At 72.2% G+C, this 57671-nt stretch carries 45 protein-coding genes; 30 read left to right on the top strand and 15 right to left on the bottom strand.

Annotated elements, in window-relative coordinates:
* Positions 1-16 precede the first annotated feature (16 nt).
* From ACFY23_RS27190 to ACFY23_RS27170, 5 genes are all read left to right on the top strand, one after another.
* Positions 17-952, top strand: coding sequence for a sugar ABC transporter permease (locus ACFY23_RS27190; RefSeq protein WP_350680808.1), 936 nt, complete (start codon positions 17-19; stop codon positions 950-952).
* Positions 949-1830, top strand: a complete 882-nt coding sequence (locus ACFY23_RS27185; protein WP_350680810.1) for a carbohydrate ABC transporter permease — start codon at positions 949-951, stop codon at positions 1828-1830. The genes ACFY23_RS27190 and ACFY23_RS27185 overlap by 4 nt, the downstream gene beginning before the upstream one ends.
* 94 nt (positions 1831-1924) lie before the next feature.
* Entirely contained in the window at positions 1925-4003 is a 2079-nt protein-coding gene (locus tag ACFY23_RS27180) for a hypothetical protein (RefSeq protein ID WP_350680812.1), read from the top strand.
* An 87-nt stretch (positions 4004-4090) separates the two neighbouring features.
* A complete protein-coding gene (locus ACFY23_RS27175; protein ID WP_350680814.1) occupies positions 4091-6565 on the top strand; it encodes a hypothetical protein in 2475 nt (824 codons plus the stop codon).
* Complete coding sequence (locus ACFY23_RS27170; RefSeq protein ID WP_350680816.1) at positions 6562-9456, top strand: hypothetical protein; 2895 nt, start codon at positions 6562-6564, stop codon at positions 9454-9456. Before ACFY23_RS27175 ends, ACFY23_RS27170 begins: the two co-directional genes overlap by 4 nt.
* Before the next feature lie 33 nt (positions 9457-9489).
* Here ACFY23_RS27170 and ACFY23_RS27165 read toward each other — a convergent pair whose 3' ends face one another.
* Genes ACFY23_RS27165 through ACFY23_RS27155 form a run of 3 tightly spaced genes read right to left on the bottom strand, consistent with a single transcriptional unit; the run spans position 9490 to position 13557 of the window.
* Complete coding sequence (locus ACFY23_RS27165) at positions 9490-10983, bottom strand: DUF4127 family protein (protein WP_350680818.1); 1494 nt, start codon at positions 10981-10983, stop codon at positions 9490-9492.
* Positions 10984-11018: 35 nt separating this feature from the next.
* Entirely contained in the window at positions 11019-12326 is a 1308-nt protein-coding gene (locus tag ACFY23_RS27160) for an enolase C-terminal domain-like protein (protein ID WP_350680820.1), read from the bottom strand.
* Positions 12310-13557: an AGE family epimerase/isomerase gene (locus tag ACFY23_RS27155; protein ID WP_350680822.1), complete on the bottom strand. Its 1248-nt coding sequence runs from the start codon at positions 13555-13557 to the stop codon at positions 12310-12312. The genes ACFY23_RS27160 and ACFY23_RS27155 overlap by 17 nt, the downstream gene beginning before the upstream one ends.
* 105 nt (positions 13558-13662) lie before the next feature.
* Between ACFY23_RS27155 and ACFY23_RS27150 the strand changes: the two genes are divergently transcribed.
* The 3 genes from ACFY23_RS27150 (at position 13663) to ACFY23_RS27140 (ending at position 16704) form a co-directional block, all read left to right on the top strand.
* Entirely contained in the window at positions 13663-14637 is a 975-nt protein-coding gene (locus tag ACFY23_RS27150; protein ID WP_350680824.1) for a LacI family DNA-binding transcriptional regulator, read from the top strand.
* A gap of 79 nt (positions 14638-14716) precedes the next feature.
* On the top strand, positions 14717-15490 hold the full coding sequence (locus tag ACFY23_RS27145) for a 6-phosphogluconolactonase (protein ID WP_350680826.1): 774 nt from the start codon (positions 14717-14719) through the stop codon (positions 15488-15490).
* Complete coding sequence (locus ACFY23_RS27140; protein WP_350680828.1) at positions 15487-16704, top strand: amidohydrolase family protein; 1218 nt, start codon at positions 15487-15489, stop codon at positions 16702-16704. Before ACFY23_RS27145 ends, ACFY23_RS27140 begins: the two co-directional genes overlap by 4 nt.
* A gap of 142 nt (positions 16705-16846) precedes the next feature.
* Here the strand turns inward: ACFY23_RS27140 and ACFY23_RS27135 are convergent, their stop codons facing one another.
* Complete coding sequence (locus ACFY23_RS27135; RefSeq protein ID WP_350680830.1) at positions 16847-17599, bottom strand: GAF and ANTAR domain-containing protein; 753 nt, start codon at positions 17597-17599, stop codon at positions 16847-16849.
* A gap of 249 nt (positions 17600-17848) precedes the next feature.
* On the opposite strand from ACFY23_RS27135, the gene ACFY23_RS27130 reads away from it, so the two are divergent.
* Positions 17849-18211: an STAS domain-containing protein gene (locus ACFY23_RS27130; protein WP_350680832.1), complete on the top strand. Its 363-nt coding sequence runs from the start codon at positions 17849-17851 to the stop codon at positions 18209-18211.
* 371 nt (positions 18212-18582) lie between these two features.
* On the opposite strand, the gene ACFY23_RS27125 is transcribed toward ACFY23_RS27130, so the two are convergent.
* On the bottom strand, positions 18583-18999 hold the full coding sequence (locus ACFY23_RS27125) for a hypothetical protein (RefSeq protein WP_350680834.1): 417 nt from the start codon (positions 18997-18999) through the stop codon (positions 18583-18585).
* A gap of 203 nt (positions 19000-19202) precedes the next feature.
* On the bottom strand, positions 19203-19970 hold the full coding sequence (locus tag ACFY23_RS27120) for a hypothetical protein (RefSeq protein ID WP_350680836.1): 768 nt from the start codon (positions 19968-19970) through the stop codon (positions 19203-19205).
* Between the two features lie 233 nt (positions 19971-20203).
* Here ACFY23_RS27120 and ACFY23_RS27115 point away from each other — a divergent pair, with 233 nt between their 5' ends.
* From ACFY23_RS27115 to pdxY, 5 genes are all read left to right on the top strand, one after another.
* Positions 20204-21634 carry a sugar porter family MFS transporter gene (locus tag ACFY23_RS27115; protein WP_350680838.1) on the top strand — a complete coding sequence of 477 codons (1431 nt, stop codon included), beginning with the start codon at positions 20204-20206 and terminating at the stop codon, positions 21632-21634.
* Positions 21635-21776: 142 nt separating this feature from the next.
* Positions 21777-23375 carry an alkaline phosphatase D family protein gene (locus ACFY23_RS27110; protein WP_350680840.1) on the top strand — a complete coding sequence of 533 codons (1599 nt, stop codon included), beginning with the start codon at positions 21777-21779 and terminating at the stop codon, positions 23373-23375.
* Between the two features lie 15 nt (positions 23376-23390).
* Positions 23391-24281: a hypothetical protein gene (locus tag ACFY23_RS27105; protein WP_350680842.1), complete on the top strand. Its 891-nt coding sequence runs from the start codon at positions 23391-23393 to the stop codon at positions 24279-24281.
* A 150-nt stretch (positions 24282-24431) separates the two neighbouring features.
* Positions 24432-25412 carry a hypothetical protein gene (locus ACFY23_RS27100; protein WP_350680844.1) on the top strand — a complete coding sequence of 327 codons (981 nt, stop codon included), beginning with the start codon at positions 24432-24434 and terminating at the stop codon, positions 25410-25412.
* Between the two features lie 166 nt (positions 25413-25578).
* Positions 25579-26430, top strand: coding sequence for a pyridoxal kinase PdxY (gene pdxY / locus ACFY23_RS27095; RefSeq protein ID WP_350680846.1), 852 nt, complete (start codon positions 25579-25581; stop codon positions 26428-26430).
* A gap of 86 nt (positions 26431-26516) precedes the next feature.
* Here the strand turns inward: pdxY and ACFY23_RS27090 are convergent, their stop codons facing one another.
* Entirely contained in the window at positions 26517-27107 is a 591-nt protein-coding gene (locus ACFY23_RS27090) for a TetR/AcrR family transcriptional regulator (protein ID WP_350680848.1), read from the bottom strand.
* A gap of 297 nt (positions 27108-27404) precedes the next feature.
* Between ACFY23_RS27090 and ACFY23_RS27085 the strand changes: the two genes are divergently transcribed.
* Positions 27405-27863, top strand: coding sequence for a DUF6463 family protein (locus tag ACFY23_RS27085; RefSeq protein ID WP_350680850.1), 459 nt, complete (start codon positions 27405-27407; stop codon positions 27861-27863).
* A 104-nt stretch (positions 27864-27967) separates the two neighbouring features.
* On the opposite strand, the gene ACFY23_RS27080 is transcribed toward ACFY23_RS27085, so the two are convergent.
* From ACFY23_RS27080 to ACFY23_RS27065, 4 genes are all read right to left on the bottom strand, one after another.
* Positions 27968-28576: a hypothetical protein gene (locus ACFY23_RS27080; protein WP_350680852.1), complete on the bottom strand. Its 609-nt coding sequence runs from the start codon at positions 28574-28576 to the stop codon at positions 27968-27970.
* A gap of 78 nt (positions 28577-28654) precedes the next feature.
* On the bottom strand, positions 28655-31096 hold the full coding sequence (locus ACFY23_RS27075) for a glycoside hydrolase family 2 protein (protein ID WP_350819339.1): 2442 nt from the start codon (positions 31094-31096) through the stop codon (positions 28655-28657).
* A gap of 74 nt (positions 31097-31170) precedes the next feature.
* Entirely contained in the window at positions 31171-33234 is a 2064-nt protein-coding gene (locus ACFY23_RS27070) for a hypothetical protein (protein WP_350686841.1), read from the bottom strand.
* Positions 33235-33635: 401 nt separating this feature from the next.
* Positions 33636-34415 (bottom strand): IclR family transcriptional regulator, encoded by a 780-nt coding sequence (locus ACFY23_RS27065; protein ID WP_350686840.1) that lies wholly within the window; start codon positions 34413-34415, stop codon positions 33636-33638.
* A 111-nt stretch (positions 34416-34526) separates the two neighbouring features.
* On the opposite strand from ACFY23_RS27065, the gene ACFY23_RS27060 reads away from it, so the two are divergent.
* Both ACFY23_RS27060 and ACFY23_RS27055 read left to right on the top strand, forming a co-directional pair.
* On the top strand, positions 34527-35792 hold the full coding sequence (locus ACFY23_RS27060) for a hypothetical protein (protein ID WP_350686839.1): 1266 nt from the start codon (positions 34527-34529) through the stop codon (positions 35790-35792).
* Positions 35789-37087 (top strand): aldehyde dehydrogenase family protein, encoded by a 1299-nt coding sequence (locus ACFY23_RS27055; protein WP_350819340.1) that lies wholly within the window; start codon positions 35789-35791, stop codon positions 37085-37087. Before ACFY23_RS27060 ends, ACFY23_RS27055 begins: the two co-directional genes overlap by 4 nt.
* A gap of 109 nt (positions 37088-37196) precedes the next feature.
* Here the strand turns inward: ACFY23_RS27055 and ACFY23_RS27050 are convergent, their stop codons facing one another.
* Together ACFY23_RS27050 and ACFY23_RS27045 are read right to left on the bottom strand one after the other, a co-directional pair.
* On the bottom strand, positions 37197-38789 hold the full coding sequence (locus ACFY23_RS27050) for a glycoside hydrolase family 28 protein (protein ID WP_350686273.1): 1593 nt from the start codon (positions 38787-38789) through the stop codon (positions 37197-37199).
* Positions 38790-38908: 119 nt separating this feature from the next.
* Positions 38909-39709, bottom strand: a complete 801-nt coding sequence (locus ACFY23_RS27045) for a helix-turn-helix domain-containing protein (protein ID WP_350686274.1) — start codon at positions 39707-39709, stop codon at positions 38909-38911.
* Between the two features lie 230 nt (positions 39710-39939).
* On the opposite strand from ACFY23_RS27045, the gene ACFY23_RS27040 reads away from it, so the two are divergent.
* From ACFY23_RS27040 to ACFY23_RS27000, 9 genes are all read left to right on the top strand, one after another.
* The gene (locus tag ACFY23_RS27040; RefSeq protein ID WP_350686275.1) at positions 39940-41310 is read left to right on the top strand and encodes an extracellular solute-binding protein; all 1371 of its coding nucleotides are present in this window, start codon (positions 39940-39942) and stop codon (positions 41308-41310) included.
* A gap of 2 nt (positions 41311-41312) precedes the next feature.
* Positions 41313-42308, top strand: coding sequence for a sugar ABC transporter permease (locus ACFY23_RS27035; RefSeq protein ID WP_350686277.1), 996 nt, complete (start codon positions 41313-41315; stop codon positions 42306-42308).
* Positions 42305-43246, top strand: a complete 942-nt coding sequence (locus tag ACFY23_RS27030) for a carbohydrate ABC transporter permease (protein WP_350686278.1) — start codon at positions 42305-42307, stop codon at positions 43244-43246. The genes ACFY23_RS27035 and ACFY23_RS27030 overlap by 4 nt, the downstream gene beginning before the upstream one ends.
* Positions 43247-43253: 7 nt before the next feature.
* Positions 43254-46163, top strand: coding sequence for a hypothetical protein (locus ACFY23_RS27025; protein ID WP_350686280.1), 2910 nt, complete (start codon positions 43254-43256; stop codon positions 46161-46163).
* 79 nt (positions 46164-46242) lie between these two features.
* A complete protein-coding gene (locus ACFY23_RS27020) occupies positions 46243-47166 on the top strand; it encodes a 5-dehydro-4-deoxyglucarate dehydratase (protein ID WP_350685779.1) in 924 nt (307 codons plus the stop codon).
* A complete protein-coding gene (locus ACFY23_RS27015) occupies positions 47166-47876 on the top strand; it encodes an SDR family oxidoreductase (RefSeq protein ID WP_350685780.1) in 711 nt (236 codons plus the stop codon). Before ACFY23_RS27020 ends, ACFY23_RS27015 begins: the two co-directional genes overlap by 1 nt.
* The gene (locus tag ACFY23_RS27010; RefSeq protein ID WP_350685781.1) at positions 47867-49108 is read left to right on the top strand and encodes an enolase C-terminal domain-like protein; all 1242 of its coding nucleotides are present in this window, start codon (positions 47867-47869) and stop codon (positions 49106-49108) included. The genes ACFY23_RS27015 and ACFY23_RS27010 overlap by 10 nt, the downstream gene beginning before the upstream one ends.
* An 84-nt stretch (positions 49109-49192) precedes the next feature.
* Positions 49193-49837 (top strand): SGNH/GDSL hydrolase family protein, encoded by a 645-nt coding sequence (locus ACFY23_RS27005; protein ID WP_350685783.1) that lies wholly within the window; start codon positions 49193-49195, stop codon positions 49835-49837.
* Between the two features lie 13 nt (positions 49838-49850).
* On the top strand, positions 49851-52367 hold the full coding sequence (locus ACFY23_RS27000) for a hypothetical protein (RefSeq protein ID WP_350685785.1): 2517 nt from the start codon (positions 49851-49853) through the stop codon (positions 52365-52367).
* A gap of 43 nt (positions 52368-52410) precedes the next feature.
* Here the strand turns inward: ACFY23_RS27000 and ACFY23_RS26995 are convergent, their stop codons facing one another.
* Positions 52411-52656 carry a hypothetical protein gene (locus ACFY23_RS26995; protein ID WP_350685786.1) on the bottom strand — a complete coding sequence of 82 codons (246 nt, stop codon included), beginning with the start codon at positions 52654-52656 and terminating at the stop codon, positions 52411-52413.
* A gap of 145 nt (positions 52657-52801) precedes the next feature.
* Between ACFY23_RS26995 and ACFY23_RS26990 the strand changes: the two genes are divergently transcribed.
* The 3 genes from ACFY23_RS26990 (at position 52802) to ACFY23_RS26980 (ending at position 55438) form a co-directional block, all read left to right on the top strand.
* Positions 52802-53284: a GNAT family N-acetyltransferase gene (locus ACFY23_RS26990; RefSeq protein ID WP_350685787.1), complete on the top strand. Its 483-nt coding sequence runs from the start codon at positions 52802-52804 to the stop codon at positions 53282-53284.
* 55 nt (positions 53285-53339) lie between these two features.
* Positions 53340-53984 (top strand): hypothetical protein, encoded by a 645-nt coding sequence (locus ACFY23_RS26985; RefSeq protein WP_350685788.1) that lies wholly within the window; start codon positions 53340-53342, stop codon positions 53982-53984.
* A 131-nt stretch (positions 53985-54115) separates the two neighbouring features.
* On the top strand, positions 54116-55438 hold the full coding sequence (locus tag ACFY23_RS26980) for a hemolysin family protein (protein WP_350685790.1): 1323 nt from the start codon (positions 54116-54118) through the stop codon (positions 55436-55438).
* A gap of 32 nt (positions 55439-55470) precedes the next feature.
* Here ACFY23_RS26980 and ACFY23_RS26975 read toward each other — a convergent pair whose 3' ends face one another.
* Entirely contained in the window at positions 55471-55881 is a 411-nt protein-coding gene (locus tag ACFY23_RS26975; protein WP_350685791.1) for a PaaI family thioesterase, read from the bottom strand.
* 80 nt (positions 55882-55961) lie between these two features.
* Here ACFY23_RS26975 and tyrS point away from each other — a divergent pair, with 80 nt between their 5' ends.
* Complete coding sequence (tyrS, locus tag ACFY23_RS26970) at positions 55962-57248, top strand: tyrosine--tRNA ligase (protein ID WP_350685792.1); 1287 nt, start codon at positions 55962-55964, stop codon at positions 57246-57248.
* The last annotated feature ends 423 nt before the right edge of the window (positions 57249-57671 follow it).

Here is a 57671-nt window from a genome sequence, read left to right as displayed (position 1 = left end):
CACCGAAGGAGGTGTGGTGAGCGAGCAGGCCGTAGGGACAGTTCAGCCAGTGCCGCAGTCGGGGGCACGACGCGCGAGAAGGCCCTGGTGGCGCTCGCGGGCCGCCTTCGCCGGCTACGTGTTCATTCTGCCGTACGTCCTCCTCTTCCTGGTGTTCCGGATCATCCCCTCGGTCATGGGCATGTTCCTCAGCCTGGGCGACTACGGGATCGCCGGCACCTTCACCTTCGTGGGGACGGAGAACTTCACCCGGCTGTTCGGCGATTCGCTGTTCTGGAACTCGCTGAAGGTCACCGCCTACTACACCCTGCTCACCATCCCGCTCAGCATGGGTGTGTCCCTGGCGATGGCGACGCTCTGCGACCGGACCCTGCGCGGCATGAGCATCTACCGCTCCATCTTCTTCCTCCCGGTCGTCACCAGCACGGTCATGTCCGGAATCATCTGGGTGTGGATCTTCGAGGTCGACGGTCCGCTCAACTGGCTGCTCAACCTCGTCGGCATCCCGGATGTGGGCTGGTTGCAGAGCGAGGCCATGGTCATCCCCGCGCTGGCGATCGTGAGCGCGTGGAAGGGCTTCGGCTACAACATGCTCATCCTGCTCGCCGGAATGCTCGCCATCCCCAACGAGTACTACGAGGCCGCCCACGTCGACGGGGCCGGGTGGCGGCGACGTTACTGGCACGTCACGCTGCCGCTGCTGAAGCCCGCCCTCTTCTTCGTCCTGGTCCTGGAGATCATCGGATCCTTCCAGGTGTTCGACACCATCTACGTGATGACCGGTGGCGGTCCGGTACGCGCGAGCTACTCGCTGACGTACATGATCTACGACCAGGGCTTCGGCTACTTCGACTTCGGCTACGCCAGCGCCGCCGGCGTCGTCCTGCTGGTCATCACCCTCATCACCTCGCTGATCCAGCACCGCCTGATGAACAAGGGGGCCTCGGCATGAGCACCACGGTCGCGCAGGCCCCCGCCCCACCAGTGACCAGCACACCACCCAGCCCGGTGCGGCGCCCCCACCGGCGGCGCCGGGCCCTGTGGATGCACGTTCCGCTGGCGCTCTGCGCGGTGGTCACGTTCTTCCCCTTCTGGGCGATGCTCGTGCTGTCCCTGCAACCCAACGAGGGCGTGGAGCTGCCGGGTTCGCTGCTGCCGGACAGGATCTCGTTCGACGCGTACGCCGACGCCCTCGGCAGCAACCAGGTGTACGAGTGGGCCCTCAACTCGGCGGTCTACTCGTTGGCGTCGGTGGTGCTCGTCCTGCTCTTCGCCTCGATGGCGGGCTACGCGTTCGCCAAGAAGCGGTTCCTGGGCAGGGAGTTCGTCTTCTGGCTGTTCGTCGCGATGCTCATGGTGCCGGGGCACCTGACGCTCATCCCGCTGTTCATCATGGTGTCGGAGATGGGGGGCCTCGACACGATGTGGGGGATGATCGTCCCCACCATCGCCAACGCCCAGGCCATGTTCCTGATGCGGCAGTTCATCCAGGAGATCCCGGACGAGTTGATCGAGGCGGCCCGCATCGACGGCGCGAGCGAGTTCCGGGTCTACTGGTCGATCATCCTGCCGCAGACCAAACCGATCATGGCCACCCTCGGCACCTTCGTCTTCCTGTGGCACTGGAACGACTTCCTCTGGCCCCTGGTGTCCCAGCGCAGTCCCGGCAACTACGTGCTGACGGTGGGTCTGAACACCCTCCAGGAGCAGGACACCGAACTGGCCACCACGATGGCCGCCTCCGTCATCACCTTCCTCCCCACCGTCCTGGTCTTCGTCCTCCTGCAGCGGTTCTTCGTCCGCGGCGTGATGATGAGCGGCCTCAAGTAAAGGGCGTCACGCGCTCGGCGGCACGCCCTTCCACCTGTCTCTGCCATCGATTGCAGCGTCTCCCGCGCAATCCGGACGCACAGAAGAGGTGCCCATGCGATCCCTCCTGCGCAACGGACTCCGGCGAGGGTCCGTCGTCCTCGCCGCCTGCCTCCCGCTCCTCCTGCTGACGACCACCGCCACCCCGGCGGCGCCCCGCCCCTCCGCCGTCGTCGCGACCGCCGGCCAGGTCACGGACCTGGGACCGGCGCTCTACACCGTGAACGTCCGCAACGCCGAGTTCGGCACGCTGCCCGACGGCACGCCGGTGGCCTACGCGATCTCCAACGGCACACCGGCCAGCTTCACCGTCGTCGACGCCCGCGACGGCAGGCGGATCACGGCGATCCCGCTGGACGGCTACACCGTCGGCGGGTGGGTGGAGCTGGCGTCCGACGGCACCGTCTACTTCTCCGTACGCGCCCCCACGCCGGCGGCCGTGTTCCGCTTCCACCCGGACACCATGGAACTGGAGCACCTCGGCGGGATCGCCGGGGAGACCGCCCTCTACTCGGCCACCTTCGACGCGAACGGCGTGCTCTACTTCGGCACCTACCCGCACGCGAAGCTCGTGTCGTACGACCCGGCGACCGGCCGGTTCCGCGACTACGGCAGCCTCACCACCGACGCCGCCTACGTCTTCTCGGTCGGGATCGTGGCAGGCAGGGTCTGGGCCGGCACCGGCCCGGTGCCCCACCTCTACCAGGTCGACCCGCAGTCCGGCCACGCCACCGAGATGTCGGTGCCCGCGCCCCTGCTCGACAACACCGACTGGTTCATCGGCATCGAGCCCCGCGACGACCTGGTCTTCGTGCGGCTGTCCCCCCGGGGCACCTACGACCTGGCGGTGTACGACCTGAAGCGCGCGCGGTGGCTCGACGAGGTCATCGGCAACACCTTCGGCGCGGAACCGACCGCCCAGGGGCGCGACGGCACCTTCTACCTGATGGCCGGCGGCAACCTCATCGGCTACCAGGTGCCCGCCCGGCGCCGCGTCCCGACCGGCTTCGAGGACAGCGCCCTGCCGGCCCAACTGGCCGACGCGGTGGGCACGTACGGGATGAGCGTCGTGGACCTGCGTGAACCGCTCTTCCCCGGCGAGACCGTGGTGGGCATCGACACCGACGGGCGCCTCTGGCACTACAACCTCGCCACCGGACGGTCCCGCCTCGTCCCCGCCGACGTGCTGGGCTCACCGGCCGGGGCGCACAGCATGGGCGTGGGCCCGGACGGAACCGTGTACATGGGCGCCTACCTCAGCAGCGGCGTGATGAGCCGGATCGACCAGGAGTCGCAGCAGGTCGAGCAGATTCGCGGGCCCAAGCAGGCCGACGCCATCGTCAGCCACCACGGGACGATCGCGGTGAGCTCCTACCCGGGCGCGGTCGTGCACACCGGGGATCCGGCGCAGCCCTGGGCCTGGGGCACCAACCCGCGCAAGGTGCTGGAACTCGGCCGGGGCGAGCCGCACTTCCAGGACCGGATCTTCGCCATGACCTCGGCGGGGGAGCGGCTCGCGGTCGGCAGCGTCCCGGACTACGGGCAGCTCGGCGGCGCACTGACCCTGGTAGACCCCGCCACAGGGGCCGCCGAGGTCCACCGCGACGTCGTCGAGGACCAGAGCGTCGTCTCGCTCGCGTACCGGGACGGGTTCGTCTACGGCGGCACGTCGATCCACGGGGGGCTGTCCAGCGAGCCGACGCAGGACCAGGCCCGGCTGTTCGCCTGGGACGTGGCCGCCGGCCGGCTCGCGTGGAGCGCCGTGGTGGTGCCGGGCGCGACGGTCATCCACGAGCTCGAGTTCGGCCCCGACGGAACGCTGTGGGGGATGGCCGACGACGGCACCATCTTCGCGTACGACCCGGGTCGACGGACGGTGCTCCGGTCGGTCGCCTCCGGCCTGCGCAACACCAACGGCTGGGGCAGGGTCTCGTCGCTGTACCACCGCCCGGCCGACGGCCGCTTCTACGGCAACGCCGGTGGCCGGCTCTTCCGGTTCGACCCGGCGACCCTGGCGGTCGAGGTGCTCGTCGAGACCGGCGTACGGGAGTCGGCGATGGACGGGCAGGGCCGGATCTACTTCGCCGACGCCACCCACGTCTACCGCTTCGATCCCGCGACGACAGACCAGTAGCGCCCACCCCGGCCCGCTCGCCCCGGCGCGCGGGCCGGCCCCCCGTTCGCCCATCCTCCCGTCCCGCGTCGACCGAAAGGTGACACCATGCCAGGTTCATCCAGACCCGGCCCACGCATCCGCCGCAGGGCGTTACCCGCCCTGCTCCTGTGCGCGGCGGTATTCGCCGCGCTCACCGCGCCCGCACACGCCTCACCCGTACCCGAGACGAGCGGCGCCGCCGCCGCGCACGACCCGATGGCCGAGTTCGCGGACCTCGGCTCGATGTACACCGCCAACGTGCGGCTCGCGGCGATGGACGTACGCCCCGACGGCACCCCCGTCGTCTACGGCTTCAGCGACGGCACCCCGGTGAGCTTCAACGCCGTCGACGCCCGCACCGGCGAGCTGCTGCACACCACGACGTTCCCCGGCTACACCGTCGCCAGCGCCGTGGTGGTGGACGACTCCGGGCTGGTCTACCTCAGCGTCCGGGCGCCCAACGACGGCACCCTGTGGCGGTACGACCCCGCAACCGACCAGGTGACCCAGGTCGCCACGGGGGTGGTCGGTGAGGGGATGCTGCGGACGCTGCTGATCAGGAACGGCATCCTCTACGGCACCACCTACCCGGACGCCAAGGTCTACTCCTACGATCCCGCCAACGGGGCGTTCCGTGACTACGGCGGTATGACGAGCGACGGGGACTACGCCTGGGGCTTCGACGAGGTCGACGGCAAGCTCTGGGTCGGCACGGGCGCGGTCCCGCACCTGTTCAGCCTCGACCCGACGACCGGCGCGAAGACCGAGATCCCGCTGCCGGAGCCGGTGGCGACGGGCGCCAGCTTCATCAACCGCGTCACCCGGCACGGCGACCTGGTGTTCGTGCAGTACTCGCCGACCCTGGACGGCCGCAACCACCTCGTCTACGACCTGTCCGCCGGGCGTTGGTGCTGCGCCGACACGGTCGGGCAGCCGATCGCCTTCGGCCACATGACCCGCGGCGCCGTGGACGGCCGATTCTTCTACGCCTCCGGCAACAAGATCCAGGGCTACGACATCGCCGCCCGGCAGACGACGTCCATCGGTTGGGAGGACAGCCCACTCGCCGCGGCGCTCGGCACCACCCGCGCCTTCGAGCCGATGCAACTGGGCACCCCGGAGTTCCCGGGCACGACCCTGGTGGGCATGCGCGGAGACGGCACGATCTGGCGGTACAACCTGCAGAACCGTACCGGCGACATCCTGCCGAACGTCATCCAGAGCACCCCGGCGACGGTCCACTCGGTCGGCGTCGGCCCCGACGGGAACGCGTACTTCGGCGCCTACCTGAGCGCCGGCGTCATGGCCCGGGTCAACCGGGGGACCGGACAGCTCGAGCAGTTGTCGGGGCCGAAGCAGGGGGACAGCATCATCGCCCACGGCGACCGGATCGTGGTGGGCAGCTACCCCGGCGCGGAGTACTACGCGGGCGAGGTCGGCGGTGACGTCGCCTGGGACTGGGGCAGGAACCCCCGGCACCTGTTCTCGCTCGGCCGCGCCGAGCTGGGGCAGGACCGGCCGGTGACGCTCGCGTCGGCGGGGGACGTGGTGGTCGGTGGCACCGTCCCCGACTACGGGGAACTCGGCGGCGGGCTCGTGGTCTTCGACCCGGTCAGCGGGGCGTACCAGTTCCATCGCGACGTCGTGCCGGACCAGAGCGTGACCGCGCTGACCACCGTCGACGGGCTCGTCGTCGGTGGCACCTCGATCCACGGCGGCCTGTCGAGCACCCCGACGCAGGATCGGGCCGAACTGTTCGTCTGGGACGTCGAGGCCGGCGAGAAGGTCTGGAGCGCCCCCGTGGTGGGCGGCGGCGAGGTGGTCCAGGCGCTCGCCGCCGGCCCGGGCGGCATGGTGTGGGGCCTGGTCGGGGACGGCACCGTCTTCGAGTTCGACCCGCGCACCCGCGCCGTCACCCGGTCCTTCGACGCCGGGTTCGCCGACGGCAACCTGTGGGGCTTCCGCACCGAGCTGTTCTACCGGGCCGCCGACGCCCGCTTCTACGGCAATGCCGGGGGGAAGCTGTTCTGGTTCGACCCGCGGACCCTCGACCGCGGGCTGGTCCTGGAGCGGGACGTCCGCATCGCCGGCATGGACCGCGACGGAACGATCTACGTCGCGAACAACACCAACGTGTTCCGCTGGGAACCGGCCGACGATCCCCGCGCCTGCGACGCGACGGTCACCGGTACGCACGACGGCCCGCTCCGGGTCGACGCGGGCAAGACCTGTGTCACCGGCGCGGTGGTCAACGGCCCGATCCAGGTCGGCGCCGGGGCGAGTGTCCGGATCGAGGACTCCCACGTGCACGGTGGCGTGACCACGGACCAGGCCCGGGTGGTGAGCATCGTCCGGTCCCGCGTCGACGGGGCGGTGTCCATCACAGGTACCAGCGGAAGCGTGCTGCTGTCCGGCAACACCGTCGACGGCGCGCTCGCCTGCGCGGAGAACGGCTGGGCGCCGACCGACGACGGCGTCCGTAACACGGTGACCGGGCAGGTGTCAGGGCAGTGCGTCGGACTGAAGGGAGAGTGGTCGTGAGCGACAACCGACGGAGCCGGGCCTGGGCCCGGTGTGTGCTGGGCGCGGTGGTGCTGGCGCCCGTGGCGCTCCTGGCGCCACCCGCGAGCGCCGGTACGACCGGCGTGACCGCGGGTACCAGCGGGAACCTGCTGGCGAACGCGAGCTTCGAGGAGGTGGGGCCGGACGGCCTGCCCGCGAGCTGGTCCCCGCTGTTCGCCGGCTCGGAGAAGTACTACTCCCTTGACGACACCGACGCCAGCGACGGTGCCCGGAGCCTGCGGGTACGCGACGCGAGCACGACTGCCGGCGCCGGCCTGCGACCCGCGCGCGTACCGGTGACCGGGGGCACGAACTACACGTTCTCGATGGACCTCAAGCTCGCCAGCGGCGTCCTGCAACCGACGGTCTACTTCTACGACTCCGCCGGCGCCCGGATCGCCCAGCCCTACCAGGTGCTGCGCCCCGCACTCGGGGCCTGGGACCGCCAGGCGGCGACGTTCCCGGCGCCGGCCAACGCGGTCAGCGCGGAGCCGGTCATCTACTCCAGTTCGGTCGGCACCGCCGACGGCCTCGTCGATTCGGTCGCGTTCGCCGCCACCGGCCCCGCTCCACAGCCGCCGGCCGGTGTCGAGCAGGATCTGGGCAGGCCGATCGCCGGCATCACCAACGCCGGCGCGGGTTACACCACCGACTCGGCCGGACGGGACATCGGGGTGGTCATCGGCGGCGGCAGCCCCTCGACGTTCAGCGCGGTGGACATCGTGACCGGTGCGCGGTTGATGAGCCGGACGATGCCGAACGTGATCATGTCCTGGTCGTTCGTCACGACCGCCGACCGCGACATCTACATCGGCACCCAGACCAAGGGGGAGGTGTGGCGGTTCGACCCGGACGACCTCACCCTCGAACTCGTCGCCACCGCGCCGTTCGGTCAGACGCACCTGTGGTCGGCGACCCTCGACGACCGCGGCCGGCCGGTGTGGGGCACCTATCCGGACGGCAAGGTGATCGCCTACGACCCGGCCACGGGGCAGTGGCAGGACTACGGGGTGCAGGTCGCGGGCAACATCTACGTGCGCAGCATCGACTCCGACGGCCGGTACGTCTACGCCGGCGGCGGCGCGCTGCGGGCCAGCCTCACCCGCCTCGACACGCACACCGGTGAGATCCAGGAGATCCCGCTGCCACCCGGGCACGAGGCCGACACCTTCCTCTACGACGTGACCGTCTCCGGCGGGCTCCTGTTCGCCCGGCCGACGCCCTCGACCGACCTGCTCGTCTACTCGCTGGCCGAGCAGGCGTGGGTGGACGTCGTACCCCAGGTCGTGGGTCTGGCGGTGTCTCCCGAGGTGAGCACCGAGGACAGCGGCGTGCGCCGGCGCGAGGCGCTGATCGTGCCGATCGACGGTGCGGTGATCGCCTACGACCTCGACACCCGGCAGCAGCGCCGGATCTCCATGAACCTCCAGGGCTCCGCGGCCCGCGGCTGGGCCCTGATGGACCTGGGCACCGACGGGTTCCCCGGCACGTCCGTGGTGACCGCGACCAGCAAGTCGATCTTCCACGCCTGGAACCCCGCCACCGGGCGGACGGCCGTGGTGCGCGCCGACGCGGAGCTGACGCCGTTCCTGATCCGGTCGATGGCGACCGGACCGCGCGGCGACGTCTACGTCGGCGGGTACGGATCCCCGCCGGGGATCGCCCGGGTGGACGTGGACAGCGGCGCGACCGAGCCGCTCAACGGCGTCGGACAGACCGAGGGGCTCGTCGCCCACGGCGACCATCTCGTCTTCGGCACCTATCCGGGAGCGCGGATCTACGCCTACGACACCACCCGGCCGTGGGATCCGGCGACCAACCCGGTGACGGACCGCGACCGGGTCATCTCGCTGGGCAATCACCAGGACCGGCCCGTCGGCTGGGCCAGCGCCGGTGACGTCGTGGCCATCGCCTCGATGCCGGACTACGGGCAACTCGGGGGAGCGCTGTCCCTGTTCAACCCGTCGACCGGCGACCTGCGCGTGTTCCGCGACGTCGTCAAGGACCAGAGCCCGCTCGCCCTGGCCTACCGGGACGGCCTCGTCTACGGCGGCACCGGCATCTGGGGCGGCATCGGCATCGAACCGACCACCAGCGAGGGCAAGCTGTTCGTGTTCGACCCGGCGACCGGGAAGGTGGTGTTCGAGACCGTGCCCGTCCCCGGGGAGGAGAACGTCTCGGCCCTCACCTTCGACGACGACGGCAACCTGTGGGGCTTCACCGCGAACGCGCTGTTCAAGTTCGACCCGGAGACCCGCAGGGTGGTGTTCCGCAAGACCTACTTCGGGGTGGACGACAGCAAGATCTACGCCACCGGCCGGGAGCTGTTCTGGCACCACGGGAAGCTCGTCGGCACCTCGACCGGCCGGCTCTTCGAGATCGACCCCGCGACCCTGCAGATGACGGTCCTGCAGACCGGGATGGCGAACCTGGCCATCGACCGCAACGGCTCCTACTACTACAACCGTGGCAGCACCCTGCACCGCTGGGTGCCGGAGCCCGTGGCGCCCGCCTGCGACCGGACGGTCACCGGAACCCACCACGGCGAGCTCACGGTCACGGCCGGGACGACCTGTGTCCGGAATGCCGACGTCCGCGGCGACATCGTCGTCCGCCCCGGCGCGGCCGTGCTCGTCGAGGACTCACACCTGCAGGGCGAGGTGGAGGCCGACCACGCCCGCGCCGTCTGGCTCCGCCGGTCCCAGGTCCGCGGCGCGGTGAGCGTGGCCGGCACCGGCGGCTGGGTGGTGCTGTCGGGCAACCGGATCGCGGGATCGCTGACCTGCACCGGGAACGACAGCGAACCGACCGACCGGGGCGAGCCCAACAGCGTCACCGGTGACAGCCTGGGGCAGTGCGCCGGCATGTGACGGCGGCGGCACCGCCGACGGGGCGGCAACCGGTCAGGTTGCCGCCCCGCCCGGCGGCGTCAGGTCGAAGTCGACGGTGAAGGTGTACGACCAGGGCAGCCGCGCGTTCGTCACGGTCCAGCCCGAGAGCGTCCGGGTGCTGGTCGCCCATTCGTGCAGATCCCGCGTGATCCGGGCGTGCACGTCGGGCAGCTCGTCGAGCGGTGGGTCGGTCAGTCCCCGCTGCGCCGCCTCGTGCTGCAGGCGTCGCCGTACGACCGGCAGGTAGTGCCCGTCCTCGATGATCTTGCGGGCGAGGAACCGGTCGCGGGCGTCCTGTGCGTGCGGGGTGGCCGACAGTGCCGGCGTGACACCGGCGGCGAGGGTGGTGCCGATCGTGTTGCCCGCGGTGTTCCAGCCACCGTAGGACACGAGGCGGCCCAGCAGACCCCGGTCGTCGAGTCCGGCGAGCAACTGCGGGTCGCTGCCGTTGGCGAAGCGGATGTCCGCCACGGCCACCCGGCGCCCCGCGGCGACGTGGGCCGCGACCGCGTCCGCCACGGCGGTCCAGCCGGTGTCGGCCGACGCGTCGGGTGGGTCGAGCACCCAGTCGCCGGGCTCCGGCGCGGGCGGGTGCACGACGACCACCAGGTCGGCCTCGTCGGCGTCCGCGACCTCCACGGCTCCGAGGGCACGAACCTGGTTGGCGAGGCCGAGCCGCACGGGACGGTCCTCGTACGGGGCGATCCGGTCCAGCCCGTCCGCGTCCGGGCAGTCGACGGCGATCTTCGGGGTGACCCCCCGGGCCTGCGCCGCCACGCGCGCCACGAGCACGCTGGGCACCTCGTCGGCGCCGGGGTAGGTGAGGACGTCGACGCCGAGCCGCTCGATCCAGCGCTGCACCTGTCGCCGCTCCGCCGCCGGCAGCCCCCGCGGCGCGGTGTCGTCGGACGAGATCACGAGGGTGTCCAGGATCCCGTCGGAGGCCATCTCCAACGCGGCGAGCAGCACGGCGTGGTTGCGCGCACGCCGTCGCACCAGGTCGGTCACGTAGGCGTCCGGCACCTGCCCACGGGCGGCGGCGACCGCCTCGGCCGTCGCCTCGCCCAGGTCGTGCGCGTCCCAGACGGTCGACAACGCGCCGAGCCGCGCCCCGTGCGTGGCCCAGTAGGCCGGTTCCTGTCGGGAGCGGGCGGCGTTGTCGTACGACGGCAGCCGGGTCACCACGCCGAAGGCCGTGACCGGCACGTCGATCTCGCGCAGCACGTCGAGGCGGGGCAGCACCTGCCCGATCCGGTCGTCGGTGTTGCGCGACGGGATCAGTCCGCCGTGGACGAGCAACTCCAGGGAGACGACGACGTGGTCGACCTCCGTGGCGACCTTCCGGAGCCACCGCGCCAGGGCCGCGGTGTCCGCCGGCTGACGGAACGACGGCATCGCGGCGGGGGGTGGGGTGACGACGTCCACCCCGGCGCACGCCCCGATGGCGACCGCGTAGCCACGGGTGTTGGGTCTTTCGTCCGGCGGTAGCAGGGCGACGCGGGTCATGGGTCTTCCTCCTCGGAATCGCGCTCGGCGAGGCGTCAGTAGATGCCGGCCGTTGGTTCGTCGAGGACGATCACGCCCTCGTCGACGGTGACCAGGGACGGCTGCCGACCGGCGAGGTCCCGGTTGCCGGTCGGCGCGTACTGGCGGCTGTTGTACTCCAGATGCGGGGCGGAGAGGTCGAACACGCTCGCCAGGCGGGCCGAGTGGGCGAGGGCCGCGTCCACCGCGGTGAGGTCCTGCATCGTCACGAAGAGCCCGTGCGCGCGGGCGAAGGCGTACGTGAGCAGGGCCGGCGTCTGGCCCTTGCCGGCCTTCACCACGACTCCCGACCAGCCGTCGCTCCGCACGTGGCGAAGCTGCGCCGGGTCGTGCAGGCTCTCGTCCATCAGCACCGGCCTGCGCCGGCTCTGCTCCCGCACGGCGGCCGGATCCGGGCGGGCGTCCCGCGGCCACGGCTGCTCGACGAAGGTCACGGCCTGGAAGGCGTCGGGCGCCGTCGCCGCCAGGGCGTCCAGCATCGCGCCGAGTGCCGCCGGCCCGGGGTAGCCCTCGTTGGGGTCCACCGACAGCGCCACGTCCCCCGTCGCCGACGCCACCCGATGCACCTCCGCGATCCGCCGCGCGTCGGCGTCGGGATCGCGGCCCGACACCTTGATCTTCACATGGCGTACGCCGTCGCGGCGCAGCCACTCCGCCAGGGACCGCGCGTCGCCGGCGTCGCCCGGCCGCAGCGGATCGGAGGTGCCGACCACGTGCTGGACCGGCAGCCGCCGTCGCGGTTCGGTCAGGAACTCACCCGGGTACCGGCCGGCCAACGTCGGATCCACGCACGCGCCGAGGTCGTGGGCGAGGTGGTCGCGGGTGTACATGGTGTGTGCCGGGCGGCCCGCCGCGCGGGCCCACGCGTCGTGCAGGGCGTTGTCGACCGCGCCGAGGCACAGCAGCGCCGCCAGCCGCGGTATCGACTCCGCCGGCGGGACGTCCTCGACGGCGGCGCCGGCGTCGGCCACCGTCTGGTGCAGCCGTAGCCACGTGGCGACGGGGTCGGCCGGCTCGCCGCCCAGCGCGGCGTGCGCGAACCGCTCGGTGAGGCGGCGCAGGGCCGCGTCGCGTCCTCTGACGTCCAGTTGCGATGTCGGCCACGACCACGGGACGGAGAGCACCGAGGCGCCCCGGCCGGTCGCGGCCTCGCCACGGCGGTTCGTGGCGACCACGTCGACCAGGGCGAGGGTGAACCAGGTGATGGCGCGACCGCTGATCATGAACGGCTGGTCCAGGTCGATCTCCCGGAAGCTGACCCGGGCGTCGCGGACGGTGATATCGGTGTCAGCGGTGGCTGTCAACGGGCACCTCGGCACCGAGTTCGACCAGTTGCATGAGGTTCCGGGCGATGTGGAAGGGGTCCTTGACCGGCAACGCCACGACCTGGTCGAGCGGGCGTCCGCTGCGGTCGCGGATCTGGACCCACTCCTCGCCCTCGTCCCGTCCGGGGAACGTCCTGAGGGTGTAGTCCCAGATCAGCTCCGCCCACCGCCCGGCGTTGCCGTCGCCGTAGCGGTGTGCGGCCAGGGCCGTGGTGTACGCCGCCTCGGTGTGCACCCACCACAGCTTCGTGCTCCAGGTCGACCGGACCAGCCGCTCGTAGGGCGTGTCGCCCCCGGTGCCGCGCGGTTGCGTGGCGCCCTCGGCGTCGACGTAACGGAAGAGCCCACCGTGCTGGCTGTCCCAGGCCGATGCGCAGAGGGCGTCGACGCTGGTCAGCAGTTCGGCGTCGGTGACCTCGTCGCTCTCGCCGAGGAGGTCGCCCGCCTCCAGGGCGACCCAGACGCCTTCGAGGGCGTGCCCCGGGACCCGGTGCCGGGCGACGAGGGAGGTGTCGTCGGGTAGGTCGGGGATCATTTCCCGGAAGGTGCCGTCGGGCGTGCGGTGGCGGAGCATGGCGTCGCGGTCGGCGGCGAGGTCGGCCAGCGTGTCCGCGGTCATCCGGTCGAGGTGGCGCAGGGCCCGCGCGTGTTCCAGGCGGGTGTTGAGCAGGATCATCCGGGGGCCGAAGGCGACATGCCCGTCGGGGACGGCGTACGGCGGCGTCGCGGCGCGGTTCGTCCGGATGTCCTCGGTCGCCCGGGCCAGCAGCGGCTCGGCGACCTCCAGCCACGCCGTCGAGCCGGTCGTACGGGCCAGTTCGGCCAGCCCCATCACGACGAAGCAGTCCGCGTAGACGCTGTGCGTCTCGCCGGCCGGACCCGAGGTGGGGGTGCCGTCGGTGGTGACCACGAAGTGGCAGGTGCCGTCGGGCCGGACCACGTGGTCGGCGAGGAACCGGGCGCCGCGTTCGGCCAGTGCCACCAGGCGGTCGGCGTCGACGTCCAGCAGCCCGTCCGTGGCCAGCCGGGCCGCTCGCGCGAGCAACCACACGAACCGTCCCTGCGACCAGGTGAACTTCTCGCTGGAGACGAGCCGGCGGCCACGGTTGTCGAAGCAGGTGTGGAAGCCGCCCCGCCGCTCGTCGACGCCGTGGCGCAGCCAGAAGGGCAGGATCACGTTCTCGAGTTGGACCCGGGCCTCAGCCGTCATCCGACCCCTCCTGGTGCAATCGCTTGCATGCCGTGTCGGTGGCTAGAGTAGCGGCACGCTTCACATTCAGCGAGCGCGGCGACAGCCCCGAAACAGGAGGACCGAATGAAGCGGCCCACGATCTACTCGATCGCAGAGGCGTGTGGCGTGTCCGCGTCGACCGTCTCGCGTGCCTTCAGCCGGCCGCACGTGGTGAACGCCGAGCTTCGGGAACGCATCCACGCCGCGGCCCGCGAGGTGGGCTACCAGCCCAACAAGGCCGCGCGCGGGCTGGTGACCGGGCGGATGGGCCTGATCGGACTGCTTGTCCCGGACATCACCAACCCCTTCTTCCCGCCCCTGGTCCGGGCCATCCAGCAGGCGGCCGACAAGCTGGACTCCTCCGTGCTGCTCGTCGACACGGAGGAGAGAGCCGCCGCGGAGCCCCAGCTCATCCGTCACCTCGCCGGCCAGGTCGACGGCCTGCTGCTGGCGTCGCCCCGGTCCTCGTCGGGGCTCAAGGACAAGGTGAACGACCTGCCCTGCGTCGTCATCAACCGGCGGATCCGAGGGTTGCCGGGCGTGACCTGCGACAACACGCGCGCCCTGCAGGCCGCCGGCCGGCACCTGGAGCAGTTGGGCCACCGCAGGGTCGCCCTGATGCGCGGCCCCTCCGCCTCGTGGGCGGCACGCCAGCGGGCCGACGCGATCCACGCGTGGGCGGTCCGGTCCGACGTGACGCTGGTCGACCTCGGGCCCTTCGCGGCGTCCTTCGAGGGCGGGCTGGCGGCGGCGCGGGCGCTCCTGGACACCGATTGCACCGCCGCCTTCGCGTTCGACGACCTGATGGCGTGCGGCGTCCTGGCGGGGCTCGCCGACGCCGGGGTGCGGGTGCCGGAGGAGCGCAGCGTGATCGGCTGCGACGACGTGCTGCTGGCGCGCACCGTCACGCCCCGGCTGACGACCGTGACCGCTCCGGTGCAGCGGTTGGGGCACGTGGCAGTGGAACTGCTGCAGCGCCGCGGCTCGGGTGAGCCGGCCGAGGAGATCCGGCTCGACGGCGAACTCACCCTCCGCGCCTCGACCGGTCCCGCCGCCTGACCGCCGCCGAGACATGTTGACCCGTCGAAGCTTCGTCGTTAGTGTCTGTGCAACCGATTGCAGAGCCTGAGGAGACGGAATGGGCATGCCGGTGGGGCTGAGCGCGGACGACGTGACCCTGCACGTGACAGCGGATCCGGCCGGTGCCGGCGCCGGCGCCGCACGCGTCGCCGCAGACGTCATCCGTGGCGCGATCGCGTCCCGTGGCAGCGCCCGGATCGTGCTGGCGGCGGCGCCCTCGCAGCAGGAGATGCTCGCGGCGCTGGTACGCGATGCCTCGATCGACTGGTCCCGGGTGCACGCCTTCCACATGGACGAGTACGTGGGACTTCCGCAGTCGCATCCCCAGGCGTTCGGGCAGTGGCTGCAGGAGCGGCTGTCGGTCGCCGGGCTCGGGTCGTTCACGCGACTGCGGCCGGAAGCGGATCCGGTCACCGAGGCCGCCCGCTACGCCACGCTGCTGGCGCAGGACCCGATCGACCTCACCTGCATGGGCATCGGCGTGAACGGACACATCGCCTTCAACGAGCCCGACGTCGCCCGCTTCGACGACCCGGCCGCCGTACGCGTGGTCGAACTCGACCCGGTCTCGCGTCAACAGCAGGTCGACGAGGGGTTGTTCCCCCGGCTGGAGGACGTGCCGGTCCAGGCGGTCACGTTGACCGTGCCGACGCTGCTGAGCGCGAAGTCGATCGTCGTCACCGTGCACGGCCGGCACAAGGCGGCCGCCCTGAAGCTCGCACTGACCGGGCCCATCAGCCCGGCCTGCCCCGCGAGCGCGCTCCGGACACACCGATCGGTGTCGGTGCACGTCGACGCGGCAGCCGCGAGCGGCCTGGACGAGCTGGCGTGACCCCACCGGGGCAGCAGGCGCGCATCGAAGGCCGGCTCGCCGACGGGCGTGCCGTCCGGCTGCGGATCTCCGGCGACCGCATCTCGGCCATCGAGGAGACCGAGCCGGCGCCGGACCAGCCGACGGTCCTCCCGGGGCTGGTGGACCTGCAGGTCAACGGATTCGCCGGCGCCGACGTCAACGCCGACGACGTCTCGGTCGCCACCGTGGTCGAGTTGACCCGGTCGCTGTGCCGCCGGGGCGTCACGTCGTACTGCCCCACGATCATCACGGCCAGCCAGGAGAAGATCCTCGCCACCCTCGACGTGATAGCCGCCGCCCGGGCGAGCGACCCCCTGGTCGCCCAGGTCGTCGCCGGCGTACACGTCGAAGGTCCCTACCTGGCCGACGCGGACGGCCCCCGTGGCGCGCACGACCGGCGGTACGTCCGCGACCCGGACCCGCGGGAGCTCGCGCAGTGGCTCGACGTCGCTCCGGGCCTGGTACGCCTCGTCACGCTGGCGCCCGAACGGTCGGGCGCGACGCGGTACGTCCGCGCCGCCACCGAGGCCGGGATCCTCGTCGGCCTGGGGCACACCGCCGCGACGCCGGAGCAGGTGCGGGCGGCGGTCCAGGCGGGGGCACGCCTGTCCACCCACCTCGGCAACGGGTCGCACGCCGTCCTGCCACGGCACCCGAACCACCTGTGGGCGCAGTTGGCGGAGGACGCCCTGACGGCGAGCTTCATCGCCGACGGCCACCACCTGCCCGCTGACACGTTCACCGCGATGGTGCGGGCGAAGGGCGTCGAACGCTCGGTCCTGGTCAGCGATTCGGCTGCCCTCGCCGGCTGCCCGCCCGGCGAGTACCGCACCCCGGTCGGCGGCTCGGTCACCGTGGGCGCCGACGGCCGGCTCAGCCTCACCGGCACCGAGCTGCTGGCCGGCAGCGGCCGCTCGCTGTTCGACTGCGTCCGGTGGGCGCTGCGGCAGACCGGCTTCGGTCTCGCGGAGGTGTGGTCGATGGCGTCGACCGTGCCGTCGCGGCTGCTCGGATCACCCGAGCGGGGCGTCGTCGCCGTGGGGGCCCGGGCCGACCTCGTGCTCGTCGGCGGGCTCGACGGCCCGCCACGGCAGGGGGAGCCCCCGCGTGCCCGCGAACGACACGGCCTCGCCGAACCCCGGCTGCTCGCCACGATCGTCGGCGGCGTGGCCCTTCCTGCCGCCGACGGCTGATCCGGTGGGTGCGGCAGGGCCGCCAGACGAGGACGACGCGACGCTCGCCTCCTGTTCCTCGCTCCTGGCCGTCGTCGGCACTCAAGGGGCGATGCGGCTCCGCCGCCCCTGGCCGTGCCGCCGGGCCTGCGGCCCTGCCTGGTCAGGCGTGTGGGCGGGGCGCCACGAAGCCGGGAGCCGGCTGCGGGGATGCGCCGGTCACCTGCGTGATGATCTCGGCGGCGACGTCACGCAGTTTGCGGTTACGGTGCTGGGACGCCTGCCGGAGCAGGGCGAAGGCCTCCGCGGCGGTGCATCGCTGCTGGCCCATCAGCACCCCGAGGGCCTGGTCGATGACGCTGCGGGAGGCCATCGCGTCGGTGAGTTGCCGATGCAGGAGTGCCTGGTCGGCCTGGCGGAGCATGACGGTCAGCGCGGCTGTCCCCTGGTCGGTGAACGTCACGGCCTGCCGGCGGGCCCGCTCGTCGAAGGCGGCGGGACCGGTGGCGTACAGGTTCAACGCGCCGACGGTCTCGCCGTCGACCGTCATCGGCAGTGACAGCGAGCTGACGATGCCGAGCCGGAGCGCGTGTTCCCGGTAGCGGCACCAGCGGCCGTCCTCGCGCAGGTCGACGACCTCGACGACCTGTCCACTGCGCAGGGCCTGGAGGCAGGGACCCTCGTCGGCGCCGTACTGGATCTCGTCGGCCCGGGCGGCGAGGTCGCCGCTGGCGGCGACGGTGAAGGCGCCACCGTCCCGGCGCACCGTCAGCCCGCAGGCCACGGCGGGGGTGACGACCTCGGCCGCGACCCGGACGACCTGGTCGAGGAAGACGTCGACGTGAGGCGAGTCGACGAGCAGGGTGAGCAGCCGGCCGTACGCGGAGGCCAGGTGCGAATCAGCAGCATCGGACACCACTGCTACCTCCTGAAACCGTGTCCGTGGGTTTCCACTGAAGTGACCTACCGTCCTGGCTCGCTCCGTAGGGAGCGCCGGTCGGTGTATCTGACAACCGAGCGCACGCGCTCGGACGAGGGGGGTGCGAATCGGGCGGGACGCGGCTAGGGTCGACGTGGGTTCGGACATGAGCCCAGGACCAGTGCCGCCCGCCGACGGTGGGCCGAGCACCGACCCGGTCCGAACATCCTCACCGAGGAGCAGCTCATGTCCGTCCATCAGGCGCCGCGCCCGGCATCGTCGGAAGTCACCTGCCAGTCCATTCTGTCCCTCGCGGTCGTCGCCGAGGGCCCGGCGACGGTGGTGGAGGTCAGGGGGCCCCTCGACATGGGCACCGTGGACCTGCTCGTCGACCTCGTGGACCGGGTGATGTCCGGCCGACCGCTCCCGGTGCTGGTGCTCGACCTGAGCGGGGTGAGCTTCTTCTGCGCGGCCGGGATCACCGCGCTGCTGACCGTGCGCCGGCGAGTCGCCGCACGGGGCTGCTCGCTGGTCGTGCGCAGGCCGTCCCGGATCACCGTCGCCGTCCTGAACATGGTCGGCCTCAGGGACGAATTCACCACCGAGTGACCTGCCTTTCGCTTCGCTCTCCTGTCGTACGCCGGGCTGGCCCGACCCGTTTCTGCCCCTCGGCCCATGGCCGCCCTCCGGCCCGCGCCTGCCGCCCGGTCGCGCTGGCTGCCGCGGGTGGCGGCCGTTCCGCGTCGGCGCAGGCGGCAGCGCTCGGGAGGGCCACCCGGGGCACCGGTTCGAACTCGCCTGCCGGCGCACGTACCCGAAGTTGATCAATCCGAAACCTGCTGGATCGCCGCGCGGCTGGACCCGGTGCTCCGGGTGAGGGCGGGGACGGGCGCGCGCGGCGGGATCAGCCGGCGCGTGGCCGCCCGTGGCGCAGGCGAGGCCATGCCAGCGAAGGTTCCGCCGGCGGCGTCGGGCCAGTGTTACCTGGCCTCCTGATCGGCCCTGCTCAGGTCGCGGCCCGACGGATCCGTGTCGTCGTCGAGGTCGCCGGCCAGCGAGTCCGGGGCACGCATGCGCCACGCGTCCGTGACGAGTTCGGTCAGGCGATCGACGGTCACCTGCGCCAGCCGCAGCATGACCAGGGGCAGCCCGTCGTACGCGGGCGTGGTGAAGAAGACCTCGGGCTCGCCGAGGAGCAACGCCTGCTTCTCCGCTTCGTCGCCGACGTACAGCACCGCGATGTCGGTGCGGATGACGCGCGGCGCCCCGGGTCTGCGCTCCGGGTAGGACCAGACGAACCCTTTGTCGGCCACCCGGAAGTCGAAGCCGTCACTGTCGATCTCGACCACGTGCGGCAGGGCCAGCGCCAGGCGACGGACGTCGTCGGCGTCAGCCATCGAGGTTGCTCCCGGACATCGCCTCCTGCACACGCGCAGACTAACCGCTGCGCCGAACGTGGTCGCCGCCGGCCCGCCGGCCCCCACCGTGAGGCGACCCGCCGGTGGCGGCAGTGGAACAGCCACGTCCGTGCACCTGTCCGAACTCCGCTCGTCCTGCGACCTCGGCAGGTCGCCACGCCAGCGCTCGTCGCCCCGTCCGGTCAGCGTGGCGGCGAGGTGGCCAACAGGTTCCGGATGGCGGCTGCGATCACCGGGTCCACCGGGAACCGCGCCTCCAGCCATTCGAGGATGACCCGGGCGGCCTCCCGGTTCGCCCGGTAGCCGGGCGCCATCGCGGCCAACGGCAGCGCCTCTGGCGGATACGCCTGCTCCACCCGGCGGGCGGGGTCGAACGGGTCGTGCCGGTGGGTGGTGCCGGCGGAGGTGAGTCGGAGCAGGGCGATCACCCGGTCCACGGCGTACGACTGGATGAACCGCGACGCGGACAGCAGTTCGCCGCGCAGTTCGCGATGCAGGCCGACGTAGAGGTTGGTCAGCGCCTCGTTGAGGTGGAAGTCGGGCGTGTCGTGAGGCGGGCCCACCGGCGCCTGCCCGCTCTCGGCGAGCCCGGCGGGCGCGTCGGGACGCTGCCAGACGATACGGGCACCGGTGAACGGCAGCCGCGTCAACTCGTCGACGGTGAAGACCGCGTACTCGACGAAGATCCCGTCGGCGTAGAGCGCCTTGCGGCCGTGGCGCTCGTTGGCGAAGCTGTACGCCACCGGGCAGGGCGCCGCGAGCCAGTCGATCGAGTCGACGTAGCGCGGCACGGCGCCGTCGGCGACCACCAGGAAGAAGTCCAGGTCGGAGTGCGCGTCGAACCGATCGTGATCGTGCCCGGCCGAACCGAGGCCGAGAAGGGCCACCGTGTCCGGCAGGGTGGCGAGGTGAGCCGCGAGATCGTCCAGCCGTCGTAGCGTCGGGTGCACGCCGTCGTCCCTTCCGTGAAGAGTCGACGTTTCAGCCCGTACGGCCGTGGCCGCCGCCGGGGTCGCGACACCGATGCCGCGATGCTAAGCCGAGTGGCGGCGCTGTTCAAACGGCGAGCCACCGACGACCCGGCTCCACCCGTCGTTGATCATGCCGCCGTCCCGGCACAGTGCCATGGCCCACTCGGCATAACCTCGGACAATGGCGGCGTAAATCGGGCAATATGAGCGGCATGGATCACGGGGGCGCCGCGTCCGGCGATGACGCCGTCAGGACCCCACCCGAGAAACGAGGCGGCGCGCTGTTGATCGCCGCGGCCGCGGCGGTCGGCGGTTTCCTCTTCGGTTACGACACCGCGGTGGTCAACGGCGCCGTGGATGCGGTACAAGCCAAGTTTCACCTGTCCGCACTGGTCCTGGGGGCGGCGGTCTCCACGGCGTTGCTCGGCGGTGTGGTCGGCGCGTGGTTCGCCGGACCACTGGCGGACCGGATCGGCCGGGTGCGGGTCATGCTCATCACCGCGATCGTGTTCGCGGTCAGCGCCGTCGGGTCGGCGTTGGCGGTGGGCCCGATCAGCCTCACCGCGTGGCGGGCCGTTGCCGGCATGGCGGTCGGGGCGGCCAGCGTGATCGTGCCCGCCTACATCGCCGAGATCGCCCCTGCGGAAAAGCGAGGCCGATTCGGCTCGTTACAACAACTCGCCATCGTGACCGGGATCTTCGCCGCGCTGCTGGCCGACTACGCCTTGGCGGCCTTGGCCGGGGGCGCCGGCAACGAGGTTCCCTGGGGCGGTGAGGCATGGCGGTGGATGTTCGCCTCGGCCGCGGTCCCGGCGGCGGTCTACCTCGCCCTGGCGCTGCGGATGCCCGAGTCCCCGCGCCATCTGGTCCGGCACGGGCACGTCGAGCAGGCCCGCGAGGTGCTGGAACGGTATGTCGGTGACGGTGTGCGGCTTCGCGAGATCGACCGGTCGCTGGCCGGCACGAAGGAGACGATAGAACTGTCCGACCTGCGCGGTGCGACTGGTCGTGACCGGCGCTTCGGGCTGTTGCCGATCGTCTGGACCGGGATCGTTCTGGCGGCGCTCCAGCAGTTCGTCGGCATCAACGTCATCTTCTACTACTCCACCACCCTCTGGCGCGCCGTCGGCTTCACCGAGAACGAGGCGCTGGTGACGAGCGTGATCACGAGCGTCATCAACATCGCCGGCACCTTCCTCGCGATCGCCCTCATCGACCGGGTCGGCCGCAAGCCGTTGCTCACCGTCGGCGCTGCCGGCATGGTCGTCACCCTGGCGACCCTCGCCTGGTGCTTCAGCCGCGCCTCCGGTACAGGGGAGCACCTGACTCTCCCGCCCGGCGTGGGTGTCGTCGCCCTCCTCGCGGCCAACGTCTACGTGGTGTTCTTCGCGGCAAGTTGGGGGCCGACGCTGTGGGTGCTGCTCGGCGAGATGTTCAACAACCGCATCCGCGTCACCGCGGTCGCGGTGGCGGGGGCCGCGCAGTGGGTCGCCAACTGGCTGGTGACCATCTCCTTCCCGAGCCTCGCCAACGTCAGCCTCCCACTCACCTACGGCATGTACACCGCCTTCGCGGCCTTCGCCCTCGTCTTCGTACGGCGCTACGTCCGCGAGACCAGGGGACGGGAGCTGGAGACGATGTAGCGGCCCGACGCCACGGGTTCGGCTGTCGTCGATGGTGCGACGAGGACTGTCAGCAGGGTTCTTCCGCCCATGAGTCGGTGGCCTTGAGGCGGCAGCTTCGGCGTCACTGGCCGTTCAGCAATGTCCGGTTTCCTGCCATGTCGTGACTGACCCCAAACTTCCCGGTCCCACCGTCCTCTCAGCGAGTCGCCGCCGGTTCCTGACGATCTCCGGAGCCGCCGCGGCTCTGGCGTTCGCCGGAACGCTGCCCGGCGCGGGTGGCAGTGCCTCGGCACGGGGGGCGGTCTCCCGGGGCGCCTACCCGTTCACACTGGGTGTCGCCTCGGGGGACCCGCTTCCTGAATCGGTGGTCATCTGGACCCGCCTGGCACCCGAACCGCTGGCACCCTTCGGGGGAATGGAGCCGCGGACCGTTCCGGTGCAGTGGGAAGTCGCGACCGACGAGACCTTCCGCACCGTGGTACGGCGCGGCACGGCGCTGGCCCGTCCCGAGAAGAGCCACTGCGTCCACGTCGACGTCGACGGCCTGGCGCCCTGGCGCGAATACTTCTACAGGTTCCGGGCCGGTGGTGAGATCAGCCCGGTGGGCCGCACCAGGACGGCGCCCGCGCTCGGGCAGCACCTGGACCGCATGACCCTCGCCTTCGCGTCGTGTCAGGCCATCTGGGAGGGCTGGTACACCGCGCACCAGGACCTCGCCCGCCGTCACCACGACGTGGTGCTCTTCCTCGGCGACTACATCTACGAGTTCGGCAACGACAAGGGGATCCGCCCCGGCGACGCCGACCGGCACAACATGCGCAACACGGTCACCCTCGACGAGTACCGGGAGCGCTACGCGTACTACAAGCTGGACCCGGACCTCCAGGCCGCCCACGCCTCCGCGCCCTGGATCGTGACACTCGACGACCACGAGGTGGTCGACAACTGGGCCGACCTCGCGCACCCCAGCGCGCCGGCCGCCGAGTTCCTCGTCCGGCGGGCCAACGCCTTCCGGGCGTACTGGGAGCACATGCCGTTGCGGCTGAACAGCCAACCGTCCGGCCCGCAGATGACCCTGCACCGACGCCTGCGCTACGGACAGCTCGCCGAGTTCAGCGTCCTCGACACGCGACAGTACCGCGACGACCAGGCCGCGGGTGACGGCACCAAGCCCCCCAACCCGGGATCCCTCGACCCGGCGCGGACCATGATGGGCTTCGCCCAGGAGAAGTGGCTCCTGGACGGACTCTCCGCCTCGAACGCGACCTGGAACGTCCTCGCCCAGCAGACGGCGATGGCGAAGCTCGACACCGCCAACGGGCCGGCCGTCGCCGTACCGATGGACACCTGGGACGGCTACCACGCGAACCGCGCCCGCATCCTGGGCGGCATCCACGAGCGCCGCGTCCGCAACGTGGTCAGTCTCGGTGGCGACCTGCACCGCAGCCTCGCCTCGGACCTCAAGCTGGACTTCGACGACCCGTCGTCACCGACGGTCGCCACCGAGTTCATCGGTACGTCGATCACCTCCGGCCTGGACGGCATGGACCAGGACCCGGGTGGGCTCACGCTGCTCGCCGAGAACCCCCACATCAAGTTCGGGAACTTCCAGCGTGGCTATGTGAGCTGCGAGGTCACCCCCGACACCTGGCTGTCGGAGTACCGGGTCTGCGACCGGGTCACCACGCCCGGGGGCACAGTCACCACCCGCAAGACCCTCGCAGTCGAGTCCGGCGTCGCCGGCATCCAGCAGGCCTGACCCGAAGGAGCCCTCATGCCCAGGAACCCGTGGACCACCCGGCGCAAGGTCACGTCGGTGGCGCTCCTGGTGGTCGCCGCCTCGGCCTACCCGACACTCAGCGTCGTCCCCGGAGCGCACGCCGGCCCACCGCACCCGGACGTGACGCTGACGGCGGAACCGGCGGCGCTGTCCACGACGGGACTGCCGTGTCTTCCCGTCGACTTCACCGCGACCATGACCAACACCACGTCCGAGCCGGTGTTCGCGGACACCACCATCACCGCGCAGAGCCCGGTCGCGCTCTCCCGCGACGTGTTCACCAGCTACCTGCCCGCCGCCGAGCCCGCACAGCCCGTCTCCGTCGTCGTCGACGTCACGGTGCCGCGCGACACGGCGCCGGGCACCTACGAGATCCAGCTGCAATCGGGCAAGCAACGGGTGACCGTGCCGGTCGAGGTGACAGCACTCCCCGAGCGCGAGCCGGGGGAGAACCTCGCCTACGGGGAGAAGGCAACCGCGTCGTCGACCCACGGCAGGTTCGATCCGTGCGGAGCGGTGGACGGCGACAGCGCCTGGCAGAACTGGTCCACGTCCACCGGCTGGAACGACGGGACCAGCCGGGTGTTCCCCGACTGGCTGGCCGTCGAATGGCCGAAGCCCGAGCGGATCGAGCGCGTCGAGATCCACACCTACGCCACCCCCACCAGTCCCGCGTCCCGGCAGGGGATCAAGGACTTCGACGTGCAGGTGCGCGAAGGCGGAACGTGGACGACGGTGCGTGAGTTCCGGAACAACACCGCCGCGCACATCACCGCCACGTTCCCGGTCCGCGAAACCGACAGCGTGCGGGTCGTCGTGCACAGCTCCAACAGCGGTGACTACTCCAGGATCCTCGAACTCGAGGCGTACGGGCCGGCGACGTGACGCCGGCCGGCGTGTCCGCCCTGGTGCGGGGCGCGCGGCGACGTGTCTCTCCACAGACCGGCGGGACGGCGCCGGTTCGGTGACCGACCACGGGAACCCGCCGGTGCCGCCCACCGTCGAAGTGGCAGGACACGGGGAAAGGCGGACGTCATGTGCACGGTTGGCAGGGGAGCGCTGGCCGCGCTCGTCGGATTGGCGCTGACCGGCTGCGCCACGGCGCAGCCGGTCCCGGCCCAGGGCGGCCGGGCCGGCGATTCCGGCGGACCAGGGCACTGGACCTCGTGCGCCGAGGCGGCGCCCGAGATGGACACGCCCGGATTCATGGTCACCGTCGCGGATGCGGCCGCCCTGCCCCGCCTCGACGGCGACTTCACCCCGACCTCGGTCGTCATCTGCGGGCTGGAGCCGCAGCGACGCGCTGACGGCGGCGAGGACATGGTGGCGACGGAACGCCGTGGTGACGACGTCGCCGCCCTGGTCACCGCCCTTCGCCTGCCGGACCAGCCGGGCACCGACGGACCATGCACCCGGGAGATGCCGACGGCGCCCTGGCTCGCGCTCGTCGACGGCGACGGCCGGTGGACGCGGCCCGGCATGCCCGTCGACCGGTGCGGGAAGCTGCGCCCGGAGGTGCTGGCGGCCCTCGACGCCCTGCCGCTGACCACCGTGGCGACCCGGGCGGTCGCCGAGATCGAGTCGGCCGAGGCCGTCGCCGCCGGTTGCAGCCAGCGCTGGAAGGACATGTTCGCGGTGGAGACGGCGGCGAACCGGGACGTCCGCCGCGCCGCTCTGCCGGAGCCGTTCCCCGCCGGGCAGCAGGTCCGCCTCTGCGTCTACGAGGTGCCGAAGAGGGGGGAGGGGAAGAGCGACGCCGGCGAGTTCGCGCACGGTACGGTGCTGCCGGCGGACGGCCGGGCGGCGATCGAGCGAGCCCTGCGGGCTGCCGGGCCGGCGGCGGCGTGCAGCACGCACGCCAGCCGGTTCGCGCTGCTGTGGTCCGTGGCCGGCGGCGACCCGCAGACCTACGTCGAGCTCGACGGCTGCCGCCGGATCATGGTCGTCGCCTATCCCGGCGGCCCGGTCCTCGCGCAGGGCGACGCCGCGCTGGCCGCGCTGATCGACAAGCCGTGACCTGTCGGCGACCCCCGTTCCGGCGGCCCGCCCGGCCCGGCCCGTCGCCGATGGGGTGGCAGGCCGGTACCCGCGGTTCCGTGGTGACGGAAGGCCCGGAGTGGGTCACCCGACAGAAACGGCGGGCAGTACGTGTGCCACCGGCGGGAACCGGCATGATGAGCCGGTGAAGATCCTGTCCATCCAGTCCTCGGTCGCGTACGGCTACGTCGGCAACTCGGCGGCGGCCTTTCCCCTTCAGCGGCTCGGGCACGAGGTCTGGCCGGTCCTGACGGTCCACTTCTCCAACCACACCGGGTACGGCGCGTGGCGCGGGCCGCTGCTGGCGCCGGCCGACGTGGCCGAGGTGATCGCGGGCATCGCGGACCGCGGGGTCCTCGGCAGCGCCGATGCGGTGCTGTCGGGCTACCAGGGTGACCCGGCGATGGGCGCGGTGATCCTCGACGCGGTGGACAAGGTCAAGGCGGCCAATCCGGACGCGGTGTACTGCTGCGACCCCGTGATGGGCGACGCCGGCCGCGGGATGTTCGTCCGACCCGGCATCCCGGAGTTCATGCGGGACGTCGTCGTTCCCCGTGCGGACATCATCACCCCGAACCAGTTCGAGCTGGAATTCCTCGCCGGCCGTACGACGAACTCGCTGACGGAGTTGCTGGACGCGGTCGACGTGGTGCGCGAGACGGGCCCGCGGCACGTCCTGGTCACCAGCGTGCTGCACGGCGACGTGCCGGAGGGGTCGCTGGAGGTGGTGGCCGTCTCGGACGAGGGCGCCTGGGCCGTGACGACGCCGCTGCTGCCGATCAGCCCGAACGGCGGCGGTGACGTCACCGCGGCGCTGTACCTCGCGCACCTGCGGACGACGGGCTCGCCCGCGACGGCACTGGAGCGCACCATCGCCTCCGTCTTCGCCGTACTCGAGGCGACCCTCGCGGCGGGCACCCGGGAGATCCAGCTGATCGCGGCCCAGGACGCGATCGCCGACCCGCCGACCAGGTTCGCCGCCCGGCGGCTGCGCTGACACGACCAGCGTCGTCGTCGCTACGTCACGGCCCCCGGAGTGCGCCGCCCAGAGGGTAACGCGGTGGAGGTTTGCGACGCCGACGGTCATGTCGCGGTTGGCGACACGATTCCCGCCACCAGTGCCCGCAACGCGGCCAGCGACTGCTCGATGTCGACCCGGTCGGGCGCGATCAGCCACTGCTGGTGGATGCCCATCCCCGCCCCGATGATCGCGACCGCCAGCGCCTCGGTGGACAAGCCGGCCGGCGGCGCGGACCGGTCCAGCCAGCGCTTGCAGTGACCGCGCAGGGTGTCGTGGATCGCCACGTAACGGTCGTGGATGGGGGAGTCCGGCTCCAGCGCCTCCACCAGCAGCGTGACGAACAGTCTGGTCGTGGGCTGCGCCAACAGCGCGTCGAGCCCTTTCATCAGGTGGTCCAGCCCGGTCTCCGCGCCTTGGGCGGGCGCGTCGTCGAGGCTTGCGCGGACCAGGTCCACCGACCGTTCGAGGACCGCCAGCAGCAGTCCCTCCTTGCTGCCGAAGTGCCACGGAATGGATCCCCGACTGATTCCGGACCGCTCGGCCACATCGGCGAACGTCGTCTGCCGGTAGCCCTTGGACGCGAACAGTTCCGCCGCCGCGGTGAGGATCAACTCGCGGCTCTCTCCGCTGGTCTGCTCCCGTCGTGTTGTCACGCCACCCCCTCTGTGCTACCCATAATAGCCTGTGCTGGCTGACACAGAAGATCACCTTCTGGCGCCGGCAACGCGACGAGAGCCCCTGGGAGGGCCCGCACGTGAGACTTCCGAACACCGCCCACACCGGCATCCCTTGGCGCATTCACGAACTCAATGCTGACTTCAGAGTCGAGGACGTGTGGGCGTTCCGTCCTTCCGATACCTCATCGTCTACCCGGCCCTGGCCTGGCAATGGGAACGAGCCAGGCGCGACCGCGACGCTCTCGCGGCACGGTGTCGGGAGCGGGGCTGACGATGAACGCCGGTAAGCGACTGCTGCGCTGGGCGAGCGGCATCATGCTCGTGCTGGGGACGGGTCACCTGTTGTTGCTGGCTCTCTTCTCCTGGGGAGACATCGCCGGCTGGGCGGATCGAGGGGTGTGGGCAGCCGTCCCGCTCGGGCTGACGGACAGCGGCGCCGATCAGACGGCGGCGTCCCTGCAGAACGCGGTCACCTTCTGGGCCGGTCCGGGAAGCTTCGCCGTACCCCTGATTCTCCTGGGTTGCCTGACCTGGCACCTGGCCGGACGCGGGGTGGCCATTCCCGCCGGGATCGGCTGGGGCCTCGCGGCGTGGTGTCTCGTCGGCGGCGTCCTGCTCGTGCCGTCCCCGTACTTCGCAGGCGTCATCGCTGGCGCACTCGTCATCCTGGCGAAGCGAGAGCAGGACCGATCGCGGGGAGCCCACCACCGGGAAGACACACGGTCCGCTTGACGACACTGCCCTCGGACAACTGGCGGATCGCCGCCATCAACCTCGACGCCCCGCTGCTGCTGGAGCACTCGACTCCAGGGCCGCGGGGTGTCCGGGGTCGCGGGTCATCCGTAGCGGGCGAAGATCCTCTGGACGACGGCCAGCTCGTCGCCCTCGTCAGCGTCGATGAACCAGCCGGACGTCTGATCCTCGACAACCTCTTCCGGGGTGAGGAAGTCGCGACCGAAGCGGTAGACCCCCAGGCAGTAGTCGAATGCGGACCCGATCATCGGGTCGACACCCGTCTGATCGCAGTGGTCCAACAAACCTTCGGCCACCCGCCACTGCTCGTCGTCGAACCAGAACACGCCGCAGGCCCAGTGGATCCGATCGCCGGTCTCCCGATCGGTGACGTTGCTCGACTCGTGGTTGGGCGGGCGGTTGCGCGCCAGGTGAACCAGGTCGTCAGGAACGTCGCGGTAGAGCGACTCCTGCTCGTCGTACTGGTCCCAGCCCACGCTCAGATCCGCCTCGGGATCGAAGGTCAGCAGTAGCGCGCGCCCGTCCGGGACGAAGTACCAGACGGTCGACTGGCCGCCCCCGTCGTTCCAGGCGAACCGCTCCGCGTCGTCGACCGTCGTCGGCTCGTTGTAGGTGAGCTCGCTGACGATCGCGGCGCGCCGGCGCGCCTCACGGATGGGGGTCGCCCGCAGGGCGTGCCAGGTGTCGTCCACGGGTCCACACGCTACGTGGATCTCCGCGTCCCGTCCCCGGCAGGGACGTGCCTTCCGACCGACGCTGAACCTGCCGCTCTATTTCCTCAGGTCGTTGACGCAGCGCAGGACGGGGCGGCGGACCAGGGCGGCCGGGTCGAGCGGGACGGGAGCCCGCACCGTGAAGGTGGCCGACTCGCCGGGCAGCAGGGTGACCAGTGCCCTGTCGACGGTCGCCGCGGGGTGTAGCCGGTCGGGGAAGAGAGTCAGGTCCCGCAGACTGGTCCGGGCGGTGATGTGGACGGACTGTCCGTCCCCGGCCGGCCGCACCACGGCGTCGTACTGTTCCGCCGGCCAGGGGATGTCCTTGTCCTCGGCGAAGAACCACAGCGCCCGCTCCGCCGTGTGGGCGGCCTCCGCGACCAGCAGCTCCCGCCGGGCCTCGTCCGGCCGCGCCAGCTCCGCCGGCAGTGCCAGCACCACCGTGGAGTACGCGGGGACGTCCAGGTCGGCCGAGGTCTTCGCCCTCGGCTCCCCGGTGAGCGTGAGCCGGGTGACCGTGGCCGGCGCCCGCCACGCCTCGGCGGTCTCGTTCACCGCCACCAGCGCCAGCCCGCCGTCGCGCGGCTGCATGGTGAGCAGCCGGTCGGCGTACGCGCGGCGCAGCGCGTACCAGAGCGGCTTGCGTCGGCCGTCGCCGTCGATGGCCGACCAGGAGGTGACGGGCCAGCAGTCGTTGAGCTGCCAGAGGATGGTGCCCATGCACACCGGCCGGTGCGACCGGAAGTGCTCGACGCCCAACTGGACGGCGCGGGCCTGGTTGAGCTGGGTGAGGTAGTGCCAGTCGTCGAAGTCGCCCGGCGCCGGCAGGTGGGCGTCGAGCCCGCGCCGGAGCTTGCGGTCCCCGTCGACCGCCTTCTGGTGGTGGGCCATTCCCGGCGAGTCGTGGGCCAGCGGCTCGTCGGAGATGCTGCGGCGCAGGGTGGCGTACGCCGGGGGCGCCTGGTAGCCGAACTCGGCGACGAACCGGGGCACGTACGCGCGGTACTTCTGGTAGTCGTCGTCGTTCCACACGTCCCAGATGTGGGTGCTGCCGTGCGCCGGATCGTTCGGGTGGATGTCCTCGCTACCGGACCAGGGGCTACCGGCCCAGTACGGGCGGGTCGGGTCCAGCTCGGCGACGATGCGCGGGAGCACGTCGAGGTAGTAGCCGCGTCCCCACGTGCGCCCGGCGAGCGGCTCCTGCCAGCCCCAGTCGTGCCAGCCCCACAGGTTCTCGTTGTTGCCGGTCCACAGCACCAGGCTGGGGTGGCTGGCCAGCCGCACCACCTGCTCGGCGGCCTCGGCCGCGACCTCCGAGGCGAAGGGCTCCTCCTCCGGGTACGCCGCGCAGGCGAAGAGGAAGTCCTGCTGCACCAGCAGCCCCGCGGAGTCCGCGAGGTCGTAGAAGTCGTCGGACTCGTACCGGCCGCCGCCCCACACGCGCAGCAGGTTGACGTTGGCGTCGACCGCCTGCCGCAGCCGCTCGGCGAGGCGGTCGCGGGTGATCCGGGTGGGGAAGGCGTCGTCGGGGATCCAGTTCACCCCGCGGACGAACACCGGGACGTCGTTGACGTGCAGGGCGAAGGCGGAACCGTGCGCGTCCGGTGCGGTGTCCAGGCGGACCGACCGGAAGCCGATCCGCCGGGACCAGGTGTCGAGGGTACGGCCGTCCGGGTCGCGCAGGTCCACCCGCAGCGGGTGGCGGGACTGCTCGCCGTACCCCCGGGGCCACCACAGCGCCGGCTCCCGCACGGTGAGGGTCAGCACGGCCGTGCGCTGCCCGGGCGGAAGAACCGCCTCGCCGGTCGCGCCGGCCACCGTGGCCCGCACGGTGACCGGCACCTCGGCGGCCCGCTCGACCTCGACGTGCAGCTCGACCCGGCCGTCCCGCCCCTCGACCGTGACGAGCGGCCGGACCGTGGCGAGCCGGGCGACGGACCACGCGTGCAGCCCGACCGGCTGCCAGATCCCCGCCGTGACCAGCGTCGGTCCCCAGTCCCAGCCGAAGTTGCAGGCCATCTTCCGGATGAACGGGAAGGGCTCGGGATAGGCGTTCGGCCGGTCCCCGAGCCGGTCCCGGTGCGCCTCCGCATAGCGGTAGGCCGAGTCGAACCGTACCGAGAGGGTGTTGTCGCCCGGTCGCAGCCGCGACCGCACGTCGAACCGGTAGCTGCGGTGCATGTTCTCCGTCCGCCCCACCTCGACGCCGTTGAGGCTCACCGTGGCGACCGTGTCCAGGCCGGCGCAGACCAGGTCGACCCGGTCCGCGCCGACCGGCTCGTGGTGGACGGTCGTCTCGTACACCCAGTCGGTGCGCCCGATCCACGCCAGCGACCGCTCGTTGTCGTCGCGGAACGGGTCGGGGATCAGCCCGGCCGCGAGGAGGTCGGTGTGTACGCAGCCGGGGACGGTGGCGGGCACCGCCCGGTCGGCGAGACCGGCGGGAACCTGCGGGCCGGGCACCGCCCGCAGGGTCCATCCCTCGTGCAGGGGCTTCACGTCGTCACCGTGCCTTTCCTCGGTTCGGGACCGGGTTCGTCGATTCCCGGGGGCTGATGGTCGGGAGCGCGGGGTCAGGCCGGTGGCGCCTGGAGATGGATCGCCTCCAGGTTCCGGTTCGTCTCCCGCATGATGGCCGTCATCTCGTGGTAGGGCTGGTCCTGCTGGTTCACCAGGCCGATGTTGAACGCCTCCGTCGAACCCGGCTTGTTGGTCACCGCCTGGTCGTAGTGGGCGAACCAGGCCGATCCGACGAAGAAGGGCGTCCTGGCCAGCGCCTCGATGAAGGCCGCGTACCGCACGCCCCGGTCGGCCTGGCTGGTGGCGGCGATCCCCGGGTTGTGGGAGGTCATCCCGCGGTCCGGCAGCATGAAGCAGTACTCGAGGTTCACGATCGGCTTGTCGTGCACCCCGTACCGGGTCAGCTCGCTGATGTCGCTGGAGTACCAGTCGAACGAGAGGGCGTCGACGTACTCCGCGCCGCCGGAGTTCCACTCCGGACTGGTCCGCCAGGTCGGCACCAGGCAGGAGCCGAGGAACAGGTGGTTCGGGTCCTGCCGCTGGATCGCGTTGCGCACCCGCTGGAAGTACTGCTTCGCGGCGAGGGTGATGAACGCCTTCACGTGCTGGTCGGGCACCCGGTTGACGTCGATCGGCTCGTCCGCCAGGTCCGGGAAGGACCGGGCGGCGGTGCCGAGCAGGTCGTTGACCCGGGCCAGGTCGTCGCCGTACGCCTCGGCGAGGTAATGGACGAACGCCCGCTTGGCCGGCAGGCCCGCGTCCCTGCGGAGCACCTCGGCCACGACCTCGCGGTTCCAGCCGCGCTCGTTCTCGAAGAAGTACCCGATCAACCAGGGGTCCTCGCGGAACCGGCGCAGGTTGAAGGCGCGGTCGAGCTTGGCGGAGAAGTCCGGGTCGAACGGGTCGATCGCCCACAGCACCCTGATCACGTCGAGCGGGGTCGGGGCCCGTTCGATGTACGGGAAGGGGACGGCGGGATCCCGGTGCCACTTGCCCTGGGCGTTGAAGCCCCAGTCGATCATCCGGCGGTGGGTGATGTCGCGCCACTTCGCCTTGTAGTCGTCGCCGTACTTGCGCATCAGGTTGGCCTTGACGAAGTTGACGGTGATGAGCCCGTTCTCGACGACGGCGTACGCGTTCGCGAACCGGTCCGGGTCGGGCAGTTCGTCGAACATGTCCCGGGGGCTGCCGTCGGCGTTCTCGTAGACCGTGCCGTAGCCCCACTCCTCCTCGGAGAACGCGTCGACCGCCTTGAGGAAGAACAGGTGACCGTCCGGGGTGACGAACCACCAGCGCCCGTCGACCTTCTGCAGGCGGAAGTACCCGGTCGCGCCGTGCCGGCCGAGGCTCTTCAGGCCGCCGTACCGGTCGTACCGCTCCCGGTCGAGGGCGATCCCGGCGAGGGCCGCCGCCTCCGTCGCGTACTCACGCTGGAGTTGCGCGTCCGACGTGACCTTGCCGGGCCAGTCCTGGTAGAGGTACTGCCCGTACCGGTCCGCCAGCCTCGTGTAGCGGCTCAGCTCGGCCCGTAGCTGGGCGGCGGTGAAGGCCGGAGCGGGATCCGCCCCGGGGTTTCCCTGGCCGCGGTGGATCTCCACCTCGGACAGCGGGATGTGCAGCAGGGCGCTGGACCGGGTGATCTCGATCCGCACGAACCGGGCCGACCGGTTCGTCATCGGGACGACCAACTCGTAGTCGGTCTCGCTGGTCCGCGTGGCCTTGCCGGCCAGGCGGTAGGCGGTGTCGCCCTCCGCCCGGTAGGTCACGCGGATCTCGGTGAATCCCCAGCCGGGGCCGGGCGCGACGCTGGCGATCCTGATCCGCGCCAGCGGGAGGTCGTTCAACAGGTCGAAGACCAGGGAGACCGTGCGCGGTGCGGTGCTCGACCCGCGCCAGCCGACGAACCGGGCGGGGTCACCGTCGCCGAGCGCGCCCTGGGCGACGGGGATGAGACCGCCGTCGCGGTCCGGGACGCCGTCATCGGGCGTGACGCCGAGGTAGTAGTTGCCGGTGCGGATGATGTCGTGGTCGTCGGCTGCGGCGGCTCGCGGCAGGGCGAGGGCGCCGGCGACGGAGAGTGCGGGCACGCCGAGGATCAGGGAACGTCGGGACGTCATGGAGCACGGCTCCTTGCGTTGTGGCGGCAACGGTCAAAGGCGCGGGGTGCCACCCCGGCCGCGTGGCGGCGGCCGGCGCGAGCGGCACCGGGTCTGAGAAGTGTCGAGCAGGTCGCTCGCCCGTCAAACATCGTCCACGTTTGTGGACGCTGTTTCTCATGCGGAACACGCTGTCGTAACACGGGTGTCATGTCAATACCGTGCGGTGAGTCTCGTCCGCTGTCCGCGGATCGGCCCGGGTCCACAGTGGCGCGGCCTCGCGCCGTTCCCGGAATGACGACGGCGCCGCGCCGGCCGTCCCGGAACGGGAGGGGCCGGCGCGGCGCCAGAGCGGTGTGGTCGGTGCCGCCGAAGCGGGTGGTGGGCGGTGGCCGGACCGGCGGGCGGGCCCGGGCCGGGCCTCAGCGGATGCCGTGTCGACGCAGGGTGTTGGCGAGCGCCGCGGTGTGGCGGGTCACCGCCCGGGCCACCCGCTCGACCTCCCGATCGGTGGCCGCCGCCACCGGCATGGAGCAGCTGATGGCGTCGGTGGCGGGAATCCGGTAGGGGACGGCGGCGGCGATGCAGGCCACCCCCACCGTGCCCTGCTCGCGCTCCAGCGCCCAGCCGCGGTCCCGCACGACGGCGAGTTCCGCGTGCAGCGCCGTGGGTTCGGTGATCGTGTGGTCGGTGAAGCTGTCCAGCTCGGCCGGCAGGATCTTGTCCACCTCCTCGGTGGTCAGCTCGGCGAGCATCGCCTGGCCCAGCGCGGTGAGATGGGCGGGCAGGCGGCGGCCGACCCGGGAGACGATCCGCACCGCGTCGCGCGACTCGCGGCTGGCCAGGTAGAGGACGTGCGCGTCGTCGCGGCGGGCGAAGTGGACGGTGTAGCCGATGTCCGCGCGGAGGTCCTCCAGCGTCTCGTACGCGTACGGCAGCGCCGGATCCCGGTCCAGGTACGCCGTGCCGGAGAGCAGCGCGTGCGGGCCCACGCCGAACGCGGAGCCGCTCTCGTCCGCCTCGATCCACTTGACCTCACGCAGGGTGCGGACCAGCGCGTGCAGGCTGCTGCGCGGATAGCCGGTGCGCTCCTGCAGCTCCGAGAGGGTGAGCCGGGTCGGCGATTCGGCCAGGGTCTCCAGGATGCGCACAGTGCGCTCGGCCGATTTCACCGGCGAGACGTCCGACCGGGCTGCGGGCATTGCGTCACCATCCAACTGTTCGCGTTGACGCCCACAATACCGGACGTTAACTTGGAACTGCACCGCTGACATCCTGCCGGACGGCGTTCACATAAGTGGATTTGACACAGCATGATCTCTGCTCACGCGTATCCCTGGGACGTGCTGGACGACGCGGCCTTCGTGCGGCGGGTGCACGCCAGCGGCGCGGACTCCGTACGCCTCGCCGTGACGTACCACGCCACCCGGGCGGCGACCCCGCTGCACCCGACCCGCCGGTTCGTCGACGCCCACCACGCGGCCCTCTACCGACCCGTCCGGCCGTCGACCTGGGCGGGCCACCGGCTGGTGCCCGCCGCGGCGTCGTGGCTGGACGAACCGGATCCGGCCGCCGCCGCCGCCGAGGTGCTGACCAGGTCCGGCGTCCCGGTCGACGCCTGGTTGGTGCTCGCCCACAACACCCGGCTCGGCCTGGCGTTCCCCGAGCTGACCGTGACCAACTGCTTCGGCGAGTCCTACCCGTACGCCCTCTGCCCGGCCCGTGCCGAGGTGCGTGACCACTGCGCGACCCTCGCCGCCGAGGCCCTCCGCGACCTCCCGGTGCGCGGCGTGCTCCTCGAGTCGGCCGGTCAGATGGGTGCCACCCATCTCGGCTGCCACGAGAAGACCGCCGGCGCCTACCCGCCGACCGCGCTGCGGGCGCTCTCCGTCTGCTGCTGTGCCGCCTGCTCGCAGCGGTGGCGGGAGCGCGGCCTGGAGCCGGCGCAGGTCCGGCGCGAGCTGCGCCGCGCGGTGGACACCGACCGGTGGCTGCCCGAGGCGTTGGCGTCCGTGCTGCTCGCGGTCCGCCAGGACAGCGCCGACGACCTGCGCGGCGAGGTGCTGTCGGCGGTAGGCCAGACCGTGCCCGGCGCGTCCGTCACGCTGGCCGCCGACCCCGACCCCTGGGCCACCGGCTCGTCACCGGGGCTGACGCCGCGTGCCTTCGCGGAGGTGGACGCCGTCCTCGTGCCCTGCTGGCCGGTCACCGCCGACACCGCCGACACCGCCGACGTCGTCCGCGCCGCGCGGCCCCGCGCGGCCACGGCGCCCCGGGCCGTGCCACCGCGGGACACCGCGTCGCCCGCGGAGGCCGTCGGGGCGGGTCTGGGCGGCCTCGGCGGTGGTGCGCTCCCGCCGCCCCGACGACCGGCCCGCGCCGCCGGCAGTCAGGCCGACACGCCCCTGGTGGACGCCTACGTCACCGTGCTGCCGCCCGCCGATCCGGACGCGCTGCCCCACCACGTCCGCCGGTTGCGCGACGCCGGCGCGGACCGGCTCAGCCTCTACCACCTCGGGCTCGCCTCGCCCCGGCGCCAGCCCCTGTTCGCCGCACTCGCCGAGGAGTTCCGCAGATGACCGCTGTCGCCGACGCCGTCGCCCGGGCCACCGCCGCCGCTCCGCTGCTCGCCGGGTGGGACGGCACCCGGCGGCGGGACGCCCTGCACGGGTGCGCCGCCGTCCTGGCCGACCGGGGGGACGAGATCGTGAAGCTCGCCGCGGACGAGACCGGGCTGACCGAGACCCGGCTGCGGGGCGAACTCGACCGGACCACCGGCCAGCTCCGGCTGCTCGGTGACCACGCCGCCGTACCGTGGCGACGGGTCTCGCCCGCGGCGGGCCCGGGCGGGGCCGACGTCGTCACCGTCCCCGTGCCGGTCGGGCCGGTCGCGGTCTTCGCCGCCTCGAACTTCCCGCTCGCCTTCGGCGTTCCCGGCGGCGACACCGGCTCGGCACTGGCCGCCGGCTGCCCGGTCGTGGTGAAGGCCCACCCCGCGCAGCCCCGCACCGGGGAACTGCTCGGGTCGCTGCTCGCGGAGGTCCTGCCCGACGGCGCGTTCTCGCTCGTCTCCGGCGGGGTCGAGGAGTCGCTGGAGCTGGTCCGGGCGCCCGGCATCCGCGCCGTGGGCTTCACCGGCTCGCTCGCCGGCGGCCGGGCGCTCATGGACGCCGCCGCCGCCCGCCCCGACCCGATTCCGGTCTACGCCGAGATGGGCTCGCTCAACCCCGTCTTCGTGCTGCCCGGCGCGGCGACCGATCCCCGCTGGACGGACGCCCTCGCCGCGGCGGTCACCGGGTCGTCCGGGCAGCTCTGCACGAAGCCGGGGCTGGTGGTGACGGAGTCCGCGGACTTCGCCGCGCGGCTGGCGTCGGCGGTGGCCGGCTCGCCCACGCACCGCATGCTCACCGGTGCCATGGCCGACGCACACGCCGCCTGGCGCGAGCGCGCCGGGACGCTCGGGCGGGTGGTGGCCGGCGCGCCGGCGCCGGCCCCGTTCGCCGTGCTCGTCTCCGTCGACGACCTCGCCGGCGTGCTGGTCGAGGAGCACTTCGGGCCGGCGGTGGTGATCGCGGTCGGACCGCTGTCGTCGTATCCGGCGGTCGTCGGGCGGCTCGGGGGCAGCCTCACCGCGACGCTGCTGGTCGCCGACGGCGACGCCGAGGCGGCGCGGTCGCTGCTGCCCGGCCTGGTCCAGCGCGCCGGGCGGATCATCTGGAACGGTGTGCCGACCGGGGTCGCCGTCTGCGCGGCCATGCAGCACGGCGGTCCCTGGCCGGCGACGTCGGCGTCCTGGTCGACCTCGGTCGGCACCGAGGCGATCGAACGCTTCCGCCGTCCGGTCGCCTTCCAGGGCTTCCCGCACCTGCCGTAGCGCCGCGGAGAGCGCCCCACCCGGCGGGTGAGGCGCTCGTACCGTCGATCCCGGACACCGCCGCCCGGGCGCCGCCGGCGCGGGAGTCGCCCGCGCCGGCGCCGCCGGGTCAGCCCTGCCCGCTGACGCAGTCGGCGGGGGCGTCGCCGGTGACCAGCACGGGGGTCTCGGCGTTGCCGACGTCGTTGCCCACCAGCGCGATGCGCGCCGACCGGCTGCCGGAGACCCGGGTGAAGATGTGCGTGCCGCGCGGCGCGCGTGCGGCGCGGACGGACGCGTCCCGCGTGTCCCGCAGGTCGAGCAGCGCGACGTCCGGCCCCGGCCCCGTCCCGTCCACGTCGGTGAGACTCAGGTCGGCGACGTCGTCGGTGACGAGCAGCGGCCGCCGGTCCGGCGTGGTGGAGCGGACGTGGAGACCGCTGATCGTGATGCCGGTGACGTGCCGGCAGTAGAGGCCGTACGCCGGCAGCCGGCCGAACATGCGCGCCTCGGGGTAGTCGGCCTCGGCCTCCGGGATGGCCCGGTCCACCCACGCGCGCTCGCCGCCCTCGGCGGTGTCGATCCGGATGTTGCGCAGGGTGACGTCCTCGACGTGGCGGTCGGCATGGCCGCTCACCGAGGACGTCAGGATCGCGCCGCTGGCGTGCACGTCGGAGATCATGACGCCGCGCAGCCGCCCGGGCGTCGGCACCCGCTGCCCGGCGCCCCGGTTGCCGAGGAAGACGAAGATCGGCGTCCGGACGTTCTGCATCCGGAGGTTGCTGACGACCAGCCCGTCGATCCAGCCGCCGTCGACCATCTCGATGGCCAGCCCGGCGATCACCCGTTCGTTGAGGGGCACCTCCCGGCTCTGGATGACCGAGTTCGTGAAGGTGATGTTCTCGAAGCCGCCCATCGTCCGGGTGCCGATCTTGAACCCGTTGCAGCAGGTGGTCAGGACGCAGTTGGTGACGGTGATGTTGCGGGACACCCGCAGGTCGCCGTACGGGTCCTCGCTCTTGAGGCAGATCGCGTCGTCGCCGGTGTCGATGTCGCAGTCGGCGATGAGGACGTTCTCGCTGCAGGTCGGGTCGATGCCGTCGGTGTTCGGCCCGTCGATCGGGTTCCGGATCACGATGCCGCGGATGAGCACGGTGTCGCAGGCGATGGGCCGCAGCGTCCACCCGGGTGAGTTCCGCAGGGTCACGCCCTCGACGCGGACGTTGCGGCACTCGACGAGCTCGACCATGGGGGAGGGGCGTTCGTTCTCGCCCACCGGCTTGAGGTTCCACGCGATGACGTCGCGCCATTCGTCCTCGGGCGGCGTGGGCGGGCGGCCACGCGACTCCCAGAACGCCTGCCCCTGGCCGTCGATCGTGCCCAGGCCGGTGATCGCGATGTTCTCCGCGCCGCGGGCGTAGATCAGGTGACGCTGGTTGGCGTCGCAGTCCGCGGGCGGGCCCGGGTACGCCGGGTAGTCGGCGAGGTCGGGGCTGCCGAGCAGCGTGGCTCCGGCCTCCAGGTGCAGGGTCACGTTGGACTTCAGGGCCAGGCCGCCGGTGAGGAACGTCCCCGGGGGGACGTACACCACGCCGCCGCCGGCCGCGGCCGCCGCGTCGATCGTGTCCTGGATCGCCGTCGAGTTCAGGGTGGTCCGATCGCCTTTGGCGCCGTGGTCGCGGATGTCGTGGAGCGGGCCGAGCGGGGTGCGCGACTGGGTCATGGGGACTCCTGCCGGTCCAAGTATGTGGATGGCGTCCATGTCTGGGACGGTCGCTAAGGGACGCTACCGGTGTGGAGAGGCGAGGGTCAACGCCGCGCCGGCGGGCGGGGCCCGGCTCGCTACCGGACGCCGGCGCGGCGGAGCTGGGCGGCGAGGCGGTCGGTGTGCTCGACGACGGCGGCGGCGATGCGTTCCAGGGCGGCCGGGTCGTCGGCCACCGCGACGGGGACGGCGCAGCTGATCGCGTCGGTGGCCGGGATGCGGTAGGCCACCGCCCGGGCCACACACGCGGTGCCCTTCAGTGACCGCTCCCGCTCGTGCGCCCAGCCGCGCACCCGGGCGCTCTGGATCTCGTTGACCAGGGCCCGCCGGTCCATCGGCCGTACCCCGTCGGGCGCCGGCGGCGCCGCGGCGAGCGTCTGCTCGATCTCGTCGTCGGTGAGTTCGGCGAGGAGCGCCAGCCCGAGGGCGGTGACCCCGGCGGGCAGCATGCGACCGACCCTGGGCATCCGCAGTCTCTCGGCGCGGGCCTCCCGGCTCGCCAGGTAGATGATGCTTCCGCCGTCCCGGCGGGCGTAGTGGGTGGTGTGACCCACCTCGGCGCGCAGGTCCTCCAGGGCCTGCTGCGCGTACGGCAGGGCGGGATCGCGGTCCAGGTAGGCGGTGCCGCAGAGCAGGACGTGCGGGCCGACGCCGAAGTGGGAGCCGCTCTCGTCCGTCTCCACCCACTTCGCCTCCCGCAGCGTGCGGAGCAGCGCGTACAGGCTGGAGCGGGGAAATTCGAGGCGCTCGTGCAGCTCGGCGACGCTCAGTCGGGTCGGCGCGGCGGCCAGTGCCTGGAGTATCTGGATGGTGCGCGACGCCGACTTGACGGCGTGGGACTCGTCGGTCGTCGCCGGGAGCGCGACAGGTCGTGCCATGGGGACCCTCCAGCCGTCGGGGGCCGCGTCGTCGCTGCTCCGGGCCGCTCCCGGCCTGCCTGGCGCCCGCCGCCGAGTCCTCGATCATACCGGCTGCCGCCGATCCGTCCGCCGCCCTGAGTGGACGGTGCGAAGCGCGGCTGCGCGCAGGAGAGCGTTGACAAACACATCCATGTTTCGGGAGAGTGTCGTATAGACGAACGGTGTCTACATACGTGGACGGAGTATCAATGAGAGGGCAACCACGAATCCTCCTGGCATGTGGCGTCGTCGCGGCACTCGCGTTGCCCACGGCCGGGTGCGCGGCTGAGACCACATCAGACGCGAATGGCAAGGTCAAGATCACCGTCGCCGGGCTGTTCCCGAAGACGCAGGAGAAGAACCGCCAGGCGTTCCTCGACGAGGTGGCGGCCTTCGAGAAGGCCAACCCGAACGTCGACGTCGAGCCGACCGAGTCCAAGTGGGAAGCGAAGACCTTCGCGGCGCGGCTGGCCGGCGGCCAACTGGAGACCGTGTTCCTGGTCCCGCTGACCGAGCCGCAAGGGCTGATCAAGCGACGCCAGGTCGCCGACATCACCGAGGAGATGAAGAAGCTCCCGCACTCCGCCGACTTCGACCAGCGTGCGCTGGCGCCGGCCACCGGCCAGGACGGCAAGGTGTACGGGCTGCCCACGAGCATGTTCGCGCTCGGCCTCGTCTACAACCGGGACCTCTTCACCAAGGCCGGCCTCGACCCCGACAACCCGCCGAAGACGTGGGAGGAGGTACGCACGGCCGCCAAGGCGATCAGCGACCGGACCGGACTGCCGGGCTTCGCCCAGCCGACCACGAACAACACCGGCGGATGGACGCTGAGCGCCATCACCTACACCTACGGCGGCCAGATCCAGAAGGAGCAGGACGGCAAGTCCGTGCCGGCCTTCACCGAGGGGCCCACCCAGCGGGCGCTCGAGTGGCTGGCCGCGATGCGGTGGCAGGACAAGTCGATGGGCACCCAGCACCTGCGCAACGCCGGCGACCTCCAGCAGGACTTCGCCGCCGGAAAGATCGGCATGATGGTCGCCACGCCCAGCACCTACGGCGACCACGTCACGAAGTTCAACGGCGACCCGAAGCTGTTCGGGGTCGCGGCGCTGCCCTCGGGCGGCACGCCGGCCACCCTGACCGGCGGGTCCATGGCGGTGGTCAGCCCCAAGGCGAGCGGCGCCCAGCGCGAGGCCGCCGTGAAGTGGATCGACCACTACTACCTCCGCCCGCGCTACGACACCGCCGTCGCCGCCCAGCGGGCGCAGGCGAACGCCGCCGACAAGGTGCCGGTGGGCATGCCCCGGGTCGAGTTCTACTCGGCCGCGGTCTCCGGTCAGGTCCAGGAGGTCGAACGCAAGAGCGCGAACGTCCCGCTGGACAACTTCAAGCCGTACGAGCAGGGCGTGGGGGCGCAGCAGTTCATGACCGAACCCCCGGTCGCGGCGCAGGACCTGTACGCCGCGCTGGACACGGCCCTGCAGGCGGTGCTCACCCGGGCCGGCACCGACATCGCCGGGGAGCTGCGCAAGGCCGAGGCGAAGGCCAGGACCGCGCTGGATCGGGCGCAGCAGTGACCATGCTCAACCGTCTGGACCGGTCGTCGCCCACGACGACCGGAACCGACACCTCGCCGTCCGGGCCGGACCCGGCCCGGACGGCGGGTCGGGCGGCGTCGGCACGACGCCGGACACCCTGGAGGCGTCACCCGCGACGAGGGTCCGGGCCGGCCGCGGCACTGTTCCTGCTCCCGACGCTGCTGGTGTTCGGCCTCTTCGCCTGGTGGCCGATCGCGCGCAGCGTCCAACTGAGCATGCAGTTCACCAACCTCGTCGACCCGGCCACCTGGGTGGGGCTGGACAACTACGCGAACCTCTTCGCCGACCCGCTGTTGTGGACCACGGTGCGCAACACCGTCTGGTTCGTCGTCCTGGCACTGCTGTTCGGTTACCCGATTCCCCTGGTGATGGCCGTGGTGATCTCGGAGGTCCGGCGCCTCGGCGGCCTGTTCCGGGTGCTGGTGTACCTGCCGGTCGTCGTCCCGCCGGTGGTCGCCGTGCTCATGTGGAAGTGGTTCTACGACACCGAGTTCGGCCTGTTCAACCAGATCCTCGCCGCCGTGGGGATCGGCCCGATGCCGTGGCTCCAGTCCACCGCCACCGCCATGCCCAGCCTGGTGCTCGAGGCCACCTGGGCGCACGCCGGCAGCACGGTGCTGATCTACCTGGCCGCCCTCAGTTCCGTGCAGACCGAGCTCTACGAGGCGGCCGAGATCGACGGCGCCTCCATCTGGCGTCGGCTGTGGCACGTCACCCTTCCGCAGCTGCGCAGCGTGCTGCTCATCATGCTGCTGCTGCAGATCATCGGCACCTTCCAGGTGTTCACCGAGCCCTTCGTGCTCACCGACGGCGGGCCCGAGGACTCGACCCTGACCGTCCTGCTGCTGATCTACCGGTACGCGTTCATCAACGGCGACTTCGGCATGGCCACCGCGCTGAGTGTCCTGCTGGCCGCGGCGCTCGCGTTGCTGTCCGCGGTCTACCTGCGCCTGACCCGCAAGTGGAGCACGACATGACGGCCAGCACCGGAACCTCGTCCCCGCCGGCCACCCGTCCCGCGCGCCGGCGCCGGCCCCCGACCGACGGGCGCGGCCTGATCTCGCACACCGACCGCAACCGTCCGCTGGTGCGCTGGACACTTCGCGTCGTCCAGGTCGTGTTCCTGGTCGGTGCGGTGATCGTCGGGCTCGGCCCGCTGCTGTGGACGGCCAAGGGCGCCATCTCGCCCACCCAGGAGATGCTGCAGGACCCGCTGCGGCTGTGGCCGTCGACGCCGCAGTGGGGGACCGTCGCCTCCGCCTGGGTGGAGCTGCGGGTCGGGCACTACCTGCTCAACACCGTGGTGCTGGTGGCCGGGTCGTGGCTGGTGCAGCTCGTCGTGGCGACCACCGGCGCGTACGCGCTGTCGGTCCTGCGCCCCCGCTATGGCCGGTACGTCTACGCGGCGGTGCTCGCCACGCTGTTCATTCCGGGCACCGTGTCCCTGGTCGCCCTCTACCTGACGGTGCTGGACCTACCGGTCACCGGCGGATCCCTCGCCAACACGCCGTGGGCGGTCTGGCTGCCCGCCGGCGCCCACGCCTTCAACGTCCTGATCATGAAGCAGTTCTTCGACGCGCTGCCGCGCGAGCTGTTCGAGGCCGCGCAGGTCGACGGCGCCGGGCCGGTCCGCCTCTTCTGGCGGATCGTCCTGCCGATGTCCCGGCCGATCCTGGCCGTCGTCTCACTCCTGACGATCATGGGCGCCTGGAAGGAGTTCCTCTGGCCGATGATCGCCATCTCCGACACCGAACGCCAGCCGTTGGCCGTCGCGCTGCCCCGGCTGGCCGAGGTGGCCGAGCAGAACCAGGTGATCGCCGGCATGTTCATCGCCACCGTCCCGCCGCTCCTGCTCTTCCTGGTCTTCCAGCGCCACGTCGTCCGTGGCATCGGCTTCACCGGCCTGAAGGGGTGACATCGCCATGACCAAGAAGGCTGTCCGTCTGGTCCTCGCGCTCGTTCCGGCGCTGGTCGTCCCGCTCCTCGCGGCGCCGTCCGCCCAGGCGGACACCACCCGCATCACCACCGGCAGTTACGTCTACGACCAGCCCACCAACGGCGGTGCGGCGAGCGACCTCGGCAAGCGAGAGCTGATCCCGTACGCGCAGGGCGCCCTGGGCGACGCCTCGCCCACCACCACCGCCCAGTGGATCGGTGACGGGAAGCTGCCGTACAAGGAGGTCTCCGTCGTCCTCGACCTGCACCGCGACCACCCGTTGGGGCAGATCACGCTGGCCAGCAACGCCCCCAACCGCTACTACGGCATCAAGTCGTTCTCCATCCGCACCCGGGCCGAGGCGGAGCCCGACTTCACCACCGTGCACGCGCAACCCTGGTACGGCACGGCCAGCCCGCTGCCGCAGGGCACGCCGCTGAACAACACCGTGTCGGTGGACCTCGGTGACCGCCGGGCGCGATTCGTCATCATCAGGCTCACCCGGGTGCACGAGTGGCAGCACATCCCGCTCACCGAGGTGACCGTCACGGCCGGCGCCGGCGAGCCGGGGTCCGACCCGGTCCCGCCGCTGACCGCCGACCAGCTTCGCGCCGAGATCGCCAAGCCGGTCAAGCAGGTGCCCCGGCCGGGCATGGTCGACGTCGGCAACTACTACGCCAGCGCCCGGCCCGACGACGGCGCCCCGGACAACACCGGCGGCCTCACCGGCTTCCTCTACGGCCAACTGTTCAACCGGGACGCCGCAAGCGGCGCGGGATGGCGGGGCCGGGCGGACGCGCCGAAGAACGTCACCGTCGTCTTCGACCTGCTCAACGACTTCCCGCTGGACCGCATCAGGATCTTCAGCCGGGCCCCGAACCAGTTCTGGGGCTTCGACGAGATCAACGTGACCTACCGCGACGAGGCCAGCGCCACCTACCGCGTCGCCGCCCGTGCCAGTCGCGCCCGAACCGAGCTGGACCACCAGCTCGACATCCCGATGGCGAACGCGAAGGCCCGGTTCGTGCGGATCGAGATGGTCCGGCAGAACCAGTACCTGCACCTCCCGCTCTCCGAGATCGAGTTCGTCCGGGGCTCCGGGCCGGTCGGCGCGGATCCCGGCCCGCCGCTGACGGTCGCCGGCATGCAGCAGGAGCTGACCCGGTACACCCGGCTCGCCGACCAGTACGGCCAGTACCTCTACCAGGACTGGCCCGGCAAGGTCACCTCCGACGAGCAACTGCGCCAGGAGCACCGCGACGAGGCGGCGCGGCTGGCCGACGTACGGCTCGACACCGCCACGTACGACCGCTACGGCGGCGTCAAGGCCCTGGGCAGGTACGACTCCGAGGGCTTCTTCCGGCTGAAGAAGATCGACGGCAAGTGGTGGTTCGTCACCCCCGACGGGCACCTGTTCTTCCTCAAGGGCGTCGACTCCGTCTCGTACGACGAGTGGGGCTACGGGACCCTCTACAAGAACCCCGACGGCAGCCCGCGCGACGTGTTCGACGCGCTGCCCGACCCGCGGCTCTACCCCGGCGCGTACGCCACCACCGAGCGGGGACACGTCGTCAGCTTCGTCAAGGCCAACCTGGCCCGCAAGTACGGCCCGGACTACGGCGACGCGTGGCGCGACATCACGACCAGGCGCCTCGTGGACTGGGGATTCAACGCACTGAGCAAGTGGGCGGCCGACCCGGACCTGGAGTTCCCGCACATCGACCAGATCTCCGCGCCCCCGGACGCCACCCGGGTGCTGTGGGGCATCGACCCGTTCGACCCCGACTTCCGCGCCAAGCTCGACCGGCACATCGACATCAAGGACAAGAAGAACGACCGCTGGTTGATCGGGTACTTCTTCGACAACGAGCGGGGCTGGAACCGCGACGTCGTCGCCGAGGCGCTCCGCAGGGACGCGAGCCTGCCGGCCAAGCGGGCGTTCGTCACCTACCTGGAGGAGGCGTACGGCGGGGACCTCGCCCGGGTCAACGCGATGCTGGGGACGGACGCCGCGTCCTTCGCCGCGCTCGCCGACCTGCCGCTCGACGTGGCCCGGGTGCCGACCACGGACGTCAACGCCTTCGTCACCCGGGCGTCGCAGCTCTACTACGGCACGATCCGGGCGGCGATCCGCAGCCAGGACCCGCACCACCTCTTCCTCGGATCCGCGCTGGTGCCGACCTGGCGGACGAGCCTGGAATGGAACGTCGGCGGCCTGGCCAGCCTGGACGCGATCTCGCTCGACGTGTACGGCGACAACGCCAGCTACCTGGCCGAGTACGAGCCGTACGACAAGCCGGTGCTCAACCTGGAGTACTCCTTCAACACCCACGACCGGGGCATGCGCGCCATCAACGCGGCGGCCCGGACGGCCACCGTCGCCGAGCGCGGGACGAAGTACCGCTCCTTCGTCGAGGCGCAGGCCGCGAGCCCGGTCTTCGTCGGCTCCGGCTGGTTCGTCTACTACGACCAGGCCGTCACCGGTCGCCCCGGCGACGGGGAGAGCTTCAACTTCGGCCTGCTCAACCAGCAGGACCAGCCGTACACCGCGATGACCGACGTCATGGACAGCACCAACGACACGGTGGAACTCGTGCACCTGCTCGGCTCCACGGACCTGAGCGCCGCGACGGTCGCGGCGACCATCCAACGGCTGCAACCGGTGCGTCGGGAGTCGACGCGGCTGGCGATGCCGGAGAGATCGGACCGGTTCACCGTCTCGATCGTCTCCAGCAGCCGGCCGGACGTCGTCGACCTGTCCGGCGCGGTGCGCCACCGACCGGCCCCGACCACGGTGCGCCTGGTGCTGCGCGTGACGAGGATCGACGACGGCTCCACCGCCGTCACCGCCCCGCTGGCCGTCCGGGTCGCCGGCACCCGGACCGGCCCGAACTGACCCCGGCGGCTGCCGGGGCGCCGGCCACCCGCCCCGGCAGCCGCCACCGACACCCCCGCACGACTCGAAGGGAACGCCGTTGACTGGCACCGCGCTAGATGGAGTGATGTCCTTCCCGGTCACCGCCTTCCACCCGGACGGCGCGTTGAACCTCGCCGCGTACGGGGCCCACGTCGCCGACCAGGTGGCTGCCGGGCCGTCGGCGGTCTTCGTGGCCTGCGGTACGGGGGAGTTCTTCTCCCTCGACCTCGAGGAGTACGGCCACGTCGTCCGCGCGGCCGTGGAGGCCGCCACCGGCACCGTGCCGGTCTTCGCCGGCGTCGGCTACGGCACCAGGCTGGCGATCCGGCTCGCCCGGGTGGCGCAGGAGGCCGGCGCGCAGGGCCTGCTCATCCTGCCTCCGTACCTGGTCCGGGCGCCGCAGGACGGGCTCGTGGCGCACTACCGCGCGGTGGCCGCCGCCACCGACCTGCCGGCCATCGTCTACCAGCGCGACAACGTCCGCCTGACCCCCGAGGCGGCGGCGGAACTGGTCGCGGTGCCCAACGTCATCGGTCTGAAGGACGGCCTCGGCGACCTCGACCTGATGCAGCGGATCACCGGCGCGATCCGCGACGCCCGCCGGCACGACCCGTCGATCGCCGACCCGGTGCTGCTCAACGGGCTGCCCACGGCGGAGATGACGGCGCTGGCCTACTGGGGGATCGGCGTCCGGTCGTACTCCAGCGCGGTGTTCTGCTTCGCCCCGGACATCGCGCTCGCCTTCAACAAGGCCCTGCGCGCCGGCGACACGGACCTCGTCGAGGCGTACCTCGACGGCTTCTTCCGGCCGCTGGTGGAACTGCGCTCCCGCGGCGCCGGCTACGCCGTCTCGCTCGTCAAGGCCGGCGTCCGGCTGGCCGGCGCCGACGTCGGCCCGGTGCGCCACCCGCTGACCGACCCGCCGCCCGAACACGTGCGGCAGTTGCGGGACATCATCGCGGCGGGGCGGGTGATCGGGTGATGGCCGGCCTGACGTACGACTTCGCCGGCGCCCGGGTGCTCGTCACCGGAGCCGCCGGGCTGCTCGGCGGCGCCTGCGCCCGCGCCTTCCGCGACGCCAAGGCCGACGTCGTCGCCACCGACCGCAGGCCCGCGGAGATTCCCGGCGCCACGGTCGTCCTCGGCGACCTCACCCACGAGTCGTTCCTGGACCGGCTCCACGCCGAGGCGGGCCCGCTCGACATCCTCGTCAACTGCGCGGCGATCACGCACCGGCTGATGGACTTCTGCGACACCACCGGCGCCATGCTCGACGAGCAGTACGCCGCCAACCTGCGGCCCGTGCACGGCCTGTCCGCCCGGGCGGCCCGCGACTGGCGGCAGCTCGGCCGGGGCGGCGTGATCGTCAACTTCTCCTCGCCGGGCGCCACCCGGGCGCATCCCGACCAGAGCCTCTACGACGCGACCAAGGGCGCCATCGAGGCGTTGAGCCGCGCCATGGCGGTCGAACTCGGCCCGTACGGCATCCGCGTCAACTGCGTCGCACCGGCGTCCATCGGCTCGGCCGGCGACATCCGGCAGGACGCGCCCCTGCGCGACGCCGTCACCCCCACCGACGTCAGCGACGCGGTGCTCTTCCTCGCCTCACCCGCCGCCCGACGCATCACCGGCACCGTACTCGTCGTCGACTCCGGACTCTCGGCCCAACTGAGGACCCCGTCATGCGCGTGACCGATGTCGTCATCACCCCCGTCGCCTTCCGGGACCCCCCGCTGCTCAACGCCGTCGGGGTGCACCAGCCGTACGCCCTCCGCACGGTGATCGAGGTCAACACCGCGGACGGCGTCACCGGCCTCGGCGAGACCTACGGGGACGCGCCGGTGGTGGCCGGGCTGCGGGACCTCGCCGCCCGGATGCCCGGCCTCGACGTGTTCGACCTGGCCGGGCTGCGCCGGCTGGTACGGCAGACGTCCGCCGCCGGGTCCGCCCGGTCCCCACTCGACGGACGGTCGAGGGCGGCCCAGGTGCTGTACTCCGCCTTCGAGGTGGCCCTGCTCGACGCCCAGGGCAAGGCGCTCGGCAGGCCGGTGGTCGACCTGCTCGGCGGGCGGTTCCGCGACGAGGTCCCCTACAGCGCCTACCTGTTCTACAAGTGGGCCGCCCACCCCGGCGGACCCGAGGACGACTGGGGGCCGGCGCTCGACGCCGAGAGCATCGTCGCGCAGGCCAAGCGCATGGTGGCGGAGTACGGATTCACCGCGATCAAGCTCAAGGCCGGCGTCCTCGCCCCACGGCAGGAGTGCGAGGCGATCCACGCGCTGGCCGACGCGTTCCCCGGCCTACCCCTGCGGATCGACCCGAACACCGCCTGGTCCGTGCCGACCTCCATCGAGGTGAGTCGGCGACTCGCCGGCGTGCTGGAGTACCTGGAGGACCCCACGCCCGGCATCGCGGGCATGGCGGCGGTGGCGGCCCAGGCCGAGATGCCGTTGGCGACGAACATGTGCGTCGTCGCCCGCGAGCACCTGCCGCCGGCGGTGGCGCAACGCGCGGTCGGCGTGCTGCTCTCCGACCACCACTTCTGGGGCGGGCTGCGCCACACCCAGCAGCTCGGCGAACTCTGCGACACGTTCGGCATCGGGCTGTCCATGCACTCCAACAGCCATCTCGGGATCAGCCTCGCCGCGATGACCCACGTGGCGGCCGCTACCGAGCACCTGACGTACGCGTGCGACACCCACTTCCCGTGGAAGACCGAGGACGTGGTCGAGCCGGGCCCGCTGCGCTTCGAGGACGGCTCCGTACGGGTGCCCTCCGCCCCCGGCCTCGGCGTCACAATCGACCGGGACGCGCTCGCCAGGCTGCACGAGCAGTGGCGCCACAGCGGCATCCGCACCCGCGACGACGTCACCCCGATGCGGGCGGTGCATCCGGAGTGGACCGGCTCCCTGCCCCGATTCTGACCGGCCGACCCCTCAGCCGAGCATGCGTACGATCGCCCCTGCCCGGCTCCGACACCGGCCTACGCGAAGCAACGGAGGAACGTGATGACAGTGGAGATTCCACCCGGCGGACGGGTGCTGTTCATCGGCGACAGCATCACCGACGTGGGACGCGACCGCGAGCGGTCCGACGACCTCGGTGGCGGATACGCCATGATGGCCTCGGCCTGGTTCACCGCCCGGCACCCGCAGCGGGCCGTCACCTTCCTCAACCGGGGCATCAGCGGCGACCGGGTCCGCGACCTGCGCGCCAGGTGGGATGACGACTGCCTGCGGCTCGCGCCGCACGTGGTGTCGGTGCTCATCGGCATCAACGACACCTGGCGCCGGTACAGCGCCGACGACCCCACCACCGTCGAGGAGTTCGAACGCGACTACCGGCACATCCTCGACCTGACCCGGCGGCGGCTCGACGCCGCCCTCATCCTGATCGAGCCCTTCCTGCTCCCGCTCGACGACGCGCAGCGGGCCTGGCGGGAGGACCTCGGGCCGAAGGTCGACGTGGTGCGCAAACTGGCCGTCGACTTCGACGCGACGTTGGTGACGGTGGAGCACCTGTTCGGCGCCGGAACGGTCGACGAGCGGGTCTGGACGGCGGACGGCGTGCACCTCACGCAGCCGGGTCACGCGCTGCTGGCCCAGCAGTGGCTGCGGGCGGTCACCGCCGGGGACCCGGCAACCGCCCGGTGACGATCCGCGAACGGTGACGGTGGGACCACGGATGTTCGCCGACGACTTCTCCACCGGGCTCGCCGGTTGGCGGGCGCTGACGGGATCGCTGAGCGAGTGGACGACGACCAGCGCGGAGTTCACCTACGTCTCGGTCGACAGCCGCGCGCAACCGTCGGGCCGCTACCTCACGCCGGTGTCGTCCGTGGTCCTGCCCGACGCGTACGAGCTGCGCGCCCGCGTCCGGGTGGAGGCCGTCACCGACTCGCCCACCGTCTCGCTGCTGACCGACCTCCGGCAGCCACACGCCCTCACCCGCGACAACCTCGCCGCGCAGCTGGCCGGTTGGTCCGCAGTGCAGATCTCCCGCCCGCTGACGACGACCCTCTGCCGGGGCGCCGCCCCGTTGCGGCAGGGCGAGTGGCACGAGCTGGTCATCCGACGGGCCGGCAACATCTCGGTGGTGGAGGTCGACGCCCAGCGCGTGGCGGTCGTCGAGTCGCCGGCCGCGGGCGGCACCATCGGGCTCGGCGTCCACCACGCGCGGGCGTCGTTCGCCGCGGTCGCGGTCACCGCGCTACCCGGTGTGCCCGCCGGCCACCCCACCACCGCGTCGGGCTGCTCCTGGACGGGGCCCGGTGAGCCCGACGTCGACCAGCCCGTCCTGGCCAACCAGAGCGGCTACAACCTCGGCCAGACCAAGCGGTTCACCGCCCCACGTGCCGCCGACGGCGACCGGTTCCGCGTCGTCGACGCCGCCGGGGGCATCCGGCACGAAGGCACGGTGCACGGTCAGGTCGGCGACTTCACCGCCTTCGATCCCGTGGACACGGGCCCGTACACCCTGGTGGTCGAAGGGGCGGCCGGGGTCGGCCGGTCCGTGCCCTTCGGCATCGGCGCGGACTGGATGGAGCGGGTGTCCTACCGCAGAGCGATCGGGTTCATGACCGACGCGCGGTGCTACCACGGCGACTTCAGCAGGATGACCTACGGCGGCACCGACCCGGAGAACTGCTACCTCGGCGTCGGCTGGCGCGACTCCCACCAGATGTCCTTCGAGCTGCCGTCCCTGGTCGACATGTACCTGGCCAACCCGTCGGCGTTCGCCCAGATCAAGGATCCCGACGCCCGCTACGTGGGGCTGCCGGCGCAACTGCCGGCGGACACCCCGGAGATCGTCCGGCTGATCCACTGGGCCGTCGAGGTGTACCTCGGCGGGCGGGTCAACCACACCCTGCTCAAGGAGCAGCTCGCCGCCTTCCTCTACGCCTACCCCTGGCTGGCCGACCACATCCCGCGCGAGGTCTACGAGCGGGCGCGCGACTACCTCTTCCCGATCTGGGACGACGAGGCGAAGGACCGCTTCGCCTGGTACGACACCACCCCCCACACCGCCGACCTGCTGCAGGTCTACACCCAGGTCGGCTCCGGCAAGGGCGAGCTGCCGCCCGGCCACTCCGTCTGGCCGAACGTCATGATGTACGAGGTCGCCCGGCGGGAGGGCCGCGCGGACGCCGACCGGTACCTGGCCGCCGCCCGGGCCCAGGCGACGTGGCTGGTCGAACACCTCGACGTCGCCGACCCCACCGTCACCAAGGGCCAACGGCAGGGGGAGCACCACCTGATCACCGGCCTCGCCCGGCTCCTCGAGCGGCACCCCGACCAGGCGCCGCCCGGCACCAGGGACTTCGTCCGCAACTGGGCCGAGGTCGTGGCGGAACGCTCGGACAACCTGTGGGACTTCCGCAGGTACTCCGCGGACCGGTGGACCATCCCGTCGTTCACCGGCGGCGGCTCGGCCAGCGACCCCAACGAGACCGGCAACGTCGCCGGCTTCGCCGCCCCGGCGCTCGCCGCCGCGCGCGTGCTCGGCGACGACCCCCTCGCGGCCCGGCTGCGGCAGCTCGCGGTCGCCCACGTGGACAACATCTTCGGCCGCAATCCCACCGGCCGGCACGCCTCGCACCGGGGCGCGACCCCGCAGTGGGGCTTCGAAGGCGTGGAGCGCGGCTGGTTCTCCGAGTTCCAGGGCGGGGCCGGCCGCCTCCAGGGCTGCCGCGGGGTGCTCGACGGCAGCCCCAAGGACGCCCACTACCCGTACCACCCGGGCGTGGGCGACATCGGCCACTCCGAGGGCTGGGTCACCTGCAACGCCGCCTGGAACGTGGCCCTGGCGTGGCGGGCGGTCGACGCGACCACCGTGCGGGTCGTCGACGCCGCCGGCACGCCACGGGACCGGGTGCCCGAGGGGACCCGCGCGGCCGTCCGGCTGACCGCTCCGCTCAACCTCGACGTCGCCGCGCTGAACCGGGCAGAGGTCCACGTCCGCGTCGGCGAGCGTGCCCCGCGACGCCTCGTGGCCGTGCAGGACGCTCCGAACGCCACCACGTACACCGCGGAACTGGACCTGGCCGCGCTCGGCGCCACCCTCGGCGACACCGTCACCGTCTCATACGGCTTCGGCTACTTCGCCCACGAGACCACCGTCAGCGTCACCGCACCGCCCGCCCGCGGCCTGCCGTCGCCGAGTTTGCCCGGGCCGGCGGAGTGAGCGTCGAAGCGGCCGGACCGAGCCGCGCCACGGACGCTGCCCGCTAAGCGTCGCCGGTAGGGCGCTCGCGCACGACCAGCTCGTCGATCTCCAGCCGGCCGATGCGCAACTCCCGCACGACCGCCCGGCGGATCGCCAGCCGCCCGATCGCCAGCGCGCCGACGGCGACGGCCCCGACGGCCAGCGCGCCCACGGCAAGCGCCCCGAGCGACGCCGCGCCCGCCGCCCGCGCCCCCGCCGCGCCGACGGGCGTCCCGACCGCCCGCGCGCCCCGTACCGCTCGTGTCATCCGCCCATTGTCCGTGCGGCGCCGGCCCCACGGGCCCGAATCGGCGCCCCGCCGGGGCCCGCGCCCGCCCCGCGCGATCGGGACGGCCGGACCGGGCGTGACGCCGAGATCCGCGATGTCACCGCCCGGCCCTATCCTCGGGCCCGTGACCGCCGACCTGCGCCTGCGCCCCGTACGCGACGACGACCTGCCCCACTTCTTCGACCACGAGCAGGACGTCGAGGCCAACTGGATGGCCGCCTTCGGCCCGGAGGACCCGACCGACCGGGCGCGGTTCGACGCGCACTGGCGCCGGGTCCGCGCCGACGAGCGGATCGTCGCCCGCACGGCCGTCGTCGACGACGAGGTGGTCGGCCACGTGATCGCCTTCCCGGTCGACGACAAGACCGAGGTCAGCTACTGGATCGACCCGCGCCGCTGGGGCCGGGGCCACGCCACCGCCGCGCTCGCCGCCCTGCTGCGCGAGCTGCCCCAGCGGCCCGTGCACGCCCGCGCCGCCAAGGACAACCGCGCCTCGCTCGCCGTGCTGCGCAAGTGCGGCTTCGTCGTCACGGGCGAGGACAGGGGGTACGCCAACGGCCGTGGCGCCGAGGTGGAGGAGTGGGTGCTGGAGCTCGCCGACCGCTGAACCGGCCCCGCCGCCCGTCGAGCGGGCAGACCACGGTGACCACTACTCTCGCGGGGTGAACTGGCTGGAACTCGTCGGCTGGGCCGGCTCAGCGCTGCTGGTCTGGTCGCTGCTGCAGACGCGCATCCTCCGGCTGCGTGCCCTGAACCTGCTCGGATGTCTGATCCTGATCGGCTACAACGCCGCGGTGCAGGTCTGGCCGATGGTCGGCCTGAACGTCGTGCTGGCCGTGATCAACGTCTGGTACCTGCGCGCCATGCTCGCCACCCGCCACGACGAGGCGACCTACCAGGTGGTCGAGGTCGGCGTGGACGACCAGTTCCTCGCCCACACGCTGCGCGTCCACGGCGCCGACATCGCCCGCTTCAACCCCGGCTTCCGCTGGCCGCCCGGCACCTCCGCCGAGCGCTCCGCCTTCCTCGTGCTGCGGGCCGACGAGGTGGTCGGCGTGGTGCTGTCGCACGCCGAGCCCGACGGCGTGGCGCAGGTCGACCTCGACTACGTCACCCGGCGGTTCCGGGACTTCACCCCGGGCGAGTTCGTCTACCGGCGCAGCCGCCTCTTCACCGACCGGGGGTTCCGCCGGGTGGTCACCCCGCCCGGCATGCTCGCCCCCTACTACCACCGGCTCGGCTTCCGCCCCGAGGGCCGCTCGTACGTGCTCGACCTGCCGACCCCGCCGGTCGCCGAGCGAGCCTGACCACTTCCCGGGCCGGCCGAGGATTCACCGGCCGGCCCGGTGGGCACAGACTGGCCTACGCCGGCCGGGGCCTTCGGCCGGCGGTGCCGGTCGGGCCGACGGGCACCGGTGGTGCGTGAGGAGAGCCGGGCGTGCAGAGCATCTGGAGCCAACTGGCCCTGGTCGGTGTCCTGGTCGTCCTCAACGCGCTGTTCGCGGGCAGCGAGATGGCGCTGGTCTCGCTGCGGGACAGCCAGATCCAGCGGCTGGAACGCACCAGCCGCGCCGGCCGGGTGCTGGCCCGCCTCGCCAAGGACCCGAACCGGTTCCTGGCCACCATCCAGATCGGCATCACCCTCGCCGGCTTCCTGGCCTCGGCCGCGGCGGCGGTGTCGCTGGCCAGGCCCCTGGTGCCGCTGCTCGGCGCGCTGGGCGGCGCCGCGGAGACCGTCGCCATCGTGGTGGTCACCCTTGCGCTGACCTTCGTCACCCTGGTCTTCGGGGAGCTGGCCCCCAAGCGGATCGCCATGCAGGCCGCCGAGCGGTGGGCGCTGGTGGTGGCCCGCCCGCTGGACCTGCTGGCCACCCTCACCCGGCCGGCCGTCTGGGCTCTCGGCGCCACCAGCGACCTGGTCGTACGCCTGGTCGGGCTCAACCCGAGGCACGAGCCCGACGAGATCGGCCCCGACGAGCTGCGGGACATCGTCGCCGGCAACCACGGCTTCACCAAGGAGCAGCGGACGATCATCGCCGGGGCGGTGGAGATCGCCGACCGCCAACTGAAGGCGGTGCTCGTACCCCGGTTGCAGGTCTTCACGCTCGACAGCGGGACCACCGCGGAGGCCGCGCGGCTGCTGCTGGCGGCCACGGGCCACTCCCGGGCGCCGGTGGTCCGGCACGGCGGCCTGGACGACGCGGTCGGGGTGATCCACCTGCGCGACCTCGTCGGCGTCTGCGACGACCGGCCGGTCGACGAGTGCGCCCGCCCGCCGATGCTGCTGCCGGACTCGTTGCCGGTGGTCGACGCGCTGCGCCAGTTCAAGGCCGAGCGGCAGCACATCGCCCTGGTGGTCGACGAGCGGGGCGCGGTCGACGGGATCGTCACCCTCGAGGACATCCTGGAGGAGATCGTCGGGGAGATCTACGACGAGACCGACCGGGACGTGCGTGCCGTGTACACCGAGCCGGACGGCGCCATGCTGCTCCCCGGCACCTTCCCGGTGCACGACCTCACCGACGTCGGGGTCGAGCTGCCGGACCGCCCCGGCGGCGACTACACCACCATCGCGGGCCTGGTGCTCGCCTGCCTCGGACACATCCCCACCGTCGCGGGGGAGAGCGTCACCGTGGACGGCTGGGAGCTGGAGGTGGCCCGCATCGACCACCGCGCGATCACCCGCGTCCGGCTGCGCCGGCCGGCCGCGCCGACGCCCGACGACGCCGGCGAGCCGGTGCTGGACGAGGCCCGCGGCTGAGTCGCCGCCGCCCCTGGTGGCCGGGGTACGGGTCAGGCGGGGGAGAGATTCTGCAGTCGCACCTGGCCGCGGGCCACGAGCCGGGCGTCGGCGTCGGTGATCTCCACCTGCCAGAGCTGTTGGCTGCGCCCCCGGTGTACGGGGGTGCCCACGGCGGTCAGCTCGCCGTCGCGGACCGCGCGCAGGAAGTCGGTCTGGTTCGCCACGCCGACGACCCGCCCCCGGTCGCCCAGCCACACCGACCCGCCGACGCTGGCCGCGGTCTCGACCACCGAGCAGTACACGCCGCCGTGCTGGATCCCGAACGGCTGGTGCAGCTCGGGACGGACCTGCCAGCGGATCACGACGCGATCCCCGCTGACCTCGTCGAACTTGAGGCCGAGCAGGGCGACGAAGCCGCCCGTCAGATCCGGCATGTCCACGGCGTTCCCCTTCCCGATCATGACGGCGCCAGCCTACGCCGCCGCCCCGCTGGGCAAACCCGCTACGGCAGGCACCCGGTCATGGGGAAGAATGGGTGACCGTGACCGACAGCAGCCTCCCGCCGCCCGGGCGGGACTCCCTGACCGATGACCTGCGGTGGCGCGGCCTGATCCAGGACTCCACCAACCTCGACGAGCTGCGCACGCTGCTCGACGGCGGTGCCGCCACCTACTACGTGGGTTTCGACCCGACCGCGCCGAGCCTGCACGTCGGCCACCTCATGCAGGTCACCACGGCCCGTCGGCTCCAGCTCGCCGGGCACCGGCCGCTGCTGCTCGTCGGCGGCGCGACCGGCCAGATCGGCGACCCGAAGGAGAGTGCCGAGCGGACCCTCAACCCACCCGAGGTGGTCGCCGGCTGGGTGGCCCGGATCCACGACCAGCTCGCCCCCTTCGTCTCGTACGAGGGCGAGAACGCCGCGCAACTGGTCAACAACCTCGACTGGACCGGCGAGATGTCGGTGGTCGAGTTCCTCCGCGACGTGGGCAAGCACTTCCCGGTCAACAGGATGCTGGCCCGGGAGGTGGTCAAGGCGCGGCTGGAGAGCGGGATCAGCTTCACCGAGTTCAGCTACCAGCTGCTCCAGGCCAACGACTTCCTCGAGCTGCACCGCCGGCACGGCTGCCAGCTCCAGTTCGGCGGCTCCGACCAGTGGGGCAACATCGCCGCCGGGGTGGACTACATCCGCCGGCGTGGCGCTGGCCCGGTGCAGGCGTTCACCACCCCGCTGGTCACGAAGTCGGACGGGACGAAGTTCGGCAAGACCGAGGGCGGCGCCATCTGGCTCGACCCCGAGATGACCAGCCCGTACGCGTTCTACCAGTTCTGGGTCAACGTCGACGACCGGGACGTGAGCCGCTACCTGCGCTACTTCAGCTTCCGCTCCCGGGAGGAACTGGAGGCGCTGGAGAAGGAGACGGCGGAGCGGCCGGCCGCCCGGGCGGCACAGCGGGCGCTCGCCGAGGAGCTGACCACGCTCGTGCACGGCGAGCGGGAGATGGCGCAGGCGGTCGCCGCCAGCCAGGCGCTCTTCGGCCGGGGCTCGCTGGAGGAGCTCACGCCGGCGACGCTGCGCGCCGCGCTGACGGAGGCCGGCCTCGTCCACCTCGACGAGCTGCCCGACGTCGCCGGGCTCCTGCGCGACTCCGGGCTGGTCCCGAGCCTGAAGGAGGCCCGCCGGGTGATCGCCGAGGGCGGCGCCTACGTCAACAACAGCCGGGTCACCGAGACCGACGCCACCGTGGGCCCCGAGGACCTGCTGCACGGCCGTTACCTGGTGCTGCGCCGCGGCAAGCGGTCGTTCGCCGGGGTCGAGCTGCGCGGCTAGCCGTACGCCCGGCCAGTGTGACGGGCGACGCCCCCGGCGGATTTGACGATCAATCCGCCGGGGGCGTAACTTTCTCTCTGCCAGCGCGGAACGGACGAAAAGGGCGAAAGTCCTGGAGGCCGGAGCGCGGGAATGAGCTTCCGGTTCGAGGGTTGCACCCTTCGGACCCGGGGCCGGGCGGTGCCCCGGATTCGCCGCGAGGCGGATTTGGCGAGGCGGAGCCGACCGGGTAAGGTTCGACGCCGGCAGGAAACCGGGCGAGTTCGCGGGAGACCGTGGCGGCCGGTCTGTCGGAAGCTGCGATCTGAAACGGCGGAAGCCGGTTGGGTCGTGGTGCCCGGAAATCGGGTTGAAGTGGTGTGGATCGCGAGAGAGCGGTTTGACACGGCGGAAACCGGCGGGTAACGTAGTAAAAGTGCCCGG

Origin of the sequence: Micromonospora sp. NPDC000121 (assembly GCF_042899165.1) — a bacterium.
GTDB lineage: Bacteria > Actinomycetota > Actinomycetes > Mycobacteriales > Micromonosporaceae > Micromonospora.
This window is presented reverse-complemented; position numbering and strand designations above follow the sequence as displayed.

Bases quoted from the DNA above. Each gene is read 5' to 3' on its own strand.
- ACFY23_RS26995 (WP_350685786.1), bottom strand. From the start codon at position 52,656: ATGACACGAGCGGTACGGGGCGCGCGGGCGGTCGGGACGCCCGTCGGC.
- ACFY23_RS27100 (WP_350680844.1), top strand. From the start codon at position 24,432: ATGTGCACGGTTGGCAGGGGAGCGCTGGCCGCGCTCGTCGGATTGGCG.
- ACFY23_RS27050 (WP_350686273.1), bottom strand. From the start codon at position 38,789: ATGACCCAGTCGCGCACCCCGCTCGGCCCGCTCCACGACATCCGCGAC.
- ACFY23_RS27130 (WP_350680832.1), top strand. From the start codon at position 17,849: ATGTCCGTCCATCAGGCGCCGCGCCCGGCATCGTCGGAAGTCACCTGC.
- ACFY23_RS27045 (WP_350686274.1), bottom strand. From the start codon at position 39,709: ATGGCACGACCTGTCGCGCTCCCGGCGACGACCGACGAGTCCCACGCC.
- ACFY23_RS27115 (WP_350680838.1), top strand. From the start codon at position 20,204: ATGGATCACGGGGGCGCCGCGTCCGGCGATGACGCCGTCAGGACCCCA.
- ACFY23_RS27040 (WP_350686275.1), top strand. From the start codon at position 39,940: ATGAGAGGGCAACCACGAATCCTCCTGGCATGTGGCGTCGTCGCGGCA.
- ACFY23_RS27030 (WP_350686278.1), top strand. From the start codon at position 42,305: ATGACGGCCAGCACCGGAACCTCGTCCCCGCCGGCCACCCGTCCCGCG.
- ACFY23_RS27035 (WP_350686277.1), top strand. From the start codon at position 41,313: ATGCTCAACCGTCTGGACCGGTCGTCGCCCACGACGACCGGAACCGAC.
- ACFY23_RS27025 (WP_350686280.1), top strand. From the start codon at position 43,254: ATGACCAAGAAGGCTGTCCGTCTGGTCCTCGCGCTCGTTCCGGCGCTG.
- ACFY23_RS27175 (WP_350680814.1), top strand. From the start codon at position 4,091: ATGCCAGGTTCATCCAGACCCGGCCCACGCATCCGCCGCAGGGCGTTA.
- ACFY23_RS26975 (WP_350685791.1), bottom strand. From the start codon at position 55,881: ATGATCGGGAAGGGGAACGCCGTGGACATGCCGGATCTGACGGGCGGC.
- ACFY23_RS27015 (WP_350685780.1), top strand. From the start codon at position 47,166: ATGGCCGGCCTGACGTACGACTTCGCCGGCGCCCGGGTGCTCGTCACC.
- ACFY23_RS27060 (WP_350686839.1), top strand. From the start codon at position 34,527: ATGATCTCTGCTCACGCGTATCCCTGGGACGTGCTGGACGACGCGGCC.
- ACFY23_RS27125 (WP_350680834.1), bottom strand. From the start codon at position 18,999: ATGGCTGACGCCGACGACGTCCGTCGCCTGGCGCTGGCCCTGCCGCAC.
- ACFY23_RS27055 (WP_350819340.1), top strand. From the start codon at position 35,789: ATGACCGCTGTCGCCGACGCCGTCGCCCGGGCCACCGCCGCCGCTCCG.
- ACFY23_RS27070 (WP_350686841.1), bottom strand. From the start codon at position 33,234: ATGACGTCCCGACGTTCCCTGATCCTCGGCGTGCCCGCACTCTCCGTC.
- ACFY23_RS27185 (WP_350680810.1), top strand. From the start codon at position 949: ATGAGCACCACGGTCGCGCAGGCCCCCGCCCCACCAGTGACCAGCACA.
- ACFY23_RS27005 (WP_350685783.1), top strand. From the start codon at position 49,193: ATGACAGTGGAGATTCCACCCGGCGGACGGGTGCTGTTCATCGGCGAC.
- ACFY23_RS27180 (WP_350680812.1), top strand. From the start codon at position 1,925: ATGCGATCCCTCCTGCGCAACGGACTCCGGCGAGGGTCCGTCGTCCTC.
- ACFY23_RS27165 (WP_350680818.1), bottom strand. From the start codon at position 10,983: ATGACCCGCGTCGCCCTGCTACCGCCGGACGAAAGACCCAACACCCGT.
- ACFY23_RS27065 (WP_350686840.1), bottom strand. From the start codon at position 34,415: ATGCCCGCAGCCCGGTCGGACGTCTCGCCGGTGAAATCGGCCGAGCGC.
- ACFY23_RS27105 (WP_350680842.1), top strand. From the start codon at position 23,391: ATGCCCAGGAACCCGTGGACCACCCGGCGCAAGGTCACGTCGGTGGCG.
- ACFY23_RS27155 (WP_350680822.1), bottom strand. From the start codon at position 13,557: ATGACGGCTGAGGCCCGGGTCCAACTCGAGAACGTGATCCTGCCCTTC.
- ACFY23_RS27085 (WP_350680850.1), top strand. From the start codon at position 27,405: ATGAACGCCGGTAAGCGACTGCTGCGCTGGGCGAGCGGCATCATGCTC.
- ACFY23_RS27145 (WP_350680826.1), top strand. From the start codon at position 14,717: ATGGGCATGCCGGTGGGGCTGAGCGCGGACGACGTGACCCTGCACGTG.
- ACFY23_RS27010 (WP_350685781.1), top strand. From the start codon at position 47,867: ATGCGCGTGACCGATGTCGTCATCACCCCCGTCGCCTTCCGGGACCCC.
- ACFY23_RS27150 (WP_350680824.1), top strand. From the start codon at position 13,663: ATGAAGCGGCCCACGATCTACTCGATCGCAGAGGCGTGTGGCGTGTCC.